Origin of the sequence: Rugamonas apoptosis, assembly GCF_014042355.1 — a bacterium.
Lineage (GTDB): Bacteria > Pseudomonadota > Gammaproteobacteria > Burkholderiales > Burkholderiaceae_D > Rugamonas > Rugamonas apoptosis.
In genome coordinates, this window is the sequence record NZ_JACEZU010000015.1 from 57,672 (window position 1) to 114,405 (window position 56,734).

The window sequence follows — 56,734 nt, forward strand, 5'->3', positions numbered from 1 at the left end:
TCCGGTCGCGGCGCCAAGCCACAAGCCAGAGTGCGCGGCCGGACTCAAAACACTAACGGAGAAAACAGATGAAACAAATGCCACAAGACCTGCGCAAGCAGACGCTCGACCTGGTCAACGCCAGCAAGCCTGCTACCGACAGCAGCCAGGTTGCGGCCCTGATCAGCGCCTGGCTCGGTTCCCTGGACGTCGAAGATTTCGCGGGCATCGCGCCCGACAACCTGGCGCCGGTGTTGTGGGATGGTTTCACGCAGGCGTCCAAACGCGCCGCCGCCGGCTGCCAGATCGCCGCGCTGCGCTACGCGGACGGCCGCGGCGGCATGGCCACCGCCCTGTTGATCCTCAATAACGACATGCCTTACCTGGTCGATTCGATCGTGATGGCGATGCGCCACCAGCGCGTGGCCGCCAATGGCGTGCTGAATGCCGTGCTGTCCGTGCGCCGCAGCGCCGACGGCGTGGTGACGGCCGTCGGCCAGCCCGGCGACCAGGCTGAATCCTACGTCATGTGCCTGCTGGCCGAGGACCTGCCGCAGGCCGAACTGGACACGCTGCTGTCCCGCATCCAGATGGTGGCGCGCGACGCCGCCGTGGTGCACCGCGACCAGGGTGCCATGCTGGAGCGCTTCCAATTCGTCGCGGCCGAAGCGGCCGCCGCCAACGGTGCCGAAGGCCAGGAAGTGGCCGCCTTCCTGGACTGGGCCCGCACCGAAGGCTTCGAGCCGTTCGGCTACGCCTACTACCAGGTCAAACCGGGCGAGCGTGAACTGGAACGCGACATCCCCAGCCGCATCGGCGTGCTGCAGGACACCAGCCATCCCGTCTACGGCACCTGCCTGGCCAATATTCCCGGCGACTTCGACACCCTGTCCAAGCGCAACCACACCCTGTCCATCGTCAAGGCCGACGTGGAAGGCACGCTGCACCGCGACCAGCAGCTCGACTTCATCGGCGTACGCCATGTGAACGCGCAAGGCGCGATCCTGGGCGAGTACTGCTTCGTGGGCCTGTTCACGCGCGCCGCCACGGCCACCCCGCTGGCGCGCCTGCCGTTCGCGCGCGGGCGCATCGCCAAGGTGCTGAGCATCGCCGGCGTGCGCCAGGAAGGCTTCCGTGCCGAGAAGTTCGTGGAAATCCTGGAATCCTTGCCGCGCACGGAAGCGCTGGAAGCGGAACCGGAATGGCTGGCCGAAGTGTGCGGCGCCGTCGTCTCGCTGTACAAGCAGCCGCGCACCAAGGTGTTCGCGCGGCGCGACGTGTATGCGCGCCACCTGAACGTGCTGGTCTACCTGCCGCGCGAACGCTACAGCGCCAGCGTGGCCTCGGCCCTGGCCAAGGCGCTGCAAGGCAGCTCCGGCGCCACCCACATCAGCTCCCAGACCCTGGTGGCGGACGGCCCGCTGGCCCGCGTCTACCTGATCGCGCACGCGGCCCGCTACCCGCTGGACCTGGAAACGGATATCCAGCAACCGCTGCTGGCCGTGCTGGACGGCTGGCACGACCAATTCGCCACCCTGGCCGACGCCGTGTTCGACGTGCCGATGCGCGCCAGCCTGCGCAAGCTGTGCGCCACCCTGCCGGCCGATTACGTGGCCGCCACCGCGCCGGCCGTGGCCTTCCACGACCTCGGTTCGCTGCTGCGCATCGAAGATCCATCGCGCGTGTCGGTACGTATCGAGTCGGCCGACGAAGCCACCACCATCCGCCTGTACTCGGTGGACAAGGTGCCGGCCCTGTCGACCATCCTGCCGGCGCTGCATAACGCCGGCGTGGCGATCGACCGCGAACGCGCCCACTCCATCAACGTGGGAGGCCAGCGCCACTTCGTCAGCAGCCTGTCGGTGGACGCGGCCAGCGCCGCCAAGCTGGCGCAGCCCAATGTGGTGCAGGTGGCGCAGGAACTGTTCACGGCGCTGTTCAACAACGACGCTGAAGATGGCCGCCTGAACGGCCTGGTGATCGAAGGTGGCCTCAGCATGCGCGAAGTGCAGCTGGTGCGCGCCTACATGAGCTACTGGCGCCAGGCTGGCAGCCGCTTCTCGGTGCGCTACGTGGCCGAGTGCCTGCGCAAGCAGCCGGCCGTGGTGCGCGAACTGGTGCAAGCGTTCCTGCAGCGCTTCGACCCGGCGCTGGACGAGGCGCGCCGCATGGCCGCCCAACAGGCCATGCACGACATCAAGCGCGGCCTGCCAGCGATTAACCATGCCGATAGCGAGGAAATCCTGGGCGCCATCACCGACCTGATGCTGGCCACCCTGCGCACCAACTACTTCCAGAATGCCCAGAAGGGCGACAAGATCATCTTCAAGTTCGACACCAGCAACCTGGCGCTGGTGCCGGAACCGCGTCCATTCCGCGAGATCTTCGTATTCTCGCGCCGCTTCGAGGGCGTGCACCTGCGCGGCGGCCCCGTGGCGCGTGGTGGCCTGCGCTGGTCCGACCGCATGGAAGACTACCGCACCGAGGTGCTGGGCCTGGTCAAGGCGCAGATGGTGAAGAACGCCGTGATCGTGCCGGCCGGCGCCAAGGGCGGTTTCGTCTGCAAGCAGATGCCGAAAGACGCCGTGCGTGAAACCATCGCGGCCGAAGGCGAAGCCGTGTACCGCCTGTTCATCGCCAGCCTGCTGGAAATGACCGACAACCGCGTGCTGGGCAACATCGTGCAGCCGACCGACACCGTGTGCTACGACAGCGCCGACCCCTACCTGGTGGTGGCGGCCGACAAGGGCACGGCGACCTTCTCCGATATCGCCAACGGCATCGCCGTGCAGCGTGGTTTCTGGCTGGGCGACGCCTTCGCCTCGGGCGGCTCGAACGGTTACGACCACAAGAAGATGGGCATCACGGCCAAGGGCGCGTTCGAAGCCGTCAAGCGCCACTTCTATGAACTGGACCACGACATCCACGCCACCGCCACCACCATGGTGGGCGTGGGCGACATGTCGGGCGACGTGTTCGGCAACGGCGCGCTGCTGTCGCGCAAACTGAAGGTGCTGGCCGCGTTCGACCACCGCCACATCTTCCTGGACCCGAATCCGGACATGGAAGCGTCGTTCAACGAGCGGGCCCGCATGTTCGCCCTGCCGCGCTCCTCGTGGGACGACTACAACAAGGAACTGATCTCGGCCGGCGGCGGCGTCTATCCGCGCTCGCTGCGCAGCATCGAGCTGTCGCCGCAGATCCGCGCCGTGCTGGACATCGAGGAAACGGCGCTGTCGCCTGAAGAACTGATGCACCGCATCCTGCTGGCGCCGGTGGACCTGTTCTACAACGGCGGTATCGGCACCTACATCAAGTCGTCCACCGAGAGCCACGCCCAGGTCAAGGACCGCGCCAACGACCATATCCGCGTCGATGGCAGCCAGCTGCGCTGCAAGGTGGTGGCCGAAGGCGGCAACCTGGGCGCGACCCAGGCCGGCCGTATCGAATTCGCGCTGGCCGGCGGCCGCATCTTCACCGATGCGATCGACAACTCGGCCGGCGTGGATTGCTCCGACCATGAAGTGAACGCCAAGATGTGGCTGGACGTGGAAATGAACGCCGGCCAGTTGAGCGAGACGGACCGCAACCGCCTGCTGAATGACATGACGGCCGACATCGAACGCCTGGTCCTGCGCGACAACACGCTGCAAACCCATTTGCTGGTGCGCGAGGCGCAGGCCCAGTCGGAAGCGTCGGTGCAGGATGGCTACGCGGCCCTGATCGCCAGCCTGGAGGAGGAAGGCGCCCTGTCGCGCGAGCTGGAACAACTGCCTACCGTGGCTGAACTGGCGCGCCGCAAGGCCGATGGCCGCGGCTTGACCACGCCGGAACTGGCGGTGGTGATCGCCAACGTCAAGAACCGCTACAAGCGCATCCTGGCGACCTTGCCGCTGACGGAGCACAGCTGGGCCGAGTCGGTGCTCAAGCCGTACTTCCCGGACTTGCTGGTGGCCACCCGCAGCGCGCTGGCGCACCCGCTGGCCAACGCCATCCTGGCCACCGTGCTGGCCAACGAAGCGGTCAACCGCTGCGGTCCGCTGATGCTGCGCGACCTGGCGGCCGAGCATAACGCGGAAGAGGCGGAAGTGATCCAGGCCTGGGGCCAGGCCTGGTCGGCACTGAGCCTGGCGAACGTGTTCGATACGCTGGACGCCGACGCGCTGAAGATCCCGCGCGCCGTGTCGATCAAGGTCGATGGCCGCACCCGCAGCCTGCAGAAGGCCGTGATCGAAGGCGTGCTGTCGGTGCCTGCCGAGCAGCTGCGCGCCGCCGGCGGCCTGGCCGAGCTGACCCGCTTGTTCGCCAAGCCGGACCTGCTCAAGCAGCTGATGCCGGCCGACGGCAGCGCCGACGCGGACGCCGTGCCCGGCCTGCGCGCCGAATTCGCGCAAGCGTGGAAGGCGGTGGATGCGATCGAAGCGGTGGCGGCTTTCGTGTTCGCCGCGCTGTCCGTCAACCGTCCGGCCGGCATGGACTTGCCAGCCTTCCTGCAAGTGGGCTTGAACCTGCGCGGCCAGGCTGGCATCGACACGCTGGAGAAAGGCTTGAAACTGCCGGCCCACAGCAAGTCGCAGGAACAGCTGCGCAGCTACGCCCAGCACGCGCTGCGCCGCACCCAGCAACGTTTGCTGACCCAGGTGCTGCGGCGTGCCACGGACGGCCACGACGCCAACGAAGCGGTGGAAGTGGTGACGTGCTCGCTGGGCCTGTCCGGCTATCCGGCCGCGGTGGACCTGGAGCAAGCCATGCTGGACGTGTGGGCCTTGTCCGAAGCCAGCAACGCAACCGTGGCGGCCTGACCGGATGAGCATGACGCAATCGACATCCTCCGCAGCGGTCGGCCCGCTGCCGGAGGCCGTGCGGGCCCTGGCCGAGGCGGATTTCAGCGCCGTGGCCGGGCGCTTTTCAGCCGCAGGCTACACCGTGGCGCAGCCGGCGGACGGCATTTTGACCATCAAGCGTCCCGGCGCGCCGGCCCGCGCCAGCGTGCTGGTGTCGGTCGGGGTGCATGGCGACGAGACGGGGCCGATCGAAGTGGTGGCCCACCTGCTTGACGCGCTGTCGCATGAAGCCAATGCGCTGGCGGTGGACTTGATGCTATGCGTGGGGAATATCGGCGCCATCCGGGCCGGCAAGCGCTTCATCGACGCGGACTTGAACCGCATGTTCCGCGCCGAGCGGGGCACGCTGGCCGGCACCGCCGAGGCGGCGCGGGCCGACGTGATGATGGCCGCCACCACGGCCTTCTTCGACGGCGCCGGCCCCGTGCGCTGGCACCTGGATTTGCACACGGCGATCCGGCCATCCGTCTATCCCACCTTCGCCATCGTGCCCGAGCTGATCGAGGCGGGCGCGCGTGGCCAATTGGTCGACTGGCTGGGGGCGGCCGGCATCGGCGCCATCATCATGAACCCGCAGTCGGCCGGTACCTACAGCTACTATTCGGCCGAGCATCACGGCGCGGCCGGCACCACGGTGGAGCTGGGCCGCGTCGGCACGCTGGGCCAGAACGACATCGGCCAGTTCGCCGAGGCGGCGCAGGCGCTGGACGCGCTGCTGCATGGCGTGGGGCCCGCGTCGGCGGGGCGATCGCCGCACATCTTCAACACGGCCCAGCAGATCATCAAGCTGAGCGACCGGTTCCAGATGGCCTTCGGGCGCGACACGCAGAACTTCACGGCCCTGCCGCGCGGCGCGGAAATCGCACGCGATGGCGACACCGTCTACACCGTCCAGCATGACGAGGAATACGTCGTGTTTCCCAACCCGGACGTGCGGGTGGGCTTGCGCGCGGGCCTGATGGTGGTGCGCGCTTCCTGAGCGTGTCGGACACGCTCCCGCGCGGGCCTCAGTCCGCGATGCGGCGCACTTCCACCGACTGCAGCCACTTCACGTGGCGCGGGCCGGTGCGCACGTCGCCGGACGACACCATGGCGATACGGCCTTCATCGTCGTCCAGCGGCTTGCCTTCCTTTTCGAAATACACCAGCACGTCGTTGCCCAGCGGGGCGTTGTACAGTTCATTCCACGAGAAGATGGCCAGGTAGCCGTCGCTGGCCTTGGCCACCACGATGGTCTTGCGCAGGTCATGGTGGCCGGGCGCGGCGATGCTGGCCTGGTCCAGCAGGTCGCGCAGGCGCACGCCGCGCACATGTTCCAGCTTGCCCATGTTGGCGCCGCTCTGGCAGATCAGGGGCACGTCGCCCAGTTGCGCGGCCGGCAGGCGGCGCAAATCGGCCACCGTCAAATGCAGCGGATGCTCGACGGCGCCGGTGACGGCGACGCTGGTGGTGACCAGGGCCGCCGGATTGGCTGGCTTGTTCTCGGCCAGCGCGGGCTGGCCCAGGCCGAAGGCGGCGGTGAGCAGGGAAAAGATCAGTTGTCGCATGATGCTCCTTAGTCCTGGTATTGGCAGTTGAGGTTGAAGAACCAGGCCCGCCCGGCAGCGGGGAAGCCGTCGGCCAGCTGGTAGTTGCGGTCGCCCACGTTGCTGGCGCCGGCCTCCAGCGCCACCCGGGCCGATGGGTGGTAGACGGCTTTCGCGTCCAGCGTGGCGTAGCCGCCCAGCCGGACCGTGTTGGAGGCCCAGCGGCCGCTGTTGGCCAGGCCGTAGGCGACCAGCTCCCAACGTTCGTCCGCATGCCAGGCGGCGTGCGCGGCCAGTTTGTGTGCGGGCAGGTCGGTGACGCGGGTGGCTGGCGCGCTCACGTTTTCCGCGTGCGTGTAGCTGTAATTGGCGCCCACGTCGAACTGGCTGGCGAGGCGCCGCGTGACGCCCAGTTCCAGGCCCGTCATCCGCACCTGGCCGATGTTGCGCATCTGCGAACGGTTGCCGCTGACGTTGGCCACGGCCTGGATCTTGTCGTGTACGTCGCTCAGGTACAGGGCTGCGTCGTAGCGGGTGGCCGCGGCGGGCGCGCCCTGATAGCCGATCTCATAGTTCCAGGCCCGTTCCGGCGCGAGGGCGGGATTTTCGATGAAGGTGCCCAGGCGCTGCGAGTAGCGGTCCTTGAGCGTGGGCAGGCGCGACTTGCGGGCCAGCGTGGCGTACAGCCGCGCCGCGCCGGACCAGTCGTAGTACAGGCCGGCCTGGGCGTTGTTGCTGTCCTTGGCCGAGGGCAGGCTGTAGGCGTTGCCGAGGCTGTACACGGTGTCGGGCCGCAGCCGGTCGCGCGACGCACCGAGCGCCAGTTGCAGCGCCGGGTCCAGCTGCACCAGGTCTTCCGCGCCCAGCGACAGCAGGGTGTCGTCGAAGCGGGCGTTGGTGGTGGCGGTGGCATCCGTTTCCACGTGGTGGTCGGCCTTGTAGTGGGCCACGGCCTGCAGGCTGTGCGCGGCCAGCCGCAGCGATTGCAGCTCCACGATGGCGCCGTTGGTGTGATCGCGGTAGATGCTGCGGCCGCTGCCCACGGAACCGGGTCCGCTGGTTTTCAGCGTGGCGTAGCGGCCATCCGTGTAGGAGTCCACTTCATTGGCGTAGCGGTCGTGGTACAGGCGCAGCTTGAGCCGTTCCAGTTGGCCCAGGCCCGTGCTCGTGACCAGGTACAGGCTTTCCTTGTCCCAGTAGGGCCATTTCCAGTAGCGGGCCGATTCCGGCACGGTCGATGGCGGCTGCCCTTTCTCGCCATCCTGGCGGTAGTAGCTGAGCGCATATTCATCGCCGCCGCCCGGCGTGAGGCCGGCCTTGAGCGAGACTTTGCTGTCGCGGTAGCGGCCGTTGTCGCGCACGCCGCCATCCTCGCTGCGCGTGGGCTGGAACGATGAGGCCAGCCGGAAGCCGTCACCTTCGCTGAACGACAGGCCGGCCTGCGCATACCACAGGCCCTGATTGCTGCCGATGTTGGCGGCGGCGCGGCGTGCGCCGACGGCGCCGGCGCCCAGCGACGCATCCGCTTCGAGCGCGGCGGCTGGCTTGCGCGAAATCAGGTTGATGGCGCCGCCCAGCGTGTTGGCGCCGTAGGCGATGGCGCTGTAGCCCTTGGCGACCTGGATTGCCGCCAGGTCGGCCGTGGCGAAGCGGTTGAAGTCCACGTAGCCGTCATAGGGCACGTAGACGGGGATGCCGTCGATGAACAGGGGCACCTGGCGCGTATCGAAGCCGCGCACGGCGATGGTCTTCTCGTTGCGTGAATTGGTGGACAGGGTGACGCCGGACAGCAGGTTGAGGGCGTCGCCCACGTTGTCGCGGTTGAAGCGTTGCATGCCGGCGCGCGTGACGGTGGTTGATACCTGCTCTTCGCCCACGGTGCCGTTGGCGGTGCGCTGGCCCAGCACGGTGACCACGCCCAGGTCGAACACGGCGTCGGCACTGTGGGCGGCGCCGGCCAGCAGGCCGCAGGCCAGCACGGCCAGTTGCAGGGGGAAGGGGAGTGGAACAGGAGGTGGGTTGCCTGGGTATCGCATGGGACGCTGTGCTCCGGGTTGCTTATAAAGTTCGCAATATACTCAGGTATATTGCGCAAGGCAACGCTGCGAAGTGGATAGGCGTTATAGGCAATATTGCATAGATGGCAGGCCGGGCGGCGGCCGGTGACCCGGCGCCAGAAACAGCCAGGGCCGCCGGCTGGTAGCGCGGCGGCCCTGGTGTGAGGGGAGATGCGGGACGGCGGTCCCGCGCGGATCAGCGTTGCGGCTGCTTCTGCTGTTCCTGGATCTGGTTACCCAGCATGCCGCCGCCGATGGCGCCGGCGATGGTGGCCGCCGTACGGCCACGGCCGCCACCGACTTGATTACCCAGCAAGCCGCCGATCACGGCGCCGGCGCCGATGCCCACGTAGTTGGGCGAGCTGTTGGCCGGAGCGGGAGCCGGTGCGGGCTGCGGCGCGGACTGGGCGCGGCGGTCATAGTCGTCCGCCTGGGCCACCTGGGTGCTGTGGTGCGGGCGGGCCGTGTGGTGCACGGCTGGCTGCTGTTGACGCTGCGGCTGCTGCTCCGGCTGCTGGTATTGCGCTTGCTGCACCTCGGCCGGCGGCAGTGGCGGCTGGGCTTGGCCGGGGGCCAGGTCGGACGTCAGCGCGTTGGCTGGCACCGGGTTGGCGCCGGGGTTGATGTCACCCTTGGCCTTGGAGGAAGGCAGCCAGCCGGCGATGGCGGCTGTGCCCACCAGACTCAGCACGGTGACCGAAATCGCAGCGCCTGCGATCAGGGGATGAATGCGGCGGGTTACGGTTGGGATCTTTTCCATGTCTGGGCTCCTGGTTGTTGTTTGGAAACGCATGACACCAGATTAATGGGCCAGCCCGTTTCAATCTATACATTGCGCTGTATCAAAAGTAAGCAGGTGTAACAGCGGGAGGGGAAAAGCGGGCAGTGGCGGGGTGGATCTGTTGCTGCTTATGCACATAAATTACTGTAGGGGCCGGCGACAAGAAGCCCTATAATCGCATAGTTTTTTTGACCGACCATTTCGCCGGAGCGCTATCCGCGCTGCCGTAGCAACCGATACAAGGATAGCCTGTGAACCAAACACTGGGCCAGAAACTGACCCGAATCAAGCCGGTCGATGTCACCCCTGAGCATACGCATGGCAACAGCGGCAGCGGCTTGAACCGCTCGATCGGTTTATTCCCGCTGACCATGATCGGCGTTGGCGCCACCATCGGCACCGGTATTTTCTTCACCATGGTGGAAGCCGTGCCCAAGGCCGGCCCGTCCGTCATCCTGTCGTTCCTGATCGCCGCCATCACGGCCGGCCTGACGGCGCTGTGCTATGCCGAACTGTCGTTCCGCATCCCCGCCTCCGGTTCCTCTTACTCGTTCGCCTATGCCACCGTGGGGGAATTCCTGGCCTTCATCATGGCGGCCTGTCTGTTGCTCGAATATGGCTTGGCGGCCAGCGCCACGGCCATCGGCTGGTCTGATTATTTAAACAATTTCCTCGTCAACGCCTTTGGCTGGCATATACCGTCGTTGTTGCGCTCGCCCATGATCGTGTCGGGGCCGACGGGGATTGAATTCCATCCCGGCCATATCAATCTGCCACCGATCATGCTGGTGTGCTTGTGCTGCTTCCTGCTGCTGCGCGGCACCAAGGAATCGGCCACCACCAACGCCATCATGGTGATGATCAAGCTGGCCATTCTCGTGTTCTTCGTTGTGATCGCGTTCGCCGGTTTCGATTCGAACAATTTCATTCCCTTCTTCAATACCGATAACAGCAAGGGCTTCGCCGGCATGAAGGGCGTGACGGCGGCGGCCGGCACCGTGTTCTTCTCCTTCATTGGCCTGGACACGGTGGCCACGGCCGGTGAGGAAGTACGTAATCCGCGCCGCAACGTGCCGATCGGCATCCTGGCCGCGCTGGTGATCGTCACCGTGTTCTATATGCTGGTGGCGGTGGCGGCGCTGGGCGCGCAGCCGGCGGCCAAGTTCGAAGGCCAGGAAGCTGGCCTGGCCGTGATCCTGCAGAACGTGACGGGCAAGACCTGGCCGGCCCTGGTGCTGGCGGCCGGCGCCGTCATTTCCGTGTTCAGCGTGACGCTGGTGACCATTTATGGCCAGACCCGCATCCTGTTCGCCATCTCGCGTGACGGCCTGATCTCGAAAGCGTTCCAGACCGTCAACCCCCGCACGGCGGCGCCGGTCAGCAACACCTTGATCGTGTGCTGCGTGGTGGGGCTGGTATCCGGTTTCGTGGACGCCACCTTCCTGTGGGACATGGTCAGCATGGGTACGCTGACGGCCTTCATCGTCGTCTCGCTGGCCGTGCCGGTGATGCGGAGCCGGGAGAATGGCAATGGCGTGGAAGGTTTCCGCGTGCCGTTCGGCCCCTACGTGGTGCCGGGCCTGAGCATCCTGGCTTGCCTGTACATCATGCGCGACCTGTCGAACACCACCTTCACCATCTTCTCGATCTGGATGACGGCGGCGGTCCTGACCTATTTCCTGTACGGCATGCGTCACTCGCACTTGAACCACACGCCGCGCGCCTGACTTCCGGCGGCGGAATAAAAAAAGACCCGGCAGCGTGAGCGGCCGGGTCTTTTTTCATGGGTAAGCAGCTTAGTGCGCTTTGTATTGCGCCGGGTTGGCGCCCAGGTAGAGGCGCAGCACGAGGCCCGTCAGGGCGATGGCGGCAGGCAGATTTTCGATGATGGTCAACATAGTTTTACTCCGATTGATAACCAAGGTACAGGCGCAGAACCAGGCCCACGGTCGCCAACAAGGCGGGAAGCAGCGACAGGACTTGCATGATCAGCCCCGCGATGCCATGAAGCGCAGTTCAGCCGACAGGTTGGGGGCGATGTGCTCGTAGTCGTCGGCCATGCGGGACAGATAGGTCGAATCATTGTGGCGCTGCTCTTCCATGGCCTGTTCTTCCGCGCGTGGCTTGACCGCGAACAGGGCGGCCAACAAACCGCGTGCTGCTTGGGCAACGTTGCTGGCGTAACCGCCGGCGGCATAGTCGTTGTAGCTCAGGTGGGTGTGTGCAGTGCTCATTTGAAACTCCTTTTCGTCCGTTGTTGCAGTGCAGTATAGGGCTGATTCAGTAATAAACAAACTTTTGATTTGTGATGGCATCCATACAGAAACCGTATATCGCTGAGTTAGCAATATCTTTCTTTCATTCTTTCAGGCAACGAAAAAGGCGGGAAATTCCGCCTGCTCCCTCTGGAAATGGCGCTTCGCTGGGGTATGATTACTGTCCAATTTGCAATAAGACGAAGACGGGGTGATATATGTCCTTGCGTATACGATTTATGCTGGCATTGCTGCTCAGCGGGCTGGCCGCCGTGGCGATGGTGGGTGGCCTGGCATACGTGGGGATGAACAAAAAGGTGGATTTGATCCGGCGCCAGCAAGCCGCCGAGCACTTTTACACCTACCTGAGCGCTTATCTGGCGCACTACGGCAGTTGGCAAGCGGCCAACGCGGTCGAACCATTCGACCGGTTCGCGCGGCGCACGCAGGAGGCGGAACGCTTGAATGCTGCGTCGCAGCAGAATGGGGCCGCGCCGGCCTCCCTGGACGCGCCGCGCCCGGCCGACGGCGAGCCTGGACCGCCACCGAATGAGCGGCCGGGGCCACCGGATGAGCGGTTGGGTCGACCGGACGATGGCGGCCCGGGTCAGCCGCCCCGCCGAGATGGCGGTCCCCGTTTCGGGCCCGAATTCGACGGCCCCGGCGGCCGGCCCCGGCCCATGCCCATGCGAGGGGAGGACGGCGGCCCGCCGCCGCCACCGCCCGGTGAAGGGCCCGGCGACGCCGGTTCGCGGCCACCGCCCGGCCAGGGTGGCGGCGACCGTCCACCGCCGGGGCGCCGTCATCCGGGCGGCGAGCCGCCGTTCCATTTCATCGTGGCGGACCAGGATTACAAGGTGTTGTTGGGCGCAGGCGTGTACCGGCCCGGCGAACCGCTGCCGGAAGCGGCGCGCAAGGATGCGCGCGCCGTCATGGTGGACGGCAAGGTGGCGGCCTATATCTCACCGGAAGGGGTGTTTACGCCCAGCAAGGAGGAGTTGCAATACCTGGCGGCCATGCGCGAAGCGCTGCTGGCCGGGGTGACGGGAGCGGCCGTGCTGGCGCTGGTGCTCGGCGTGTTGCTGAGCAAACGCTTGAGCCGCACGCTGAGCAGCCTGACGGACGCCGTGCGCGCCATGCACGGCGGCTCGCTGCTGCAACGGGTGCCCGTGCATGGCAAGGACGAGGTGGCGGCGCTGGCCAACGCCTTCAACGCCATGAGCGAGCAACTGGCCCGCAGCCATGAGGAATTGAGCGCCTCGCACCAGACCATCCTGGCCCAGGCCGACCAGTTGCGCGAGTTGAGTGTGCGCGACGCGCTGACCAAGCTGTATAACCGCCGCCATTTCGACGAGCAGGCCAGCACGCTATTCAACCAGGCCGTGCGCCACCAGCGGCCATTGAGCCTGGTGATCGGCGATATCGATTTCTTCAAGCGTATCAACGACCAGTATTCGCACGCCACCGGCGACGCCGTGCTGCGCCAGGTGGGCGAGATCCTGCGTGGCCACATGCGCCTGACGGACCTGGTGGCGCGCTACGGCGGCGAGGAATTCGTGATCGCGCTGCCGGAGACAGCCTTGCCGCAGGCGGCCGCCCTGTGCGACAAGCTGCGCCACCTGATCGAAGGCTTCCCGTGGCACGAGGTGCAGCCTGGCCTCAAGGTGACGATGAGCATGGGTGTGTATGGTGACCTGGCGGCCGGCACGGCCGAAGCCATGCTGCAAAAGGCCGATGCGTTGCTGTACCGGGCCAAGGAGTCGGGCCGCAACCAGGTGTGCTTCGCCTGAGGCGGCGCGCCCGTCTCAGGCGCGGGCGGCGTGGTTCAGCCAGCGTCCGCCGAACATCACGCACACCAGCGCCGTGACGATCAGCGCCGTACCGGCCCACTGCCAGCCGCTGATCTGGTCGCCCAGCACCAGCATGCCGGCGCTGATGCCCACCACGGGCACGCCCAGGCTGAACGGCGCCACCCGGTTGACGGGATGGCGCTTGAGCAGGCCAGTCCACATGGCGTAGCCCAGCACGGTGGCCATCCAGCCCAGGTAGGCCAGCGAGACCCAGACCCCGGCCGGCGCGGCCAGCCATTGCCAGCGCGTGGCCGGATCGTCGAAGGCCAGCGACAGGGCCACGAACGGCAGCACCGGCACCGTGCTGCTCCACACCATGAACGCCATCACGTCGAATTGCGGCGTGGCTTGCTGGGCGCGCCGCACGACGATGTTGGAGGCGGCCCACATGGCCGCCGCCGCCAGGCACAGGGCGAAGCCGCCGGCCGTGGTGGCGCCGCTGTGGCCCGGCGCCAGGTAATTGGCGCCGAAGCAGGCCAGGCCCAGCGCGGCCAGCAGCAGTCCTCCCTGCAGCGGGCGGCTGGCGCGCTCGCCCAGCAGCACAAAGCCAAAGAAGGCGGTGAAGAAGACCTGGGTTTGCAGCAGCACGGACGCCAGCGCGGCCGACATGCCGACCTTGAGCGACAGGAACAGCAGGCCGAACTGCCCCACGCCCTGGCACAGTCCATACAGCACCACCCAGCGCGCCGGCAGGCGGGGCGGGCGGATGAACAGGATCAGCGGCAGCACGGCGAACAGGTAGCGGCCGGCGCCCAGCTGGAATGGGGTGAGGAAGCGCAGGCCCACTTTCATGGCGATGAAGTTGGTGCCCCAGATTAGTACCACGCACAGCGCGGCCAGCAGATCCCGGCCGCTCAAGGGAAGATGGTTGGATGAACTCATCAGACCATGGTAGCAGCGATCGGCGCAGCCTGCAGGGCAACGCCGCGTTTCGACTTGCCGCGCTACGCCACGTTGCGGACGATGGCCTCGCTGTGGACGATGATCTTGGCGGCGTCGGCCTGCAGCAGGCGGATGCGCCGCTGCACCAGCGGCCAGCCGGACCATGGCACGGCTGGCGCGGCGTCGCCACCGCTGGCGGCGGCCGGCGCGGCGCCACCGCCAAAGCCACCGCCAAAGCCAGCACCAAGGCCAACGTCGACACCGGCCTGCTCGTGCCGGGCCAGCGCGGCGGTCAGGATGGCGACCACTTCGCGGTGGCTGTCGCGCAGTTTTTCGTTGACGGCCGCCGCCGGCAGTTCCGTGACGTGCCGGCGCAGGATGGCGCGCAATGCCGCCACATGCGCCACCAGCAGGTAGTTCTGTACGATGAACAGGTTGATGTCCTCCACGGCGCGCTGCTTGCTGGCCGGTTCGTCGAGCATGCGCACCAGCGCGGCGCTGAGCGCGGCCAGGCTGTCCATCAGGCGCTTGCGCTCGATGCGGTAGGCGAAATCGTCCCGCCCTTTACCCTGCAGCAGGTCGAACGAGGCTTGCATGTAGCGCAGGTTCGCATCCAGCACCAGGCGGATCAGGCGCGGCAGGCTTTGGTATTCCCAGTTGGCCAGCACGAAGCTGAACGCGGTGGCCACGGCCGCGCCGACGATGGTGTCGACCAGGCGCTCCATGATCAGGTTGCTGTTGCCGGGCGCCAGCAGGTGCATCTGCAGCAGGATCATCACGCTGACGGTGATGGCGGCGTAGCGGTAGCGCAGGTAGATGAAGGTCGGCGTGGCCACCGTGGACAGGATTAAAAAAGCCAGGATGGCGGCCGGATAGTTCAGGTAGCGGATGATGAAGGCCGTGATCACGCAGCCGATCACGGTGCCCACGATGCGGTCGCTGCGGCGCTGCTTGGTCATGCTGAAGCTGGGCTTGAGGATGATGACGATGGTGAGCACGATCCAGTAGCTGTGGGCCGCGTACGGCAAGTGCGCGCCCACCAGCAGGCCGACCGAGATCGCCATGGCCACCCGCAGCGAGAAGCGGAAGATGGGCGAGTCCCAGCGCAGGTGCGACAGGATCATCTTCAATTCGTACTTCTGCTGCGACAGGAAGGGGCCCATGTCGGCATCGATCCAGAACGGCGTGCTGTCGTAGACCTTCTGGCTGGCCAGGTGCAACTGGCCTATCATGTGCAGGATGGCCTTGATCTTGTTGCGCTGGGCGCGCAGCACGGCCAGCGCTTCCTGCTCCGGCTTGCCTTCATCGACCTTGCGTTGCAAGGCGTGCAGTTCGTCCTCGACGGCGGCCAGTTCCGCTTCGTAGTTCACCTGCTGGTACGAGGCGCGCTTGCGGGTGATGGCGTAGGCGGCCGATTCGATGTCGCGCGCCGCCTTCCACGCCAGGTCGTGCAGCGTTTTCAGGACGGGCGAATCGGCCAGGTGGGCGCGCAACTGGGCGTAGTCGGTGTGGGTGGACAGGATCAGCTCATACAGGTCCAGCATGCACACGTGGACCTGCACCACGATGGCGTCCTTGCGGTCCTGGTGGCTGCGCAGGATCAGGTCGCGCGACGCTTGCTGGCGGTCGGCCAGCAGGCTTTGATGGCGTACCAGCTTGTTGAACTGCTCCGTGAGGTTGTAGCGGGTGTCGTAGAAATCGGCCTTGATGTCGATGTAGGCGGCCAGTTCGAACAGGGCTTCGGCCAGCACCTGCTGCTTGATGCGGTGGCGCAGCAGCCAGGACACGGCCATCGAGTAACCCAGGTAGGCCACCGCGCCCAGCGTGAACAGGCCGGCGTGGATGAAGGACTCGCGCGCTGTCATGTCGTGTTCCATCGACATGGTCATGATGAACAGCGTGGCCAGTTGCAGCGGCATCGACTTCTTCCCGTACACCACCATCATGCAGGCCATGAAGCTGACCAGGACCAGCATCGTCATCAACAGCCAGCGCACCGGGCCGCACAGGCTGATGAGCAGGGTGACGGCACCGCACAGCAGCACCGAGGCCGACATCTCGTTGAACTTGTGGCGCAGGGGGCTGGGCATGTCCATCAGGGCCGTGCACAGGGCGCCGATGCACACCGTCATGGCGGTGGCCATGCCGGCGAACCGCAGCGTGATCAGGGTGACGCCCACCAGCCCGGCGGCGAAGCGCAGCCCCAGGTGGAAGTAATGGCTGTAAAAAAATGTGCGCAGGTTGAGTGCGTAATGCATGGCGGTGACCTTGTGGGCACGTCGGTCCAGTGGTCTGGCGTCGGTACTTGTGAACTACGCGGCGCCGCTGGTGGGCGCGCCGCACATATCACGCGCGCGCGGGGATCGCCGGCGCTGGCGTGGTGTGCCTCGATGTCGACAGGGACATCGAGGCGGCGTCCCGCGCAGGCGGAACGGGTTGAGGTATTGCTCGATAGGGGCGCGGCCGGTGGATCAGAATACCGACAGCACGGGGTAGCGGCGCCATTCCGGTTCCGCGTGGCGCTGGCCGTGTTCGAAGATGAAGTCCAGCACCTTGGTCTGGTCCGTCAGCAGGGCCGGATTGGCCGCCTTCCACGCTTCGAACGCGGTTTTCAGTGCCGGTTCCGTCTCCAGCATGTGCAGCGCCAGATCCTCGAACACGTAGTCGGAATAGGCTTCCTTCTTTTCCAGCACGCTGTTGAAGAAACCCCAGCGGAAGAAGCTGTCGTGCGCCTGCGGTTCCAGCGTTTCGACGGCGTAGCGGGCGTTGTCCTGGTCGAGCGCGATGTAGTAGTCGCCCGGCTGGGCCGTGAAGCGGCCCGTGCGCGCTTCCACTTGCACCTCATCGTGGAACATATGGCCTTCGTAGGCGTGCGGGCGCGAGCTCACGGACGCGATGTGGTAGTACTGCGCGTCGAACGTGGTGGCCGTTTCCAGGCGGCGCATCTGGACGCCATTCCATTGCAGCCGTTCGATCGCTTCGCGCCATGCCTGGGGCACGATGTAGGCCCTGGGCGCGGGCACCACCACGTCCTCCGGGAAGTGGTTGTAGTAGGCGATGTCCTGCTCCCACGGCTGGCTGCGGTCGTACCACAGGCGCTGGTAGTTGCCCAGCAGGCTGGGGCTGCGCTTGGCCGCGTAGCCCTTGAAGCGGAAGGTGGACGGGTTTTGCTCGTCCATCTTCCAGCTCACGGGCCAGTGGCTGCGGCGGCGGTCGTGGGCGCGGGCGGCGGCGCGCAACTGGCGAATCTGTTCGCCGTGGGCGACGGTGAAGGCCAGCGTCACGTCCACCAGCGCGCGCATCGATTGGTAGCGGTCCGCGAAAGGCTTGAGCATGTGCGTCTCGGGCATGAAGCCGATCACGTGGTGCAGGGCCGCGAAGCCGGTCGAGAAGCGAGGCACTTCCAGGAACTCGGCGATGCCTTCGTCCGGGCTGTCCTTGACGGGGTTGACGTAGGGGCAGGTGGGCCAGCCGCGCGCGTCCATCTGGGCGTAGATGTGGGGCAGCATGGTGTGGCGCAGGAAGGCGCCCAGCTCGCCGCCCAGCTTGTCGGCCTGGGTGTGGATCAGCGTCATCGTGTACGGATAGTCGGCGCCGTTGGAGGTGTGGGTGTCGACCATCACGTCCGGGTCCCAGGCGGTGAGCAGTTCATTGAACAGGCGCGCGTTGAGGGTGTCGCACTTGATGAAGTCGCGGTTCAGGTCCAGGTGGCGGCTGTTGCCACGGAAGCCGAATTGCTCCGGTCCGTCCTGGTTCACGCGCGACGTGTTGGCCCGGTTCAGGCAACCGTCCACGTTGTAGACGGGGACGAACAGCAGCACCGTCCTGCCCAGCGCGGCCAGTCGGGCCGGCTCGAAGCACAGGTCGCGCACCAGGGCCATGCAGCCGTCCACGCCTTCCGGCTCGCCCGGGTGGATGCCGTTATTGTTGAAGAAGACGGGGCGGCCTTCACGCTTGATCTGTTCGCGCTCGAACACGCCGTCTGCGCTGACCACGCCCGCATGCACCGGCACGCCGCCATCGGATACGCCGATCTGCTCGAACCGCAGCACTTGCGGGAAGCGCTGGGCCAGTTCCTGGTAGAAGGCGATGCAGTCGCTCCACTCGGTGGTCTGGTTATGGTTGCCTTTTTCGTAAGGCGTTGGCATGGCTGGGTGCATGGCGTCTGGATCTCAGAGGGTGGTTGTTCAACACGCGCGCGCTGGGTAAGCGCGGCGCCGAGGGCGGAATTGTATCATTCGTGCCTGATTTTTGAGCGGCGACAGCGCGCCGCCGGCCTTGGCCATTCGCGCTTGCGCTGCTTCAAGCGCCCTCCGTCGCGGCGGTGTTATTACTGGGTTTTCGGCGTGGCGCGCGGAGGATGCGATGGGCGGCTGGTATGGATGGCGGCTGGTGTGCGTGGTGGCCCTGCTGGCGCTGGGCTGCCGGGTGGGACTGGCCCAGATCGGGCCGCGCTATGTGCTGGACCTGCCGGCCGCGCGCCACGGCCAGCGGGCGCCGGAGCAGGGCAGCATCGCGCTGGAACCGGACGGGCGGGCGACGATACGCGTTCATGGCCTGACGGTGGCGCTGGTGGGGCCGGATGGCGGGGTCGGACCATCCGATTTGGCCGTGCTGTCACTACAGGCTGGGAGGTTACCGGTGTCCCGCATGTCGGCCAGCGTTGCGCGTGCCGTACCGCTGGTGTACACGGAGCCGCCCGCCGCGGGATGGGACGTGGGGCCGGCTGGCCATCCCATGCGGGCCTGGGATACGCTTTACCTGCGCAAGGGCCAGGCGCGCCTGCGTGTGACAGCGATGCCCGGCGGGCCGGGTACGGTGGCCACGGCAGGCTTCATGCTCGAGATAGGCACATTCCACGCCACCAGCCGCATTTATGTCAGCTGCGCGCCGTTGGCGGCCGGGGAGCTGGCCGCGCTGCCCCAGCGCCTGCCGGGCGCGGAACTGGTGCTGGCCCCGGCCAGCGACGGCCAGGCAATGGCGTTGCTGCGCCGCGCCGGCAACCAAGACCTGTTCGTGCCGGTCGCGGCGCCGGGCGGCCGCTACCCGTTCGCGTTGCTGCGGCGCTAGCGCGTCAGGCGCCCGCTGGCCGCGCGTTGGTGTCGACCCAGTGCGCGTAGGCGGCGGCGAACTTCCGCAGGAATTGTTGCGTGCCTTCGTTGGTCAGCTTGCCACTGTCGTCGAGCAGGTTGGCCGCGCCGCCGATGTAGGCTTCCGGCTGCTGCAGCAGGGGCACGTCGAGGAACACCATGGACTGGCGCAGGTGGTGGTTGGCGCCGAAGCCGCCGATGGCGCCCGGCGAGACGCTCACTATGGCGCCCGGCTTGCCGCCCCACACGCTGCTGCCGTACGGGCGCGAACCCACGTCGATGGCGTTTTTCAGCGCGGCCGGCACCGAGCGGTTGTATTCGGGGGTGAAGAACAGTACCCCGTCGCACCCCTGCACGCGCTGGCGGAAGGTGGTCCAGGCGGCCGGGGCGACGGCGCCGTTCTCCTCCAGGTCCTGGTTGTACAGGGGCAGTTCCCCGATGTCGATGAATTCGAACGCCAGCGAGGCGGGCGCCAGCGATACGAGGGCCTGGGCTATTTTGCGGGTATAGGAATCCTTGCGCAGGCTGCCGACCAGAATGCCAATTTTTTTCGCGGTCATCACAACTCCTTCTCGGTGGGTTGAACAGACCTTAAATGTAGCGCATTTGGCAATCGGTTGTCGCCGGACGAAAAAAAAATGGGAGCGGCCGGTGGCGCGCTCCCATGGTGCGGTATCGGATCGGGGCCGGGTTTATTCGGCCTTCATCTCCTTGAGCAGGTTGTCGGCGTGGTCCACATGCTTCATGTTCCACAGGATGTAGCGCAGGTCGACCTGGATATCACGGGTGTTGGCCTTGTTGTAATCCCAGTCCGAGATGATGGAATCGAGCGTGCCGTCGAAGGCCAGTCCGATCCACTCGCCCTTGGCGTTCAGCGCGGCGGAACCGGAATTGCCGCCCGTGATGTCGAGCGTGGCGAGGAAGTCCACCGGCACGGTCTTCAGCTTGGGATCGACAAAGTTGCCGAAGTCCTTGGCCTTGATGGCCGCCAGTTGCGCCGCCGGGGCGTTGAATTCGCCCTTGCCGGTGGCCTTGGCCAGCACGCCGTTGACGGTGGTGAAGGCGGTCCACGCGGTGCCGTCGGCGCCGTGGTCGCGGCCGGCGATGCGGCCGAAGGTCACGCGCAGGGTGCTGTTGGCGTCCGGGTACACGGCCTGCCCTTTGCTGTGCATGTAGGCGATCTTGGCCTTCATGTAGTTGGCGTAGGCTTGCTGGATGTTGCCGCCCAATTCCTCGTCCTTGGCTTCGTCCTGCAGGTCGGCGCCGTACATGGCGACGGCGGCCTTGATGATGCTGTCGGTGCTGGCCTGGAACTCGGCCGGGGTGCGCGCCAGCCAGGCGTCGCGTTCGGCCGCGTCACCCAGTTTGCTGCCGGCGTACAGCGTGTCGAGCGCGGCGCGCAGCTCGGCCTCGCTCATGCCGTCGCGGAGGCCCAGCACGGCGTCGTAGGTGGCGTTGCGCTCAGCCTTGGGCTGGGCCGCGTACTTGGCCAGCGCGTGCAGCACCAGCGCCTTGTCCACCTGTTCATCGTAGTTGCGCACCAGCGCGGCCACGCTGGCCTTGATGCGGGGCAGATCGCGCTGCTGGAAGCCGGCCTTGCGCTCGGCGTCCGGCTTGGCGTTTTCGTTGGCCAGGCGGTACAGGGAGCGGGCCGTGTTGAGCAGGCGCGGATGGGCGTAGCCGAGGAAGAAGTCGCGCTTGGTTTCCGCGTCGCGCTGGGCCATCAACTGCTCCACGCGGGCGATGTCGGCCGCGTATTCCTGCTTGCGGGCGGAATCGGCGGCGACCCATGCCTTGAGCGCCTCATGTTCGGCCGTCTTGCGGGCCAGGATGTCGCTGCCGGCGTAGGAGTCCAGCATGCCCTGGCGGTTCTTGTAGTAGTTGTTGGTGCTGGCCACCTGCGCCGCGTACTTCAGCGCCGTGTCCTTGTTGTCCTTGGTCGCGGCCGCGATGATGGCCAGGTTCTCGCCCGACATCTTGACGTAGGCCGGGTAGCTCCAGCCAAAGGTGAACGCCACTTCCGACGGCAGGCGGTGGCGGTTGGTGCGGCCGGGGTAGCCCAGCGCCATCACGTAGTCGCCTTCCTTCACGCCTTCCTTGGCCAGCTTGAGGAAGTGCTGCGGCAGGTAGGGCACGTTGTCCTTGCTGTAGTCGGCGGCCTTGCCGTCCTTGCTGACGTAGGCGCGGTAAAAGCCATAGTCACCCGTGTGGCGCGGCCACATCCAGTTGTCGGTGTCGCCGCCGAACTTGCCCACGCCGGCCGGTGGCGCATGCACCAGGCGCACGTCGCGAATTTCCAGTTGCTTGATGAGGTAGAACTCCAGGCCGCCGTAGTAGGACGACACGGTGCAGCGGTGGCCGGCATCCTGCTCGCAGGTGGCGACCATGGCTTTCTGGTTGTTCTCGATGGCGTCGCTGCGCTTTTTGCCGGTCAGTTTGGCCGCGTCGGCGTTGATGATCTGGGCCGTGACGTTGCGCACTTCCTTGGTCACGTAGATGCGCGAGCCGGGCGCGGCCGGCAGTTCCTCGTCCAGGTTTTTGGCCAGGAAGCCGTTGGCCAGCAGGTCGCGCTGCGGGGTGGAGTTGTGGGCCACGCTGCCGTACACGCAGTGGTGGTTGGTGGCGACCAGGCCTTGCGGCGATACGAACGAGGCCGAGCAGCCGCCCAGGCTGACGATGGCGCCCATGGGGAATTCGGTCAGTTTGGTCAGGGTGGCCGGGTCGAGCTTGAGGCCGGCAGCTTTCAGTTCCTTGGCTACTTGTGGCAGCTGCTGGGGCATCCACATGCCTTCGTCGGCATGGGCTGCGGCGCTCAGGATGGCGAGCGCGATGAGAGATTTGTTCATACGGTTTCCGAATGGGACGTTGATGGGCGCCGCGCGGTGATGGTCGCGTGCGGCGACCGTGAGTATCGGCAGTGCTTGTCCGTTCGTCAACCGATTATTTGATGTTGAGTTTGTGCGCACATCCGTAGGGCGCTAAATCAAAGCGCGAAATGAAAAAAGGACAGGGCCTTAACCCTGTCCTTCTTCATCACGATGCCGCGGTGATTATTTCACTGCCGGTGCCGCTGGCTCGCCGACCTTGGCGGCATCCTTGTTCGCGGTGCCGGCCTTGGCCACTTTCGCTGCCTTGTGATGCTTCTTCACCTTGGCGTGCTTGGCCGCTGGCTTGCTGCCTTCTTCGGCGGCTGGCGTCACCTTGGTTTCCTTGGCTTCGGTCTTGACGGCGGCCTTGGTGTCCGTGGTGGCGACTTTGGCGGCCACTGGCGCGCTGCTGGCCGTGGTGGCGCTGGCGACAGGCGCTGGAGCCTGGGCGAAAGCGGCGGTGGCGAACAGGGTAGCGATCAGGGTGGCGACGATTTTGCTCATTTCAGTATTCCTTTAAACGTTGTATGGGTTGTGTGCTGCTGTACTTCAAATCCGGTGCTGCTTACTTGGTGATGACGGCTTCTTTGCTGGCGACCTTGCCGGCTTCGGCGGCGACTTTGGTCTTGCCTTCTTCACCTTTCTTGTGTTCTTTGGCTTCCTTGGTCTTTTCGACCTTGGTGTCGGCCTTCACGTCGGTCTTGGCTTCAGCCTTGACGGTCTTGGCTTCCGTTTTGGTTTCCGCCTTGGCGGCCTTCACGTCGGCTTTGGCTTCGGTCTTGGTGGCTGCCTTGGTTTCCTTGACTTCGGCTTTGACGGCAGCCTTGCTGTCTTTCGCTTCGGCTTTCACGGCGACCGGCGCGCTGACGGCGGTAGCTGGCGTGGCGGTGGTGGCGGGCGCTTGTGCGAAGGCTGCGGTTGCGAACAGGCCGGCGATCAGGGAAGCGATAATCTTGGTCATGATATGTAATCCTTTTCTGGTTTCTGCGCCGGGACAATTCCCGTGTCATTGAGCAGAAAACGGCCCCCGCCACGCTTCAGTTGACGGGCCTTACAACCTCTTACCGAGTCTTACATTCGCTTACAACCGAAGCGGGATTGGTATTCGCTGGGCAGCACGCCCAGTTGCGCGGCGAAAGCGCGCCGCAGGTTGTATTCCGTGCCATAGCCGCTCTGGCGCGCGGCCTGCTTGACAGTCATGCCGCGCCGCTCCAACAGGCCGCAGGCCAGTTCCATGCGCAGCCGCGCCAGCAACTGGACCGGCGTGAGATCGGCTTCCTGGCGCAGCTTGCGGTGCAGCGTGCGCACGGAGAGCGCGCAGGCGGCCGCCATCTGTTCGATGTCGATCTGCTGCCGCAAACGGGGACGCAGCCACGCCGTCAGTTGCGCGCTCACGCCCTGCGGCTGCGTCTGTGCCAGCAGCTCGGCGCTGAATTGGCGCTGGCCGCCGGGCCGCTTCAGGAACAGCACCAGCCGCTTGGCCACCGCCAGCGCGGCCGCGTGCCCAAGATCTTCTTCCACCAGACTCAATGCCAGGTCCATGCCGGCGCTGATGCCGGCCGAGGTGTAGAACTTGCCGTCCCTGACATGGATCGCGTCGTCCTGCACCAGCACTGCGGGATGCTGGGCGCGCAGTTGCGCCACGTCCTGCCAGTGCGTGACAGCGCGGCGCTGGTTGAGCAGGCCGGCCCGCGCCAGCACGAAGGCCCCGGTGCAGACGGCGCAGCAGCGTGCCAGCCCCAAGCTGGCGCGCGCGATCCAGCGCAGGACGGCGTCGCCGGGCGTGGCCGTTGTATCCGCAGCCGCATCCGTGGCAGTTCCCGCCGTAGTACCCGTCGGCGCTCCCGCCTTGCTGCCCGCCGCCGCACCCACCGCATCGGGCACCACGTCCGGCATCGGATACAAGCCCTGTCCACCCGCCACGATCAAGGTGGCGCCGGCCAGGCTGCGGCGCGGCAGTGCGCCGGCCAGCATGCTGATGCCAGCCGAGGAGGCGACAGCGCCCCCGCCCGGCGTGATCAGGTGGATGCGGTAGGGCGGAGGCAGGCCCGCGTCGCGCGCCTCGTCGTTGGCGCTGGAGAAGACCTGGATCGGTCCGCTGGCGTCGAGCAGCAGGAAGCCGGGAAACGCGAGTACCCAGATATCGATGGCCGTGCCGGCGCCACCGATGGTGCGCGCGGGCGCGGCGGCGGATGCGGTTTGCTTTTTTATCATGATGGCAGATATTCAACCATCATCGTCATTTATGTCAACGACTGAGGCGCCACAATGGACGCATTCAACCACAGGAGTTCATATGACACGCACCATCGGCATCTATGTTTTTGACGACGTTGAAGTGCTCGATTTCGCCGGGCCATACGAAGTGTTCACCTGCGCCACGCGGGTCAGTGGCAAGCTGGCGCCCGCCATGCCGCCGCCGTTCAAGGTGGTGACGATAGGCCGCCACAAGAACATGCTGCGGGCACGGGCTGGCTTGAGCGTGTTCCCCGAAGCGGCATTCGATGACATGGCGGCCATCGACGTGCTGATCGTGCCGGGCGGCGATGTGACGGCGGAACTGGACCAGCCCGACGTCCGCGCCTGGATCGCGGCCCAGGCCGGGCACTGCGAACTGGTGGCCTCCGTCTGCACTGGCGCCTTGCTGCTGGCGCAGGCCGGGCTGTTGAATGGGCGCGAAGCGACCACGCACTGGGAAGATGTCCCCCTGCTGCGCCAGATGTTCCCGCAAGTGCGGGTGCGCGAGGAGCGGCGCTGGATCGATGAGGGCGACATCGTCACCTCGGGCGGCATCTCGGCCGGCATCGACATGTCGCTGCATTTGGTGGAGCGGCTGGCGGGGCGCGCGCTGGCGCTGGAAACGGCGCGCCAGATGGAATACGCGTGGCGTGACTGAGCAGGACCACAAATGAAACAGCCCCCGCTGATACCGGCTTGCCGGCCCAGCGGGGGCTGTTGTGAACGGGCGCCGCGTCCGCAGCACCTATTTCGCGCCTATTCTGCGCCGATTCCGCGCTTACTCGGACTTGATGGCTTCGACCTGGATCGCCAGCTTCACTTCCGGCGCGAAGGCCGGGGTGGCGATGTTCAGGCCGAAATCGGTGCGCTTGAATTCGGCCGAGGCGTCGGCGCCGCACACTTCACGCTTGAGGCGCGGGTGCATGATGCACTTGAACTTGTTGACCGTCAGCGATACCGGTTTGGTCACGCCCAGCATGGTCAACTCGCCGTCCACGCCCACCAGCGTGTCGCCGTTGAACTTGAACGCCTTGCTCTTGTAGGTCACGGTGGGGAATTTCTCCACGTTGAACATGTCGGGCGACTTGGCGTGCGTGTTCATCTTCTCGAAACCGAAGTCGATCGAGGCGGCGTCGATGGTGATGTCCAGCGCGCCCGTTTTGGCGGCGCGGTCCAGCGTGACGGTGCCGCTGGTCTTGTCGAACTTTCCGCGCCAGACGGACAGGCCCATGTGGTCGGCCTCGAAGCTGGGGTAGGTGTGGCTGGGGTCGATGTTGTAGGTGGCGGCGACGGCGGAAGCGGTGGACGCGGCCAGCACGCTGGCGATCAGGATCTGCAATTTCATGGAACGGAACTCCGGTACAGGTTAATTGATGAACTACTGGCCAGCGACGACGTGAAACTTGATGGTGACTTCATCGGCCACCATGCTGGTATCTTTCCACTCGCCTTCGCCGATATTGTAGGCCAGGCGTTTGATGGGCAGGGCGCCGTCGAACACTTGCTTGCCGCCTTCTGTCTTGACGGACAGCGGGAAGCTGACGTCGGCGACCTTGCCCTTGATGGTCAGCTTGCCCGACACGGTCAGCTTGCCGGCGCCGGCGCTCTTGATGCCGGTGGAGACGAAGCTCGCTTTCGGGAACTGGGCCGAATTGAACCACTCCTTCTTGGCCACTTCCTTGTTCATGTCGGCCTCGCCCAGGTCCAGGCTGGCCGTGTCCACGTTGACGGTGGCCTTGGCCGTGTCGGGCGTGGCGGCGTTGTAGTCGATGGCGATGTCGAACTTCTTGAACGGCGATTCGACCGGCACGTTCATCTGCTTGAAGGTGGCCGTCACGGCGCTCTTGGCGTTCTCCGTCTTGAGCGCGGCGGCGCCGGCGCTGGCGGCCAGCGCCAGGCCCAGCAGGGAAACGAGTGCGGTTTTTTTCATGGATTTACTCCTGTTAGGGTGTCTGGTGGGCAGGTGATCAAGGCAGCATGCGCTTGAGCACATCGTCGCGGTCGATGAAGTGGTGCTTGAGCGCGGCCAGCGCATGCAGCACGACGACGCCGGCCATGGTCATGGTGAGAACATAATGGACGCTTTTTAAGACAGGCTTAAGCTCCGGATTGGGCGCGATCAACGATGGCAGTTGCACCAGTCCCAGGTAGACCACGGGCACGCCGGCCGCGCAGCTGTACAGGTAGCCGGAGATGGGCACGGCGAAAATGAGGATGTACAGCAGCAAGTGCGCGCCGTCGGCGGCCTTGACTTGCCATTCCGGCATGCCGGCCGGTGGCGGCGGCGGGGTATTGGCCTTGCGCCACAGCACGCGCACGCAAGCGACCAGCAGCACTGTCACGCCCAGCCATTTATGCCAGGAATAGTACTTGAGCTTGGTGGGGGTGATGCCGTGGATTTCCGTCATCGTCAGCCCCAGGAAGAAGGCGGCGATGATCAGCAGGGCGGTCAGCCAGTGCAGCAGCATGGCGGGTTTGGTGTAGCGTTGCATGGGCGATCCATCGAAAAATAGTACGTGTTAGGACTAAAAGCGGAGCCAATATACCAAAGAATCGCCGGGCGTGCTGAGAGGGACCCAAAAACGAAAAAACCGGGGACAGCCCCTGATTTCCCAGCAATTATGCTTGAAAATCAGGGGCTGTCCCCGGTTTCGGGAAATCGGGGTCTGTCCCCGGTTTTTTAGATGGCGTGGGCCAGCTGTTCGGCGATACCGGTGTAGTTGGCCGGGGTCATGGCCAGCAGCAGCTCTTTGGCTTCCTGCGGAATGGCCAGGCCGGTGATGAACTCGCGCAGCGCGTCCTTGGAGATGCCTTTGCCGCGGGTCAGTTCCTTCAGCTGTTCATACGGGTTGGCGATGCCGTAGCGGCGCATTACGGTCTGTACTGGCTCGGCCAGCACTTCCCAGTTGGCGTCCAGGTCGGCGGCCAGGCGGGCCGGGTTCACTTCCAGCTTGTTCAGGCCGCGCAGGCAGCTGTCGTAGGCCAGCAGGGTGTAGCCGAAGCCGACGCCGATGTTGCGCAGCACGGTCGAATCGGTCAGGTCGCGCTGCATGCGTGAGACAGGCAGTTTTTCCGACAGGTGCTTGAGCACGGCGTTGGCCAGGCCCAGGTTGCCTTCCGAGTTTTCGAAGTCGATCGGGTTGACCTTGTGCGGCATGGTCGACGAGCCGATTTCGCCGGCCTTGGTCTTTTGCTTGAAGTAGCCGAGCGAGACGTAGCTCCAGATGTCGCGGTTCAAGTCCAGCAGGATGGTGTTGACGCGGGCGAAGGCGTCGAACAGTTCGGCCATGTAGTCGTGCGGTTCGATCTGGATGGTGTACGGGTTGAACACCAGGCCCAGGCGCTGCTCGATCACGTTCTGCGAGAACGCGGGCCAGTCGAAGCCGGGGTAGGCCGACAGGTGGGCGTTGTAGTTACCGACGGCGCCGTTCATCTTGCCCAGGATTTCCACCTGTTCGATGCGCTTGATGGCGCGCTGCAGGCGGGCCACCACGTTGGCCATTTCCTTACCCAGCGTGGTGGGGCTGGCCGTCTGGCCGTGGGTGCGCGACAGCATCGGCAGGGCCGCGTTGGCGTGCGCGATTTCCGTCAGGCGGGCGATCACCGCTTGCAGGGCCGGCAACATCACGCCGTCGCGGGCCGCTTTCAGCATCATGCCGTGCGAAGTGTTGTTGATGTCTTCCGAAGTGCAGGCGAAGTGGATGAATTCGGACGCGGCCACCAGTTCCGGCATGTCCTTGACCTGTTCCTTGAGCCAGTACTCAACGGCCTTGACGTCGTGGTTGGTGACGGCTTCGATTTCCTTGATGCGGGCCGCGTCTTCTTCCGTGAACTCGTGGGCGATCTTGTCGAGCAGGCTCATGGCCTCGTGCGAGAACGGCTTGATTTCGTCGAAACCGGCCAGCGACAGCGCCTGCAGCCAGGAAATCTCCACCTTGACGCGGTGGTGCATGAAGCCCGATTCGGACAGGATGGGACGCAGCTTGTCGGTCTTGGCGGCGTAGCGGCCGTCGAGTGGGGACAGGGCCGACAGCGTGGAGTAAGGAGTAGTAGTCATGGACAGGGCGGCAGAAGTTAAGAAAACCAGGAAAACGACGGTGCGGCGGGGCGCGGCGGACGGCCGGCGCGAGCGGGCCAGCATGGGCTGGCGCGGCCGGCGACGCATCCAAAGCGCGGGCAAACCCGCATTTTACCATTGGCTGGCCCCATCCGCCCGTTGCGCCGGCGCGCCGGCTTGACCGCGCGCGCCGCCAAGGCGGTGGCCGATGCTATACTGTTACCTAATCTTCTACTTCTAGCGTCTATGAAACTCATCGGTTCCCTCGCCAGTCCTTATGTACGCAAAGTCCGTGTCGTGTTGGCGGAAAAGAAGCTCGACTATCAGTTTGAACTCGAAAATGTGTGGGCTTCCGAAACCACCATCCAGAAACTGAATCCGCTGGGCAAGGTGCCGAGCTTGATCATGGAGGATGGCACGGTGATGATTGATTCGCGCGTGATGGTCGAGTATCTCGACACGCTCACGCCCGTCTGCAAGCTGTTGCCGCCCAACGGCCGCGAGCGGGCCGACATCAAGTGCTGGGAAGCGCTGGCCGATGGCGTGCTGGACGCCGGTGTATTGGTGCGCCTGGAGCGCACCCTGCGCCCGCCCGAGCAGCAGAGCGAGGACTGGATCGCGCGCCAGTTGCGCAAGGTGGAACTGGGCCTGGCGTCGATGGCCGACAAGCTGGGTGAGCAAGCGTATTGCGCCGGCATCCACTATTCGCTGGCCGACGTGGCCGTGGGCTGCGCGCTGGGCTGGTTCAGTTTCCGCTTCCCGGAAATCGATTGGCGCGGTGCCCATCCGAACCTGGCCCGCCTGCACGACAAGCTGGCCGAACGGCCATCGTTCAAGGATACGGTGCCGCAGTAAGCGCGCCATGCCGAAGACGCCGCCGTCCGCCGCCGACAGCCCAAGCCCGGCGCAGCAACAGCGCCTGCAGATGGCCGATATCGCGCGCCTGGCGGGAGTGTCCACTTCCACCGTGTCGCGCGCGCTGAGCGGCAGCACGCTGGTCAACGACGAAACCCGGGCCCGCATCATGGAGCTGGCCCGTTCCCTCAAGTACACCATCAACATCGGCGCGCAGAATCTGCGCCTCAAGCAGAACCGCACCATCGGCGTGGTGATCCCGTACGACTCTGCCACGCGCCAGCACCTGACCGACCCGTTCTTCCTGGCCATGCTGGGCAGCCTGGCCGACGCCCTCACCGAGCAGGGCTTCGACATGCTGGTGAGCCGGGTCGACGCCGAGCAGCTCGACGCGGCCGCCGCGCCGTTCGACACGGGCCGCGTGATCGGCGTGGTGCTGATCGGTCAGTGGCGCCATCACGACCAGCTCAATCAACTGGCCGCGCGCCATGTGCCCCTGGTGGTGTGGGGTGCGCAACTGCCGCAGCAGCTGTACTGCACCGTGGGCGGCGACAACGTGGCTGGCGGCCGGCTGGCCGTGGCCCACTTGCTGCAGCAGGGCCGGCGCCGCATCGCCTTCCTGGGGGATACGGGGCTGCCCGAGGTGGCGCAGCGCTACCAGGGTTATGTCGAGGCGCTGGCCGCGGCCGGCCTGGCGCCCGATCCGCAGTTGCAGGTGGACGTATCGTTCCTGCCGCAAGGGGGCAGCGAAGGCGTGCTGGCATTGCGCCGCCGCGGCGTCGCGTTCGACGCCGTGTTCGCGTGCAGCGATCTGCTGGCCATGACGGCCATGAATACCTTGCGCCAGCAGGGCGTGGACGTGCCGGGGCAGGTGGCCGTGGTCGGTTATGACGATATCGAGCTGTCCAGCTTCTTCCATCCGCCGCTCAGTTCCGTGCGCCAGCCCATGCGCGAGGCGGGCCGCGCGCTCGTCGCGGCGCTGCTGGAAATGACGGAAGGCCGGCCCGCGCCGTCGCGCCTGCTGCCGACGGAGCTGGTGGTGCGCGACAGCAGCGTGGCGCCCGCAGTTTCCGCTTGAATTCCCGCTTCCATTCCCGCTTCCATTCCCTTTTGTCATCAGTTACTTGCGTACTCAAGTAATTTGCAACCGATTGCAATTTATTTTGCAAATTCGCGACAGTTTTCGTGTTGCGGTGCAGCAAAAAACGCCCGTATTGTCCCCTTGGTATAACGGAATTTCGCGGCTTTCATAGCGAAATTTGAATGCGTTGCAGTGCACTTTTCCATGTTGCACTGCTCTATTGCAATCGATTGCAATAATTTCGCAATCGAGGAATAATGGCGCACCTGCTCAGTAATTCAGCACAATGACAACCGGCACAACAGGTTGCGCTGAACGCGAGCCCCAACCGCCGCCAAGATGCGGTGCACATACCTGGAGGAGAACCATGGAATCATCGAAAGTCAAACTGAGCGGCGTCGCCGCAGCCGTCGCGCTCGCCATGCTGCAACTGGGCGCCGCCCAAGCGCAGCAGGCTGACGCCGGCGTCGCTACCGCCGCCGCCCCCGTTGCCGCCGCCGAACCTGCCGCCCCTGCCGCTCCCGCCGCCGCCGCACGGCCGGCCGATGGCTTGAACCTGGAGCGCATCGTCGTCACCGGCACCACCGGCGGCGCGACCAAGATGAAAACCAGCGTCTCCATCAGCACCATGGACTCGGACGCCATCAAGCAGTCCGTGCCCACCAGCGCGGCCGAAGTACTGCGCTCCGTGCCGGGCGTGCGCTCGGAATCGTCGGGCGGCGAAGGCAACGCCAACATCACCGTGCGCGGCGTGCCTATCTCGGCCGGCGGCGCGCGCTACGTGCAGATCCAGGAAGACGGCCTGCCGGTGCTGCAATCGGGCGATTTCAACTTCATCACGCCTGACAGCTACGTGAAGATCGACGGCACGCTGGACCACCTGGAAGTGGTGCGCGGCGGTTCGGCCTCCACCCTGGCCACCAACTCGCCGGGCGGCATCATCAACTTCATCAGCAAGACGGGTGAGGAGAAGGGCGGCCATATCGGCATCAGCCGTGGCCTGGGCTACGACGAAACCCGCTACGACTTCGACTACGGCGCGCCGATCTCGGACAAGACCCGCTTCTTCATCGGCGGCCACTATCGCAGCGGCGAAGGCATCCGCAACACGGGCCTGAGCACGGAGAGCGGCGGCCAGATTCGCGGCAACGTCACCCATGACCTGGACAATGGTTTCATCCGCATCTCGTTCAAGCACCTGGACGACAAGTCGCCCACCGCGCTGCCGGTGCCGGTGCGCGTGGTGAACCAGCAGGTCACGGAAATTCCCGGCCTCGATCCGCGCAAGGTCAGCTTCTACTCGCCGTACTGGGTGCGCGACGTGGTGCTGGACAAGAACAACAACCCCGTCTCCACCAGCGTCAACGACGGCCTGCGTGTGAAGAGCGACGCGCTGGGTCTGGAAGGTTCGTTCGACCTGGGCGGCGGCTGGACCCTGAGCGACAAATTCCGCAAGGCCAGCAACAGCGGCCGCTTCACGGGCGTGTTCCCGGCCGATAACGGCACCGTCGGCAGCTACGTGTTCGCCACTGGCCCCAACAAGGGCAAGGCATACAATGGATTGGCCTTCAACGCCGTCGTGTTCAACACCTCCATCGACGATGCTGGCAACACCCTGAACGACACCAAGCTGTCCAAGACTTTCCAGCTGGCCGGCGGCGGCAAGCTGACCGGTACGGCCGGCCTGTACGCGTCGACCCAGCAACTGGGCCTGACGTGGAACTTCAACCAGTACCTGCTGCAAGCGACCGGCGACAAACCGGCCCTGCTGCAAACGTCCAGCGCCACGCCCGGCTATGTGGGGCCGGCCTGGGGTGGCTGCTGCATGCGCGCCGTCGACATGGAGTACAAGCTGACGTCGCCGTACCTGAACATGGCCTACGAACAGGGGCCGCTCAATGTGGACGCCAGCGTGCGCCAGGACCGCCAGCGCGCCAGCGGCACGGCCAACATCGCCACAGCCGGCCTGCATTACGACGCCGCCAATACGCAGATGGTGGACTACAAGATCAACCACAACTCGTATTCGGTGGGCGGCAACTATCGCCTGACCAAGGACCTGGCGCTGTTCGCCCGCGTCAGCGATGGCGTGGCCTTCAACGCCGACCGCATCCTGTTCGGTACTCCGCTGGACGGCACGGCGCCCATCAACATCAACACCGTCAAGCAGCTCGAAGGCGGCTTGAAATGGCGGCGCGGTGGCGTGAGCACCTTCGTCACGCTGTTCCAGGCCAAGACGGATGAAACCAACTACGAAGCGACCACCCAGCGCAGCACGGCCAACAGCTACGACGCCAAGGGCGCCGAACTGGAAGCGGCCTATAACGCGGGCGATTTTCGCATCAACGGCGGCCTCACTTACACCGATGCCAAGATCACCGGCACCGCGCCTGGCGACGTGGCGGTGATCGGCAACACGCCGCGCCGTCAGGCCAAGGTGGTGTACCAGCTGGCGCCGACCTACACCTGGAACGATGTGACGCTGGGCGGCAGCATCGTCGGCACCGGCAAGTCGTGGGCTGACGATGCGCACACCATCGTCATGCCGGCTTACCAGGTGGTGAGCGCCTTCGTGAACTACCAGCTGTCGCAGCAGGCCGTGGTGTCGCTCAGCGCGAACAACCTGTTCGACAAGATCGGCTACACGGAAGTGGAAGGCGACGGCCACGCGGCGCGCTCCATCACGGGCCGCTCGGTCAAGCTGAGCCTCAACTACGCCTTCTAAGAGGCCGTTTCAAAAAGCCCGTGGCGTCGGTTTCGCTGCGCCAGTGGCGCAGCCGCCTAGCCACGGTCATTTTGAACCAGCCTCTCACCAAGGCCATTCCGGCGCGGCCAGCCAGTTCGGCGGGCCGCGCCTTTCCCTCTCTTTTCTCCGCACCATGACGACTACTCTCACTCCCGCCGAACGCTTGCTGGCGGCACTACCCGCGTCATTGCAGCCGGTGGCCGCGCGCCGCCTGGCCGCGCACGAGCCGGCCCTGCGCCGCCTGCTGGCTGGCCTGTACGGCGGCCATGCCGGCTTCGACGCCTGGCTGGGCGACCTGATGGAAAGCCTGGGCCAACTGTTCGCGGCCCGTCCGGAAGCGCTGCGCCGGCAGGATGCCACCCGCGCCAGTGCGCCGGACTGGTTCCTCAGCCAGCGCATGCTGGGCTATTGCGCCTACGTGCAGAACTTCGGCGGCGACCTGCAAGGCGTGGCGCGCCAGATTCCGCACCTGCAGGCCATGGGCGTGAGCTATCTGCACCTGCTGCCCTTCCTGCGCGCGCGCGCCGGCGAGAACGATGGCGGCTTCGCCGTGGCCAGCTTCGATGAAGTGGAACCTGCGCTGGGCAGCAACGCCGACCTGGAGGCGCTGACGGCGCAATTGCGCGAGGCCGGCATCAGCCTGTGCTCCGACTTCATCCTCAACCATGTGGCCGACGACCACGCGTGGGCGCAAGCGGCGCGCGCGGGTGACGCGGCCATGCGCGCCATGTTCCATGTGTTCCCCGACCGTGTCATGCCGGACCGTTACGAAAGTACGCTGGGCCAGGTGTTCCCCCAGGTCGCACCGGGCAACTTCACGCAGGTCGAGGCGCTGGGCGGCTGGGTCTGGACCACTTTTTATCCCTATCAGTGGGATCTCAATTACGCCAATCCGGCCGTGTTCGCGGCCATGGCGGCCACCTTGCTGCGGCTGGCCAACCGTGGCATCGAAGTGTTCCGCCTCGATTCCACCGCTTTCCTGTGGAAGCGCGAAGGCAGCAACTGCATGAACCAGCCGGAGGCGCACCAGCTGTTGCAGGCCATGCGCGCCATCGTCGACATCGTGGCGCCGGGCGTGCTGCTCAAGGCTGAGGCCATCGTCCCCACGCGCGAACTGCCCGCCTATTTCGGCCAGGCCGACGCGCCCGAGTGCCACATCGCTTACCACAGCAGCCTGATGGCGGCCGGATGGGCCGCGCTGGCCGAGCAGGATGCCAGCCTGGTGCGCACCGTGGCCGCCAACACGCCGGCCTTGCCGCCAGCCGCCAGCTGGCTCAGTTACGTGCGCTGCCATGACGACATCGGCTGGAACGTGCTGCGCGCGGAAGCGGGCGCGGACGGGCAGGAGCCGAACGCGCGGCTGGCCCGCGTGGCCCAATTCTTCGCCGGCGCCGATGGCAGTTATGCGCGCGGCGCCGCGTTCCAGAGCAGCGATCCGAACGCGGCCCATGGCAGCAATGGCATGGCCGCGTCGCTGGCCGGGCTGGAGGCGGCCGACACGGCCGGCCAGCGCGAGCTGGCGCTGCGCCGCACATTGCTGCTGCATGGCCTGGCACTCAGCTTCGGCGCGCTGCCCGTGCTGTACATGGGCGACGAACTGGCCCAGACCAACGACTACAGCTACACGGCGCGTCCCCAGCACGCCATGGACAGCCGCTGGCTGCAGCGGCCCCGCTTCGACCGTGAGCGCTGGACGGCCCGTCATGACGCCAGCACCATCCCGGGCCGCATGTACGGCGCGCTGCGCCAGTTGATCCAGCTGCGGCGGCGTCACGATGCGCTGGCCGCCGGTGCGCCGCGCGCCGTGCTCGATGCCGGCCACCCGGCCGTGCTGGCGCTGGCGCGCGGCCCGCGCCTGCTGGTGTTGCTGAATTTCTCCAGCCAGGCCCACACGGTGGCGCTGGATGGCGACTGGACGTGCTGCCGGGACGGCCGCATACTGACCGGCGAGACGAGGCTGGAGCCGTGGGCCATGCAGTGGCTGGAGCGGACCGGCGGCCAGCAAGCCGCGGAGGCTGCGGCATGAACGCGACACAACCAACAGAAGGAGTGCAGGCCATGCACGACAACGAAAATAGCGCCAACGCCAACGCCAACGCGATCGCGGTCTTTGGCGAAGCCCTGGTGGACGACTTCATCACCGAGCAGGTGGTGGGCGGCGCCCCGTTCAACATGGCGCGTCACCTGGCCGCCTTTGGCGCGGCTTCGTTGATGATCACGCGCATCGGCCAGGATGCCAACGGCGCCAGCGTGCGCGCCGAATTCACCCGCTACGGCATGACACAGGCCGGTCTGCAGGTCGATTCCAGCGCGCCCACGGGGCGGGTGGTGGTCGAGCGCAACGAGCAAGGCCACCGTTTCATCATCCAGCCGGACCAGGCCTACGACTATATCGAACCGGCGCCGGCGCTGGCGGCACTGAAGGCGGCCAACCCCGGCATGCTGTACTTCGGCACGCTGGCCCAGCGCGCCAGCGGTTCGCGCGGCACGCTGCAGGCGCTGCTGGGCGCCAGCGCCGCCCGCCGCTTCCTGGACCTGAATGTGCGCGAAGGGCAGGTGACGGAGCGCTGCGTGTATGAATCGCTGCACCAGGCCGACATCGTCAAGGTCAACGAGGAAGAGCTGCAGGCGCTGTTCGACTGGTACACCCACGACCGCCCCGGCACCGGCGACGTCGCCAGCCCGGCGCTGCGCACGGCCTGCGGCCGGCTGCTGCGCAGCTTCGCGCTGCAAGGCTTGATCGTCACACTGGGTCCGCGCGGCGCCGTCTATTTCGATGCCGATGGCGGCGTCACGGTCAGCCACTCCGTGCAGGCGCCGGAACGGTTGGTGGACACGGTGGGCGCGGGCGACGCCTTCTCCGCCGTGTTCCTGTACGGCCGCGCGCAAGGCTGGCCGCTGGCCGAGACGCTGGCGCGCGCCAACGCCTTCGCCGGGGCCATCTGCGGTATCGCCGGCGCCGTGCCGCGCGATCTGGCTTTCTATGCGCCGTGGATCGCGCGCTGGCAGGCCGGCGCCGATGCGCTGGCCGTGGCCTGAACGGGGAGACGGCGATGGCGAACCATAAACCGCATCTGTCGTTCTGGCAGATCGTGAACATGAATTTTGGCTTCTTCGGCATCCAGTTCAGCTTTGGGCTGCAGCAAAGCAGCATGAGCCCGATCTACAAATACCTGGGCGCCGACGAGGCCAGCCTGCCTTACCTGTGGTTGGCCGGTCCCATGACTGGCTTGCTGGTGCAGCCGCTGATCGGCGCCATGAGCGACCGCACCATCACCCGCTGGGGGCGGCGCACGCCATACTTCCTGGTGGGCGCCATCTTGTGCAGCATCGGCCTGCTGCTGATGCCGTTTAGCCCCACGCTGTGGATGGCGGCCAGCCTGCTGTGGATCCTGGACGCAGCCAACAATGTGACCATGGAACCATACCGCGCCTTCGTCAGCGACAAGCTGGCGCCCAGGCAGCATTCGATCGGCTTCCTGACCCAGAGCGCCTTCACGGGGCTGGGCCAGACGCTGGCTTACCTGACGCCGTCGCTGCTGGTGTGGTGGGGCATGGACAAGGATGCCGTCAACAGCCACCACATTCCGCATGTGGTGATCGTGGCGTTCGTGGTCGGCGCCGTGTGCTCGATCGCCTCCGTGCTGTGGACGCTCAGGACCACGCCCGAGCATCCGCTGTCGGCGGCGGAACTGGCCGAAATGCGGTCCCGGCCCGCGGGCTGGCGCCACACGCTGGGCGATATCGTGGACGCCGTGCGCGAGATGCCGCCGACCATGAAGCAGCTGGCGCTGGTGAAGCTATTCCAGTGGTATGCCATGTTCTGCTACTGGCAGTACATCATGCTGTCGCTGGCCACCACCATCTATGGCACGACCGACCAGACCACCCAGGGCTTCCGCGACGCGGGACTGTTGACGGGCCAGGTGGGCGCGTTCTACAACGGCGTGGCCTTCGTGGGCGCGCTGGCGCTGGTGCCGTTCACGCGCCGCTACGGGCCCAAGCTCACGCATAGCGCCTGCCTGGCGCTGGCCGGCGCCGGCATGTTGTGCATCCCGCTGATCCATTCGCCGCTGCTGCTGTTGCTGCCGATGGTGGGTATCGGGCTGGCGTGGGCCAGCATCATGGGCAATCCCTATGTGATGCTGGCCGGCTGCATCCCGCCTGAGCGCACGGGGGTCTACATGGGCATCTTCAATATGTTCATCGTGATCCCGATGATCATTCAGATTTTCACGCTGCCGCTGTACTACCGCAGCTGGCTGGGTGGCAATCCGGAGAACGTGATCCGGCTGGCGGGGGGCTTGATGCTGTGCGGCGCGCTGGCCGTGCTGTTCGTCAAGCTCAGGCCGCGCGCGGCCGAAGGGCAGGCAGCGCCGGCGGCGCGGGCCGTGCTGGGCGGTGGCCATTGAGCCGGGTGGGCTGTCGGCCACGTCACCGGTCGCGCGCAGTAACCGATGAAATCGATTTGGCCTAAGCGCCACAGTGCCAAGCGTCTCTCCACGACCTCAGCGCTGGCAGCTTGCTGCCTGCGCAGCGGCATATCGAGAGGCCTTGGCCGATCCAATGCACTCAGGGCATGGCTCGGCTGGATGGCATCGTCAGCTCATTGCGCGATTGACTCGATGAGCGCCAAAAGACTTGACCACGACAAGTGTCTGCCTGTAATCTTTTTGCATTGTTTGGAAAGCATGGGCAAAACGGTCGAAAGACCGTGACGCAAAGCCACCGGCCTACGGCTGAAATGCCTTGGTAGCGGGGTTGCTGGTTCCTGGAAATTGGGCCAAGTGCGCGGTTCCGTTTGCCTGATTTCACCATCCACCGGGACCACTCATGAAACACGCCTTTGCATTAACCTCTCTGGCACTCGCCCTTTCGGCCTGCACGTCAGCCCCCAAACTCACGTTGCAGGAACAGGAAGCCCAGCGCGTATCAACGCTAAAGGTCTACGCCGACAACCGCGTAGGCATGAAAACGGTCCGCGATTGGTTGTGGACGTGGGAACCCAACACCATTCTTGCTATTGAGGTTAACAGCCGGGCTTACAACGTCAAAGACGTCGAGTCGATCAACCGAGAGCAGAAGGAGCTGATCGTCGTCAGCCTGGCCAACGGAGAGCAGCTCAAGACGCATCCAGGTCGCTTCCACTGGCTGAGTTGCGATACATCGAAAGTGTGTTCGTCTTCAGGCGATATTTTGACGAGCAACTATAAGGTGAGTTTCCATGGTTCGCCAAGAGCCATCGAGAAAGTGAAACTGCAGAACCCGGACACCATCAAGCTCGGAAACAGCAACATCACCGACAACCCAAGGACCGCCATCGTCGATGGCTCCATCCCGGTCTTCTATAACGTCGGCGACCGTGTGGACGTCCTCAAGGACGCCGAGCTCACGAAGCTGAACGAACGGATAACCACTGTCCTCAAGGACTGGGATGCCAAGGCTCCCGAGAGAGCGGCGCGTCAGGAGCGGGAGTTCGCGGAGTTCAAGGCTGCCGCCCAACGCCAATTGGATCACCTCCGAAATGCAAGCACCGGCACGCAGGCGTATTGCGAACGAGCGCTTCAGGAAAATCTACCCAGCGGCGTGAGTTTGGACTGTCCGAACTATGGCAGATTCAGCATTGATGACTTCAAGAACGCTGGCTGGAACGTGGCGGCAATCAACACGACTCCCATCGTCGATGGCATTGGGAGGCCATTCACGATGTACCGGGTGAGCTTCCAGAAGGTCCGCTGACAGGCATGGCGAGTCACGAGGGCGCGGTGCCGGTCGCCATCAAGAGTCGTAACGCACGATAAGGGCAGGCTCTGTAGCCGCAGGCTGCCTGCCGGACACTACTCCGCCATCTGGCTTTGCAGGTAGTTCTGCAGGCCGACCTTGGCCACCAGGTCGATCTGGGTTTCCAGCCAGTCGATGTGTTCCTCGGTGTCTTCCAGGATTTCCAGCAGCAGGTCGCGCGACACGTAGTCGGCCGCCTTCTCGCAGGCGGCGATGCCTTCCTTCACGGTGAGCTGGGCGCCCCGTTCCAGCTTCAGGTCGCAATCGAGCATCTCTTCCGTGTTCTCGCCCACCATCACCTTGTGCAGCGCCTGCAGGTTGGGCAGGCCGTCGAGCATCAGGATGCGGTCGATCAGGCGGTCGGCATGCTTCATCTCGCCGATCGACTCTTCATACTCCTTCTTGGCCAGTTTGCCCAAGCCCCAGTGGCGGTACATGCGCGAGTGCAGGAAATACTGGTTGATCGCGGTCAGTTCATTGGTCAGCTGCGCGTTGAGCTGTTTGATGACGTCTTGGTCGCCCTTCATGATCTCGCCTTCCCGGTGTTGGTGGAGTGCTGTCATTCTGCCATGAAAGAGGGCGTGCGCGTAGCGCCGCTTGTGGCGCGGCGCAGCAATCGGCAACGGCGAGGATTTATTCGGCCAGCACGGGGCGCTTGAGCGCCGTCGCGTTCAGCTTGGCCTGATGGGTGTCGAGCACGTCCTGGGCGCAGTCGGCGCACTGGCCGCAGCAGGTGGCCACACCCAGCTGCGCGCGCAGCTCGTCCATATTGCTCAAACCCAGTTCGGCGGCCTGGCGGATTTCACGGTCGGAGATATTGTTGCAGACACAAACAATCATCGAAGCACCTAATGTGGCGATAAAAACGTGGAGGACAAAAACAGGGAATGTTGAACAATATTGCGTATTTCTCAATGCGAATCATTCTCATTACGTGATCTATTCTGCCGTAAAATCAAGCAATCCGCAAGCGCAAATAGAAACCATTCGCATTCCCGTTTATAATGCTACTATTGATCTTGCCGGCGGGAATGCGATCTTGCACCGCGCCGGCAAGCCGCAGCGGGCCTCGCCGCGCGGCCATTTCACCGATATTGCGGACATTGCCATGACACTAGCGCCTACGCTGATCAAACTCGACACCCTGCCCACGGGCAGCAGCGGCACGGTGGTGCATGTGGCACCCGGCGATCCGGCCGACGACGGCGCCGACCTGGCGCGCCGGCTGATGGAGCTGGGCTTCGTGCCGGGCGAGAAAATCCGCCTGCTCAAGCGCGGCATGCCCGGTGGCGAACCGCTGGCCATCAAGGTGGGCAATTCCACCTTCGCGCTGCGCCGCTTCGAGGCCGCGCTGATTTCGATTCAGCCGGAATGACCATGGGCGCAGCGGAAAAGACCATGCCCGCCGTGGCGCAACTGCCAATGGTGGCGTTGCTGGGCAATCCCAATTGCGGCAAGACCGCGCTGTTCAACCGCCTGACGGGCGCGCGCCAGAAAGTGGCCAACTACGCCGGCGTGACCATCGAGCGCAAGGAAGGCATGTTCACCTCGCCCGAGGGTCGCCCGTTCCGCGTGCTGGACCTGCCGGGCGCCTACAGCCTGTCGGCCCACACGCCCGACGAAGCCATCACGCGCGACGTGGTGGCCGGCCTGCGCGCGGGCGAGCAGTCGCCCGACGTGGTGGTGTGCGTGGTGGACGCCACCAATTTGCGCCTGAACCTGCGCCTGGTGCTGGAGATCAAGCGCCTGGGCCTGCCCATGGTGCTGGCGTTGAACATGGTGGACGTGGCGGCCAAGCGCGGCATCGTGATCGACGCCGACCGGCTGGCCGAGGAACTGGGCATGACGGTGGTGGAGACGGTGGCGGTGCAGGGCGGCGGCGAGAAGTCGCTGCTGCGCGCGCTGGACGCCATGTGGCCGCTGCGCACCGTGGCCGCCAACCCGCTGTCAGCCATCGACGAAGTGTCGGTCGAGGATACCCAGCGCGAAGTGCGCCGCATCCTGGCCGCCGTCAGCAACGACTTCCACGATACGGGCAACCTGACGGAAAAGATCGACGACGTGGTGCTGCATCCGGTGCTGGGCCCTGTGATCCTGGCGGTGCTGATGTTCCTCGTGTTCCAGGCTGTGTTCAGCTGGGCCAATGTGCCGATGGATATGATCAAGGCCGGCGTGGACAGTGTGGGCCAGTACCTGACGGCCCATATGGGCGAAGGCTTGCTGCGCAGCCTGCTGGTGGAAGGTATTTTGGGCGGCGCCGGCAGCGTGCTGGTGTTCCTGCCGCAGATCCTGATCCTGTTCTTCTTTATTCTGGTGCTCGAGGATTGCGGCTATTTGCCGCGCGCCGCCTTCCTGCTGGACCGCTTGATGGGCGGCGTGGGCCTGTCGGGCCGCGCCTTCATTCCACTGCTGTCGAGCTTCGCGTGCGCCATCCCCGGCATCATGGCCGCGCGCACCATCCAGAATCCGCGCGACCGGCTGGTGACCATCATGATCGCGCCGCTGATGACGTGTTCCGCGCGCCTGCCCGTGTATGCGTTGATCATCGCCGCCTTCATTCCCGACCGCGAAGTGGCCGGCATCATGAGCCTGCAAGGGCTGGTGCTGTTCGGCCTGTATGTGGCCGGCATCGTGTCGGCCATGGGCGTGGCCTACTTCATGAAGCGCACCTTCGGCGCCAACCACCAGCAACCGCTGATGCTGGAACTGCCCAGCTACCACTGGCCGCACCTGCGCAACCTGGTGCTGGGGTTGTGGGAACGGGCCAAGATTTTCCTGAGCCGGGTCGGCACGATCATCCTGACCTTGATGGTGCTGCTGTGGTTCCTCAGCAGCTTCCCCGGCGCGCCGGAAGGCGCCACCCATCCCGCCATCTACTACAGCATGGCCGGCATGCTGGGCCGCGCGCTGGAAGTGGTGTTCGCGCCGATCGGCTTCAACTGGCAGATCTGCATCGCGCTGGTGCCGGGCCTGGCCGCGCGCGAAGTGGCTGTGGGCGCGCTGGGTACCGTGTACGCGCTGTCGCAGACGGGCGAGGAACTGGCGTCGTCGCTTACACCTATCATCGCCGCTTCGTGGGCGCTGCCGACGGCCTTGTCGCTGCTGGCCTGGTACGTATTCGCACCGCAGTGCATGTCCACCCTGAGCGTGGTGCGGCGCGAGACGGGCACCTGGCGCTATCCGGCGCTGATGGCCGGCTATATGTTCGCGCTGGCCTACACGGCCTCGTTCCTCACTTATCGCATCGCGCTGTTATTGACGGGAGCCTGACATGTGGCAGCAAGTGATCGTGGGGTTGATCGTGGCGGCGGCCGTGCAGCGTTTCTGCACCCACTACCTGCCGGCCGCATTGCGGCGGCGGATAGTCTATTTCCTGGCGCGCCGGGGCTTCGACCAGAACAGGATGGCCAAGCTGTTCAACACCGGCGCCAGTTGCGGCGATGGCTGTGCCAGCTGCGGTTCCTGCGATAGCGACAGCGCGCCTTCCACGTCTTCAACCTCTTCCACCTCGTCGTCGGCATCCGCCGACGCCTCGGCGCCACCCAAGCGCGTCATCAAGCTGCACGTCCAGCGCTGAGCATCTTCATTCCGGCGAGGACGACGGCGGCTGCGATTGCGTCTGCGACCGCGACGCGCGGCCGGCCGTGCGCCCAGTGGCGCGCTATCCGGCCGGATCGGCTAGCGCCGCGATCAACGCGCGGACGGCCGCCGACTGATGGCGGTGCGGCGCGTACACCAGGGAAAACGGGCGGGTCCGTCCGCCCAACTCCGGCAACAGCTCCACCAGACTGCCGTTGGCCAACCGCTCGCGGACGACAAAATCGTAGGACTGACAGATGCCGATGCCCTGTTCGGCCATGGCGACCGTGCCTAGCACGTCGTCCGATACCTCCAGCACTGAACTCGGCTGCCACTCGACTTGCTCGCCATCGATACAAAACGACCAGGCCGCATGCTTGCCCGTGCGCGGCAGGATGAACGGCAAACAGGTATGCCGCGCCAGGTCTTCGAGCGTGGCCGGCACGCCGGCTCTTTTCAGGTAGTCCGGCGCCGCCACGAGGCGCAGTGGGGCGTCTTCCAGCTTGCGCGCGATGAAGCCACTATCGGGCAGGCTGCCCAAGCGGATCGCCATATCGAAGCCCTCCGCCACCAGGTCCACGTTGCGATTGGTGATGTTGAGTTCAAGCCGCACCTGCGGGTGGCGTGCCAGGAATGGCTTCAGCAGGCTGGGCAAACGGTAGTGGCCGAACGTGGTCGGGGCACTGATGCGTACCTGGCCGCTCAGTACCGTGCTGTGGGACTGCGCTTCCTGTTCCGCCTCTTTGAGCTGATCGAACGCGCCGCGCGCCTGTTCAAGGTAGCGGCGGCCTGCGTCCGTCAGGCCGATGCGGCGCGTGGTGCGGCGCATTAATTGCTGCCCCAGCCGCGCTTCCAGACGGGCGACGGCGCGGCTCAGCACGGACGCCGTGGTTGACAGCGCCACCGCCGCCGCCGTGAACGAGCCATGCTCCATCACCGCCAGAAAGACTTCGACATCACCCAAATATTCGAAATTGCGCACTATTTGTTCTCCTGGTGAACTAGTGATGTTCACGTCGCCTAATTTATCACGCTGAGAAGCACAAATAGAATGCGCTGACCAACTTTTAATGGAGATTGACATGAGCGCTATTTCATCCTCGACCGGCAAACCGGTGCTGTTTGTGCTGACCAGCCACGCCACCAAAGGCGATACCGGCAAAGCGACCGGCTACTACCTGGGCGAAGTCACGCACCCGCTGCACGAATTGGAGCAAGCCGGTCTGACGGTCGAGTTCGCCTCTATCCAGGGGGGCGAACCGCCCGTGGACGGCCTCGACCTCAACGACCCGCTCAACGCCCGCTACTGGCAAGACCCCGCGTTCCGCGCCCAGGTGGCCAACACTGCGCGCCTGTCGGAAGTCGATCCGTCCCGTTACGCCGGGATCTTCTTCGCCGGCGGCCACGGCACGATGTGGGATTTCCCGGTCGACGCCTCGGTACGCGCCGTCACGCGCGCCATCTACGAGGCCGGTGGTATCGTGGGCGCCGTCTGCCATGGTCCGGCGGCGCTGGTGAATGTGACCCTGAGCGACGGCACGCCGCTGGTCGCCGGCAAAAAGGTGGCGGCATTCACGGACAGCGAGGAACGCGCGGTCGGGCTGGACCAGACGGTGCCGTTCCTGCTGGCCAGTGAGCTCACCAAGCGGGGCGCGCAGCACCAGCCAGCGCCGGACTGGAGCGTGAACGTGGTGGTGGATGGCCGCCTGGTGACGGGCCAGAACCCGCAATCGGCCAGCGGCGTCGGCGCCGCGATGCGGGCACTGCTGCACTGATGGAACTGCCCAACACCGGCGATGCCCACAGTACGTGCGCACCGTGTCGCCGCAAGGCTGATTGATTCCCAACTGCGGCAGCGCAAACGCGCTGGCCGTGGTGTCGTTAATGTGTCCGTTGAAGTGCGCCACGTCGCGGATAACATGACATGACAAAGGCAGATCACCTGTGATCCCATGAGGGGCGTGCTCAACCGAAGCAAGCATGGTATCTCGCGCATTGATGCCAACGCTTTCGATTGGGATACCGCGCCATACTGGGTTGATCGGCGGCGTGATTACCAGGAACCGCGCATGTGTGCACTGGGGCGCATTGCCGGTCGGGTGCATGTGGCAGTGTTCGTTGTTCGTGCCGGCACCTTAAGAATGATCAGTTTGCGTAAAGCGAATCCGCGAGAGGAGCGGCGTTATGGCAAGACAGAGCAAGGCCACCAAGGCGGATGACATGGACGAGACTGCGAGCAACGTGGTAGCGCCGCCGGATACCGATGCGTTGCCATTGTCTGAAGAGGAACTCGCGCAATTCAGACCGTGGCAGCCATGGTTGCAAGCGCCTGCGGGCACGCCCAAAGTCAGCGTCAGTATTGCGTATGACAGTGATCTACTGGACGTGTTCAAGTCCACCGGCACAGGCTGGGAAGAGGGCATCAATGCGGTGCTGCGTGAGTGGGCGATACGGCGCGGCTATTTGCCGTCGCCGCGTTAGCCCTTCAAGCCAGCGGATGAAACGTCGTCCAGCCCGTTCGGGCGACGACGGCACCAGTCTGCAACCAGCGTTTATGCAGTCTTGCGCTGACAGCTGGTTTGGCCCAGGTACTCGGTGCCCCAGTACAGCAGTGCTACACCGTTGAACGCAGCCCCGGCCATCAGCGCAGCAATCCAACCATGGGTGGCGAAGATCCAGCCGCCCAGCGCAGAGCCCAGGGCGCCACCGGCGAAGAACAGCGCGAAATACACACCATTCAGACGGCTACGCACTTCCGCACCCAGCGAGAAGATTGCACGTTGGCCCAGCACCAGGTTTGCTGCAACACCCATGTCCAGCACGATCGAGGCTATCACCAGGATGCCCAGCGCGATGTTGCGCGATGCAGGTGCGATCATTGGCAGTACGAAGCCAATAACACCCAGCGTTAGCGCTGCGGCAGTTGCCATCAACGTGTGACCTTTATCAGCCAGCTTGCCCGCGATTGGCGAAGCGATAGCACCAGCCATGCCTACCAGCGCAAAGATTGCGATGCCAGTCTGCGACAATTGGAACTGCGGGCCGGACAGCATCAGCGGCGTGACAGTCCAGAACAGGCTGAACGAACCAAACAGGCCAGCGTGATATGCGGCGCGGCGACGTAATACTGGGGTCTTGAGGAACAGATGCCACAGCGAGCCCATCAGTTTAGGGTACGAGATGGTTGAGGTTGGCGCTCGTGCTGGCAGCTTGGCGCGTAGGACCATAGCGACCATCAGAACCATCACGGCGGCGCCGCCGAACACGACGTGCCAACTGGCCGCATCCGCAATCAAGCTAGCCGCAGGACGCGCAAGCATGATACCCAACAGCAGGCCGCTGACTACCTTGCCGACGGTGACGCCACGAGTGGCCTCTTTGGACATGTGCGCGGCGAACGGCACGATAATCTGTGCCGCCACCGAACCCAATCCTATGCCCAATGCAGCAGTAAGGAACATCCAGGCGCTGCTGCTCACTGCCGCCAGCACCAACATGGCCGAGGTGAAAATCAGGCCGGCGAAAACCAGGCGGCGGTTTTCCAGCAGGTCGCCCAGAGGGACGATGAACAGCAGACCGATACAGTAGCCAATCTGAGTCAGGGTAACGATAAGACCTGCGGCTTCGGGCGACATTCCAGTCGAGGAGCTGATTGGACCAACCAAGGTCTGGGCGTAATACAGGCTTGCCACGATCAGACCGGTAGCGGTTGCCAGCAAGCTGACCATGCCGGGGCTGATATCTTTTTCTTCTGCTTTGCTCATGATGTAACTCCAGTGGGGGATTTCGATGAACAAATTTTAGACAAAAGGCGGATAAAGATAATTAGGGCATAATGCACTTGGTATTTTCACTTAATGTGAACAATGGACAGACTAAAAGCCATGCAGACCTTTGTCCGCATCGTCGAAGCGAACAGCTACACCAAGGCTGCCGAGACGTTGGACTTGCCGCGCGCCGCACTCACCGCCACCATCAAAAAACTCGAGGCCTATCTCGGCACGCAGCTGCTACAGCGCACCACGCGCCGTCTCTCCCTTACGCAGGATGGCGCACAGTACTTCCATCAGTGCCTGGCCATCCTGCAGGCCGTGGAAGAGGCTGAAGGTACTTTTCGTGGTCCGAACGCTGGGCCGCCGCGTGGCCGTCTCAGGGTAGAACTTCCGGGTACCTTCGGCCGAAATATCGTCATGCCGCACATCGCCAAGTTCTGCGAACGGTACCCTGAAGTTGAGCTGGTCGTAAGCCAGAGTGAGCGCATCCGGGACTTGATCGCGGAAGGTCTGGACTGCGCAGTGCGGGTAGGCGTACTCCAGGACTCCACCATGATTGCTCGTCGGCTTGGCAATATGGCCTTTGTTACCTGCGCTGCGCCGGCGTACCTCAAGACGCATGGCGTGCCGCAATCTCTCGATGACCTGCGCGAGCACCGGGGCGTGTCGCACTTCTCTGGCCTGACGGGGCGACCATACGATTGGGATTTTGTGGTGGATGGTCATGTGGTGCGAGTGGAGGTACGCAGCGCCATCGCGGTCAACGATGCTGAAGCAAACGTCGTCTGTGCATTACAAGGGATGGGATTATCTCAAGCGGCCAAGTACCAGGTTCGTGAATACTTGCGCAGTGGTGCCCTGGTAGAGGTGTTGTCCGGTACGCTGCCTACCCCAATGCCCATCTCACTGCTCTATCCGCAGGGCCGCATGGCGTCGCCACGCCTGCGCGTATTCGCCGACTGGCTGACAGCACTACTGCAGGACGATCCAGATTTGCAGGCTTGATCGCGCGGTTCTGTTTGCGCGTGGCTGATCACTGTCGCGCTGCGCCAGCGCAAATGCGTTGATCGCGGTGTTGTTAAAGTGTCCGTTGAAGTTTTTCACATTGCGGATAACATGACAGACGGCGATCACCTTTGATCCCGGGAAAGACAAGCTCAACCGGCGCAAGCATAAGATTTCGTTGGCGCGTGCAGAAGATTTCGAATGGGACACGGCGGTGAGCTGGCCCGATCAGCGCTTTGAATACAATGAGGTGCGCATGTGCGCCGTTGGTCTGATCGGTGTTCGTTTGTATTTTTTAGCATATGAGGAGCGAGATGATGCTTTGCGCGTGATCAGTTTACGCAAGGCGAATGCAAGAGAGGAGCAACGTTATGTTAGACAAGCGTAAGATTGTTTTTGTTACACCGGAAGAGGATGCCGAAATCACCGCCGCCGCCCTGGCCGACCCCGACGCGCAGCCGTTGACGGATGAACAGCTTGCACAGATGGTCCCCTGGACGGAGTTCATCAAAACCCATGGCGTCCGCGTCAGCACCTTGTTTGACCGCGACCTGGTGCATGCCTTTATCAGCACGGGTGACGGCTGGCAAGAACGCATGAACGCGGCGCTGCGCGAATGGGCCGTGCAGCATGACATGCTGCCGCCGGCCTGACAGGTCAAGGCGGACTCGCCCGGTGCGGCGAAACCGCTGCTGGCTCACGCCAGCGGATGAAACGATTCCGCCTGCGCCATCGGCCAGTACATGCCGAACACGGGCGGCAGGCGCGACAGTTGGCTGGGGTCCAGCAACTGTCCCGGGTCCAGGTAGGGCAACAGGCGGGACGCCAGCTTGACCTGATTGGGCGAGATGCGCCGCACCAGGTGGTGCGGTTGCAATTGCGCTGGATGGGTGAGTCCGGCGGCGGCCACCAGCCCGGCCAGCGCCTTCATGGTGTTCTGATGGAAGTTGGCCACCCGCTGCGCCTTGTCCGGCACCACTAGCGCGCGCTGGCGCAGCTTGTCCTGGGTGGCCACGCCGGTCGGGCAGCGGTCCGTGTGGCAGTGCTGCGACTGGATGCAGCCCAGCGCGAACATGAAGCCGCGCGCCGAGTTGCACCAGTCCGCGCCCAGGGCCAGCAGGCGGGCGATGTCGAACGCCGTGATCACCTTGCCCGAGGCGCCGATCTTGATCCGCTCGCGCAGACCGGCGCCCACCAGCGTGTTATGCACCAACAGCAGCGCTTCCTGCAACGGCGTGCCCACGTGGTCCGTGAATTCCACCGGCGCCGCGCCGGTGCCGCCTTCGCCGCCATCGACGACGATGAAGTCGGGCGTGATGCCGGTGGCCAGCATGGCTTTGACGATGCCGAAAAATTCCCACGGGTGGCCTATGGCCAGCTTGAAGCCGGTCGGCTTGCCGCCCGACAGGTTACGCAGGCGGTCGATAAAGGCCAGCATTTCCAGCGGCGTGGAGAAGGCCGAGTGGCTGGCCGGCGACACGCAATCCTGGCCTTGCGGCACGCCGCGCGTGGTGGCGATCTCGATCGTCACCTTGGCGCCGGGCAGCACGCCGCCGTGGCCCGGCTTGGCCCCTTGCGACAATTTCAGTTCGATCATCTTCACCTGTTCCGTGCAGGCGTTGGCCACGAAGCGCTCTTCCGAGAAGCTGCCGTCGGCGTTGCGGCAACCGAAGTAGCCGGAACCGATTTCCCACACCAGGTCGCCCCCATGCATGCGGTGGTAGGGGCTGATGCTGCCTTCGCCCGTGTCGTGCATGAAGTGGCCGAGCTGGGCGCCGCCGTTCAAGGCCTGGATGGCGTTGGCCGACAGTGCGCCGAAACTCATGGCCGAGATGTTGAACACGCTGGCCGAATAGGGCTGGGCGCGCGGGCAGTCCGGGTGCTTGCCGATGTCGATGCGGAAGTCGTGGCCGGCCTCGGGCGCGGGCGCGATCGAATGGTTGATCCACTCGTAGCCATCCTGGTAGACGTCGAGCTGGGTGCCGAACGGGCGCTTGTCCGTCTCCACCTTGGCGCGCTGGTAGACGATGCTGCGCTGGTTGCGCGAGAACGGCGCCGCTTGCGTGTCGTCCTCCAGGAAGTACTGGCGGATCTCGGGCCGGATCGCCTCGAGCAGGAAGCGCAAATGGGCCAGGATGGGATAGTTGCGGCGCAGCGCGCGCCGGGTCTGCAGCAGGTCCGCCACGCCCACCAGCACCAGCGCGGCGGCCGCCAGCGGCAGCCACGGGTTGGTGCCCATCAACAGCGATAGCACCAGCGTGGCAATGGCGAGCTGGAAGGCGAGGTAACGCAGGGTCAGAAACTTCATGGGCGCTCCGGTGCGGTGATGATGGGGGCGGTGGCGCGATGCCAGCATGCCGTCGTCAGCGAGTGTACTGCTTTTTCCGCGCGGCAAGCGACTGGCGGCTGGTTCGCGGCAACAGTGTTAAGCTGGCAAGGTGTGCCCGTCCCCACCTTGACCAGGAAGCCCCATGATCGTTGTCCACCACCTCAACAACTCCCGTTCCCAGCGCGTGCTGTGGCTGCTTGAAGAACTGGGCCTGGAATACGAGATCGTGCGCTACCAGCGCGACCCCAAGACCATGCTGGCGCCGGCGGCGCTGCGCGCCATCCACCCGCTGGGCAAGTCGCCCGTGATCACGGATGGCGACGTGACGGTGGCCGAGTCGGGCGCCATCGTCGAGTACCTGGTCGAACGCTACGGCAACGGCATGCTGGTGCCGCCGCCGGGCACGGCCGACAAGCGGCGCTGGACGTATTTCATGCACTACGCGGAAGGCTCGGCCATGACGCCGCTGCTGATGAAGCTGGTGTTCGACCGGGTCGAATCGGGACCGGCGCCGTTCTTCATCAAGCCGGTGGCGCGCGCCATCGCGCAAAAGGTCAAGTCGATGTACATCCAGCCGCAGATCGAGCAGCACCTCGATTACCTGGAGGCCGAACTGAGCCAGCACCTGTGGTTCGCCGGCGCCGAATTCAGCGCGGCCGATATCCAGATGAGTTTTCCGCTGGAGGCGGCCGCCGCCCGCGCCGGCCTCGATGGCCGCCGCCACCACTTGCGCGCCTTCCTCGACCGCATCCACGCGCGCCCCGCGTTCCAGCGCGCGCTGGAGCGGGGCGGGCCATACGAATTGCTGAAATAGGCGGCGACCAGATGGACGTGACGTGCGCGTAGGCTAAGCAAGCGGCATCTGCCGCGAGTTTGCGCCAAACGGCTTCTGCCCGTATAGGTCGTGGAGTAGAATGCGCGCTTGCATCCGTCCCCATGAATACGCCATGAGCCGACTCCTCGCCATCGATGGCCTCAACATCGTGCGCCGCGTCTACGAAGCGAGCCCCGAACCCGATTCGCCGGAGAAGGCCGAAATCGCGCTGCGCCACGCGCTGTCCTCGTTCCGCAAGCTGATCAACGAACATGAACCGAGCCACGTGCTGCCGGCCTTCGATTTCGGCGGCCCCACCTGGCGCCACGCGCTGTATGCGGGCTACCGGGCCGGGCGCGCGCCCATGCCGGCCGAGCTGCGGGCGGCGCTGCCGGCGTTTTACACGCAACTGGAAGGCTGGGGCTTGCGCGTGGTGTCGCTGCCGGAAGTGGAGGCCGACGACGTGATCGGCACCGTGGTGCTGCGCTGGCTGGCCGAGGGCCGCGGCGAAGCCACCGTGGCCACCACCGACAAGGACCTGCACCCCTTGATCGCCAACGGCGCCCGCGTGTGGGATCACTTCAAGGGCGAATGGCACGACCACGCCTGGGTCGAGCGCAAATGGGGCGTGCCGCCCGAGCAGTTGCCGGACTTGCTGGCGCTGATGGGCGATGCCACCGATGCCATCCCCGGCGTGTCCAAAGTGGGCGCCAAGACGGCGGCCCGACTGTTGCGTACATACGGCAATCTGGACGCGATCATGGCCGGCGCCGGCATTCTGAAGGATGTACTAGGAGAAACTTTACGAAAAGAGCGGGAAATGTTGTATCTTTCTCGACAACTGGTGCAATTGAAAACGGATGTGCGGGTCGGCGTGAGCTGGAACATGCTGGCCTGGGATCGGCCCTAGTGAACTCGGAGCCGGCGGCGCGTCCACGAGAAAGGTTTTACGATGTTAAAGGCAGTCATTATCGACAGCAGCGCCGTGGCCCGCGGCCTGCTCAACACCGTCCTGCTCGACGGCGGCTACGACGTGGTGGGACAGAGCCACACCTGCGCCAGCGGCATGACGCTGCTGCTCAAGCACCACCCCCACATCGTCTGCATCGCCCGCGAGCAGATCGAAAGTGATACCGCCGTGGTGCGCGAAATCAAGGGCAACTGGCCCAAGACGCTGATCTTCATGGTGTCGAGCGAATTCGACGCAGCCACCATCCAGGCGGCGCACGCGATGGGCGTGAACGGTTTCATCGTCAAGCCGTTCAAGGCCGACACCGTGCTCAATACCATCCGCAACACGGTGATCGCCATGGTCAAGCGCCAGCGCGCCGCCATGGCGGTCCAGCAGGGCGGCGCCGATGGGCCATCCGATGACGGAGCGCCCGGCGGCGACCCGTCAGGCGCTGAAGTCTGAACCGGCGATAATGCCGCCGCCCAGGCACACGTCGCCGTCGTACAGCACGGCCGACTGGCCGGGCGTGACGGCCCACTGGGCTTGCTCGAACTGCAATGCGAAGTTGGCGTCGCCGTCCGGCGTGACGGTGCAGGCCACGTCGGCCTGGCGGTAGCGGGTCTTGGCCGACAGCGCGCGCGGCGCCGGCGGCGTGCCGGCGATCCAGCTGGCTTGATCCGCGCGCAGCGTGGACGACAGCAGCCATGGATGGTCATGGCCCTGCACGATATACAGCGTGTTGTTGACGATGTCCTTGCGCGCCACGTACCAGGCGTCGCTGCTGCCATCGTCTTTCTTGTAGGCTTTCATGCCGCCCACGCCGATGCCCTTGCGCTGGCCCAGCGTGTAGAAGCTCAGGCCCACGTGTTCGCCCACCACCTTGCCGTCCGGCGTCTTCATCGGGCCCGGCTTGTAGGACAGGTAGCGGTTCAGGAATTCGCGGAACGGGCGCTCGCCGATGAAGCAGATGCCGGTCGAATCCTTCTTGGCCGCGTTGGGCAGGGCCAGCTTTTCAGCGATCTTGCGCACTTCCGTCTTGGGGATTTCGCCCAGCGGGAACAGGGTCTTGGACAACTGCGCCTGATTAAGACGGTGCAGGAAGTAGCTCTGGTCCTTGGTGTGGTCCAGCGCCTTCAATAATTCGAACTGTGTTCCATTCTGGCGCACGCGCGCGTAGTGGCCGGTGGCGATCAGGTCCGCGCCCAGGTGCATGGCGTGGTCCAGGAAGGCCTTGAACTTGATCTCGGCGTTGCACAGCACGTCCGGGTTGGGGGTGCGGCCGGCCTGGTATTCGCGCAGGAAGTCGGCGAACACGCGGTCCTTGTATTCGGCCGCGAAGTTGACGGCCTCGATGTCGACCCCGATCACGTCGGCCACGCTGGCCGCGTCGATCCAGTCCTGGCGGGTGGAGCAGTACTCGGAGTCGTCGTCGTCTTCCCAGTTCTTCATGAACAGGCCCACCACCTCGTAGCCCTGCTCCTTGAGCATCCACGCCGCGACCGAGGAATCGACCCCGCCTGACATACCGATCACGACTTTTTTCTTGCTCATCTTGCTTATTCCGTTACTTTAATCATTCGATACCACTTCCTTGAACACGGAAGCGTGGGTGTGCAGCAGTTCCAGCGGGGCGCGCCGCCCGGCCAGGTATTCGTCCACGCACTGCAGCACCAGCGGGCTGCGGTGCTGGTCGCGGCAGGCGGCCAGCTCGTCGCGCGTGAGCCACATGGTGCGCAGGATGCCCTCGTCCAGCGGCCGCTCGTGGCGCTGGCCCGGCACGCCGCAGAAGGTGAAGCGCAGATAGGTCACTTCCTCGCCCGTGCGGCGCGAGGTGTAGCGCGACATATACATGCCCACCAGCGCCGTGGGCGTGAATTCGTGCGCCGTCTCCTCCAGCGTTTCGCGGATCACGGCCTGTTCCAGCGACTCGTGCGGGTCCAGGTGCCCGGCCGGCTGGTTGATGCGCACGCCCTCGCTGGTCTCTTCTTCGATCAGCAAGAACTTGCCATCGAGTTCGATGATGGCGGCGACAGTCACAGAGGGTTTCCAGATACGCGGCATGGGTCATCCTTGAAAGAGCCGCCATTTTAGCCTGTTCTGCTGCTCCGGTTATGACAGCCGTATGACTTCTGGGCCGCTTGGCATTGAAATTGCTCAAACTTGAGGTGGATTGTTGCTACGCAGCAGAATTTTATTGGGTTGCAGTTGTAAATCCGCACAATTTCATTACAAATAGTAATAAATGAAGTGATAATTGACCTATTTATTGATAAATGCATACTAAGTATAGTAAAGCCAACGGCGCAGCCGTCCACCCCCCGATTAGTGGGACAGCACTATCGAAGTGCCCGGACAAATAGCCAGTCGCCATGGCATTCCGTGTTAGATTTCTATCGTCTAGTCAGTTTATTAATCCTTTGGAGGCAATTGTATGAGAATAGGCATACCGGCCGAGACGCGGTCGGGCGAAACCCGAGTTGCGGCGACGCCCGAAACAGTCAAGAAGCTCGCAGCGAAACATCAAATCGTGGTGCAGTCTGGCGCAGGTATGCCGGCCTCGGTGACGGACGAGGCCTACGCGGCCGCCGGCGCCCAGATCGTCAGCGCCGCCGAAGCGTTCGCCGCCGAGGTGGTGCTCAAGGTGCGCGCCCCCAACGCCGACGAACGTGGCCTGATGAAAGCCGGCACCGTGGTGATCGGCATGCTCAATCCGTTCGATAGCGAGAACATCGCCGCCATGGCTGCTGCCGGGCTGCAGGCGTTCGCGCTGGAAGCCGTGCCCCGCATCACGCGCGCCCAGTCGATGGACGTGCTGTCGTCGCAAGCCAACATCGCCGGCTACAAGGCCGTGATGATGGCGGCCAATACCTACCAGCGTTTCATGCCGATGCTGATGACGGCCGCCGGCACCGTGAAAGCGGCCCGCGTGCTGATCATGGGTGTGGGTGTGGCCGGTCTGCAGGCCATCGCCACGGCCAAGCGCCTGGGCGCCGTGATCGAGGCGTCGGACGTGCGTCCGCCCGTCAAGGAGCAGGTTGAATCGCTGGGCGCCAAGTTCATCGACGTGCCGTTCCTGACCGAGGAGGAAAAGGAAATCGCCAAGGGTGTGGGCGGTTACGCGCGGCCCATGCCGGCCGACTGGATGCGCCGCCAGGCGGAGCTGGTGCATGAACGGGCCAAGCAGGCCGACATCATCATCACCACCGCCCTGATCCCCGGCCGCGCCGCGCCGACCCTGATCTCCGAAGAGACGGTCAAGGCCATGAAACCCGGTTCCGTGATCGTCGACCTGGCCGTCTCGCAAGGCGGCAACTGCCCGCTGTCGGAACTGGGCAAGACGGTCCTCAAGCATGGCGTCTACATCGTCGGCGAGCCGGACCTGGCCACGCTGGTGGCGGCCGACGCCTCGGCCCTGTATGCGCGCAACGTGCTCGACTTCCTCAAGCTGATCATCGACAAGGAAGACAAGCTCGTGATCGACCGCGAGGACGAGATCATCAAGGCCACCCTGGTATGCGCCGGCGGCGACGTGCTGCGCAAATAACCGAATCTGGAGAAATCATGGAAGTCAGTCACACCATCATCAATCTGATCATCTTCGTGTTGGCCATCTACGTCGGCTACCACGTGGTCTGGACCGTCACCCCGGCGCTGCATACGCCGCTGATGGCCGTCACCAATGCCGTTTCGGCCATCATCATCGTGGGCGCCATGCTGGCCGCCGCGCTCACCACCGGCCCGGTGGGCCAGATCGCCGGCACCGTGGCGGTGGCGCTGGCGGCCGTCAACGTGTTTGGCGGCTTCCTCGTCACCCAGCGCATGCTGGAGATGTTCAAGAAAAAAGAGCCCAAGGCGCAAGCGCCCAAGCACGCCCCCGCTGCCGTCGGTGAAGGGAGCAAAGCATGAATTTCATCACCATGAACCTGGTCACGATGATGTATCTGATCGCCTCGGTGTGCTTCATCCAGGCGCTCAAGGGACTGTCCTCGCCGGCCACGGCGCGCAAGGGTAATGTGTTCGGCATGTCGGGCATGGCGATCGCCGCCATCACCACGCTGGCGCTGATCCTCAAGCTCAAGGCCGAAGTGGAGCAGGGCGGCATGGGCTTCGCGCTGGTGGCGCTGGGCGTGGTGGTCGGCGGCGGCATCGGCGCCACGCTGGCCAAGAAGGTCGAGATGACCAAGATGCCGGAACTGGTCGCGGCGATGCACTCGCTGATCGGCCTGGCCGCCGTCTGTATCGCGGTGGCCGCCGTGTCGGAACCGCACGCCTTCGGCATCGCCGCCGTGGGCGAGGCGCTGCCGTTCGGTAACCGCATCGAACTGTTCATCGGCACCTTCGTGGGCGCCATCACCTTCTCCGGCTCCGTGATCGCGTTCGGCAAGCTGTCGGGCAAATACAAGTTCCGCCTGTTCCAGGGCGCGCCGGTGAGCTTCTCGGGCCAGCACATGCTGAACCTGATCCTGGCCATCGTGATGGTGGGCCTGGGCCTGGTGTTCGTCACCGCCGGCGGCACCGAGCCAGCCTGGATGCCGTTCGTGCTGATGACGGCCATCGCCTTCGTACTGGGTGTGCTGATCATCATCCCGATCGGCGGCGCCGACATGCCGGTGGTGGTGTCGATGCTGAACTCGTACTCGGGTTGGGCCGCGGCCGGTATCGGCTTCTCGCTCAATAACGCCATGCTGATCATCGCCGGTTCGCTGGTCGGTTCCTCGGGCGCGATCCTGTCCTACATCATGTGCAAGGCCATGAACCGCTCGTTCTTCAACGTGATCCTGGGCGGCTTCGGCGGCGACGCGGCGGCCGCTGGCCCGGCCGGCGCGCAGGAACAGCGTCCCGTCAAGTCCGGCTCGGCCGACGACGCGGCCTTCATCATGTCGAATGCGGAAACCGTGATCATCGTGCCTGGCTACGGCCTGGCCGTGGCGCGCGCCCAGCACTCGCTGAAGGAACTGGTCGAGAAGCTGACCCACAAGGGCGTGACGGTGAAGTACGCGATCCACCCGGTGGCCGGCCGTATGCCAGGCCACATGAACGTGCTGCTGGCCGAGGCGGAAGTGCCGTACGACCAGGTGTTCGAGATGGAAGACATCAACGGCGAATTCGGCCAGACCGACGTGGTGCTGGTGCTGGGCGCGAACGACGTGGTCAACCCCGCCGCCAAGGATCCCAAGTCGCCGATCGCCGGCATGCCGATCCTGGAGGCGTACAAGGCCAAGAGCATCATCGTCAACAAGCGGTCCATGGCTTCCGGCTATGCGGGCCTGGACAATGACCTGTTCTATCAGGCCAATACCATGATGGTGTTCGGCGATGCGAAGAAGGTCATCGAGGATATGGTGAAAGCGGTCGACTAAGCCGCGCCGCCGTTCCGAAAAGCCGCACCAGCC

51 protein-coding genes and 1 riboswitch are annotated in these 56,734 nt (G+C 64.9%); of the genes, 28 read left to right on the forward strand and 23 right to left on the reverse strand.

Annotation, left to right across the window (positions count from 1 at the left end):
• The first annotated feature begins 68 nt into the window (after positions 1-68).
• Positions 69-4,781, forward strand: a complete 4,713-nt coding sequence (locus H3H39_RS24505; RefSeq protein WP_182157018.1) for an NAD-glutamate dehydrogenase domain-containing protein — start codon at positions 69-71, stop codon at positions 4,779-4,781.
• Positions 4,782-4,791: 10 nt separating this feature from the next.
• Positions 4,792-5,802, forward strand: coding sequence for a succinylglutamate desuccinylase (locus H3H39_RS24510; protein WP_182157019.1), 1,011 nt, complete (start codon positions 4,792-4,794; stop codon positions 5,800-5,802).
• 28 nt (positions 5,803-5,830) lie between these two features.
• Here H3H39_RS24510 and H3H39_RS24515 read toward each other — a convergent pair whose 3' ends face one another.
• The 3 genes from H3H39_RS24515 to H3H39_RS24525 all read right to left on the reverse strand — a co-directional run bounded on the left by H3H39_RS24515 (position 5,831) and on the right by H3H39_RS24525 (position 9,166).
• Positions 5,831-6,370, reverse strand: coding sequence for a molybdopterin-dependent oxidoreductase (locus H3H39_RS24515; protein WP_182157020.1), 540 nt, complete (start codon positions 6,368-6,370; stop codon positions 5,831-5,833).
• Between the two features lie 8 nt (positions 6,371-6,378).
• Complete coding sequence (locus tag H3H39_RS24520; RefSeq protein WP_182157021.1) at positions 6,379-8,385, reverse strand: TonB-dependent receptor plug domain-containing protein; 2,007 nt, start codon at positions 8,383-8,385, stop codon at positions 6,379-6,381.
• A gap of 217 nt (positions 8,386-8,602) precedes the next feature.
• Positions 8,603-9,166, reverse strand: coding sequence for a glycine zipper 2TM domain-containing protein (locus H3H39_RS24525; protein WP_182157022.1), 564 nt, complete (start codon positions 9,164-9,166; stop codon positions 8,603-8,605).
• A 272-nt stretch (positions 9,167-9,438) separates the two neighbouring features.
• Here H3H39_RS24525 and H3H39_RS24530 point away from each other — a divergent pair, with 272 nt between their 5' ends.
• Positions 9,439-10,914, forward strand: coding sequence for an APC family permease (locus tag H3H39_RS24530; RefSeq protein ID WP_182157023.1), 1,476 nt, complete (start codon positions 9,439-9,441; stop codon positions 10,912-10,914).
• Between the two features lie 261 nt (positions 10,915-11,175).
• Here the strand turns inward: H3H39_RS24530 and H3H39_RS24535 are convergent, their stop codons facing one another.
• On the reverse strand, positions 11,176-11,421 hold the full coding sequence (locus H3H39_RS24535) for a hypothetical protein (protein ID WP_182157024.1): 246 nt from the start codon (positions 11,419-11,421) through the stop codon (positions 11,176-11,178).
• A gap of 260 nt (positions 11,422-11,681) precedes the next feature.
• Between H3H39_RS24535 and H3H39_RS24540 the strand changes: the two genes are divergently transcribed.
• Positions 11,682-13,232 (forward strand): GGDEF domain-containing protein, encoded by a 1,551-nt coding sequence (locus H3H39_RS24540; protein WP_229218258.1) that lies wholly within the window; start codon positions 11,682-11,684, stop codon positions 13,230-13,232.
• A gap of 15 nt (positions 13,233-13,247) precedes the next feature.
• Here the strand turns inward: H3H39_RS24540 and H3H39_RS24545 are convergent, their stop codons facing one another.
• From H3H39_RS24545 to H3H39_RS24555, 3 genes are all read right to left on the reverse strand, one after another.
• Positions 13,248-14,174, reverse strand: coding sequence for an EamA family transporter (locus H3H39_RS24545; protein WP_182157025.1), 927 nt, complete (start codon positions 14,172-14,174; stop codon positions 13,248-13,250).
• Between the two features lie 62 nt (positions 14,175-14,236).
• A complete protein-coding gene (locus H3H39_RS24550) occupies positions 14,237-16,432 on the reverse strand; it encodes an FUSC family protein (protein ID WP_182157026.1) in 2,196 nt (731 codons plus the stop codon).
• Positions 16,433-16,645: 213 nt separating this feature from the next.
• Positions 16,646-18,322, reverse strand: coding sequence for a M14 family zinc carboxypeptidase (locus H3H39_RS24555; protein WP_375540458.1), 1,677 nt, complete (start codon positions 18,320-18,322; stop codon positions 16,646-16,648).
• A 217-nt stretch (positions 18,323-18,539) separates the two neighbouring features.
• Between H3H39_RS24555 and H3H39_RS24560 the strand changes: the two genes are divergently transcribed.
• Positions 18,540-19,244 carry a hypothetical protein gene (locus H3H39_RS24560; protein WP_182157028.1) on the forward strand — a complete coding sequence of 235 codons (705 nt, stop codon included), beginning with the start codon at positions 18,540-18,542 and terminating at the stop codon, positions 19,242-19,244.
• A gap of 4 nt (positions 19,245-19,248) precedes the next feature.
• Here the strand turns inward: H3H39_RS24560 and H3H39_RS24565 are convergent, their stop codons facing one another.
• From H3H39_RS24565 to H3H39_RS24585, 5 genes are all read right to left on the reverse strand, one after another.
• Positions 19,249-19,824, reverse strand: a complete 576-nt coding sequence (locus tag H3H39_RS24565) for an NADPH-dependent FMN reductase (RefSeq protein WP_182157029.1) — start codon at positions 19,822-19,824, stop codon at positions 19,249-19,251.
• A 132-nt stretch (positions 19,825-19,956) separates the two neighbouring features.
• Positions 19,957-22,110: a S46 family peptidase gene (locus H3H39_RS24570; protein WP_182157030.1), complete on the reverse strand. Its 2,154-nt coding sequence runs from the start codon at positions 22,108-22,110 to the stop codon at positions 19,957-19,959.
• Between the two features lie 204 nt (positions 22,111-22,314).
• Positions 22,315-22,635: a hypothetical protein gene (locus H3H39_RS24575; protein ID WP_182157031.1), complete on the reverse strand. Its 321-nt coding sequence runs from the start codon at positions 22,633-22,635 to the stop codon at positions 22,315-22,317.
• A 61-nt stretch (positions 22,636-22,696) separates the two neighbouring features.
• Positions 22,697-23,092 (reverse strand): hypothetical protein, encoded by a 396-nt coding sequence (locus H3H39_RS24580; RefSeq protein ID WP_182157032.1) that lies wholly within the window; start codon positions 23,090-23,092, stop codon positions 22,697-22,699.
• Between the two features lie 110 nt (positions 23,093-23,202).
• Positions 23,203-24,345: a GlxA family transcriptional regulator gene (locus tag H3H39_RS24585; protein WP_182157033.1), complete on the reverse strand. Its 1,143-nt coding sequence runs from the start codon at positions 24,343-24,345 to the stop codon at positions 23,203-23,205.
• Between the two features lie 82 nt (positions 24,346-24,427).
• Between H3H39_RS24585 and H3H39_RS24590 the strand changes: the two genes are divergently transcribed.
• Positions 24,428-25,027 (forward strand): DJ-1/PfpI family protein, encoded by a 600-nt coding sequence (locus tag H3H39_RS24590; RefSeq protein ID WP_182157034.1) that lies wholly within the window; start codon positions 24,428-24,430, stop codon positions 25,025-25,027.
• A 120-nt stretch (positions 25,028-25,147) separates the two neighbouring features.
• Here H3H39_RS24590 and H3H39_RS24595 read toward each other — a convergent pair whose 3' ends face one another.
• From H3H39_RS24595 to purB, 4 genes are all read right to left on the reverse strand, one after another.
• Positions 25,148-25,714, reverse strand: coding sequence for a YceI family protein (locus H3H39_RS24595; RefSeq protein WP_182157035.1), 567 nt, complete (start codon positions 25,712-25,714; stop codon positions 25,148-25,150).
• A 33-nt stretch (positions 25,715-25,747) separates the two neighbouring features.
• On the reverse strand, positions 25,748-26,299 hold the full coding sequence (locus tag H3H39_RS24600) for a YceI family protein (protein WP_182157036.1): 552 nt from the start codon (positions 26,297-26,299) through the stop codon (positions 25,748-25,750).
• A 37-nt stretch (positions 26,300-26,336) separates the two neighbouring features.
• Positions 26,337-26,861 carry a cytochrome b gene (locus tag H3H39_RS24605; RefSeq protein ID WP_182157037.1) on the reverse strand — a complete coding sequence of 175 codons (525 nt, stop codon included), beginning with the start codon at positions 26,859-26,861 and terminating at the stop codon, positions 26,337-26,339.
• Positions 26,862-27,049: 188 nt separating this feature from the next.
• The gene (purB, locus tag H3H39_RS24610) at positions 27,050-28,426 is read right to left on the reverse strand and encodes an adenylosuccinate lyase (protein WP_182157038.1); all 1,377 of its coding nucleotides are present in this window, start codon (positions 28,424-28,426) and stop codon (positions 27,050-27,052) included.
• Between the two features lie 246 nt (positions 28,427-28,672).
• On the opposite strand from purB, the gene H3H39_RS24615 reads away from it, so the two are divergent.
• The 7 genes from H3H39_RS24615 (at position 28,673) to H3H39_RS24645 (ending at position 38,847) form a co-directional block, all read left to right on the forward strand.
• Positions 28,673-29,281 (forward strand): glutathione S-transferase family protein, encoded by a 609-nt coding sequence (locus tag H3H39_RS24615; RefSeq protein ID WP_182157039.1) that lies wholly within the window; start codon positions 28,673-28,675, stop codon positions 29,279-29,281.
• A gap of 7 nt (positions 29,282-29,288) precedes the next feature.
• A complete protein-coding gene (locus H3H39_RS24620) occupies positions 29,289-30,359 on the forward strand; it encodes a LacI family DNA-binding transcriptional regulator (RefSeq protein WP_182157040.1) in 1,071 nt (356 codons plus the stop codon).
• Between the two features lie 370 nt (positions 30,360-30,729).
• Positions 30,730-33,087 (forward strand): TonB-dependent receptor, encoded by a 2,358-nt coding sequence (locus H3H39_RS24625; RefSeq protein ID WP_182157041.1) that lies wholly within the window; start codon positions 30,730-30,732, stop codon positions 33,085-33,087.
• 154 nt (positions 33,088-33,241) lie between these two features.
• Positions 33,242-35,134: an alpha-amylase family glycosyl hydrolase gene (locus tag H3H39_RS24630; RefSeq protein WP_182157042.1), complete on the forward strand. Its 1,893-nt coding sequence runs from the start codon at positions 33,242-33,244 to the stop codon at positions 35,132-35,134.
• Between the two features lie 32 nt (positions 35,135-35,166).
• A complete protein-coding gene (locus H3H39_RS24635; RefSeq protein ID WP_182157043.1) occupies positions 35,167-36,147 on the forward strand; it encodes a PfkB family carbohydrate kinase in 981 nt (326 codons plus the stop codon).
• Positions 36,148-36,161: 14 nt separating this feature from the next.
• Positions 36,162-37,520 (forward strand): MFS transporter, encoded by a 1,359-nt coding sequence (locus H3H39_RS24640; protein WP_182157044.1) that lies wholly within the window; start codon positions 36,162-36,164, stop codon positions 37,518-37,520.
• A 272-nt stretch (positions 37,521-37,792) separates the two neighbouring features.
• Positions 37,793-37,877: riboswitch (cyclic di-GMP riboswitch) on the forward strand.
• A gap of 64 nt (positions 37,878-37,941) precedes the next feature.
• Entirely contained in the window at positions 37,942-38,847 is a 906-nt protein-coding gene (locus tag H3H39_RS24645) for a hypothetical protein (protein WP_182157045.1), read from the forward strand.
• 98 nt (positions 38,848-38,945) lie between these two features.
• On the opposite strand, the gene bfr is transcribed toward H3H39_RS24645, so the two are convergent.
• The gene (bfr, locus tag H3H39_RS24650) at positions 38,946-39,416 is read right to left on the reverse strand and encodes a bacterioferritin (RefSeq protein ID WP_182157046.1); all 471 of its coding nucleotides are present in this window, start codon (positions 39,414-39,416) and stop codon (positions 38,946-38,948) included.
• A 106-nt stretch (positions 39,417-39,522) separates the two neighbouring features.
• Positions 39,523-39,729, reverse strand: a complete 207-nt coding sequence (locus tag H3H39_RS24655; RefSeq protein WP_182157047.1) for a (2Fe-2S)-binding protein — start codon at positions 39,727-39,729, stop codon at positions 39,523-39,525.
• 268 nt (positions 39,730-39,997) lie between these two features.
• Here H3H39_RS24655 and H3H39_RS24660 point away from each other — a divergent pair, with 268 nt between their 5' ends.
• The 3 genes from H3H39_RS24660 to H3H39_RS24670 are packed head-to-tail and all read left to right on the forward strand — an operon-like array spanning position 39,998 to position 42,466.
• On the forward strand, positions 39,998-40,264 hold the full coding sequence (locus H3H39_RS24660; RefSeq protein WP_182157048.1) for a FeoA family protein: 267 nt from the start codon (positions 39,998-40,000) through the stop codon (positions 40,262-40,264).
• Between the two features lie 2 nt (positions 40,265-40,266).
• On the forward strand, positions 40,267-42,159 hold the full coding sequence (gene feoB / locus H3H39_RS24665; protein WP_182157049.1) for a ferrous iron transporter B: 1,893 nt from the start codon (positions 40,267-40,269) through the stop codon (positions 42,157-42,159).
• A gap of 1 nt (position 42,160) precedes the next feature.
• Entirely contained in the window at positions 42,161-42,466 is a 306-nt protein-coding gene (locus H3H39_RS24670; protein ID WP_182157050.1) for a DUF6587 family protein, read from the forward strand.
• 84 nt (positions 42,467-42,550) lie between these two features.
• On the opposite strand, the gene H3H39_RS24675 is transcribed toward H3H39_RS24670, so the two are convergent.
• Positions 42,551-43,453 (reverse strand): LysR family transcriptional regulator, encoded by a 903-nt coding sequence (locus H3H39_RS24675; protein ID WP_182157083.1) that lies wholly within the window; start codon positions 43,451-43,453, stop codon positions 42,551-42,553.
• Positions 43,454-43,550: 97 nt separating this feature from the next.
• Between H3H39_RS24675 and H3H39_RS24680 the strand changes: the two genes are divergently transcribed.
• The 3 genes from H3H39_RS24680 (at position 43,551) to H3H39_RS24690 (ending at position 44,949) form a co-directional block, all read left to right on the forward strand.
• Positions 43,551-44,243, forward strand: coding sequence for a type 1 glutamine amidotransferase domain-containing protein (locus H3H39_RS24680; protein WP_220461670.1), 693 nt, complete (start codon positions 43,551-43,553; stop codon positions 44,241-44,243).
• Between the two features lie 177 nt (positions 44,244-44,420).
• Complete coding sequence (locus tag H3H39_RS24685) at positions 44,421-44,687, forward strand: BrnT family toxin (RefSeq protein ID WP_182157051.1); 267 nt, start codon at positions 44,421-44,423, stop codon at positions 44,685-44,687.
• Positions 44,653-44,949: a BrnA antitoxin family protein gene (locus tag H3H39_RS24690; RefSeq protein WP_182157052.1), complete on the forward strand. Its 297-nt coding sequence runs from the start codon at positions 44,653-44,655 to the stop codon at positions 44,947-44,949. Before H3H39_RS24685 ends, H3H39_RS24690 begins: the two co-directional genes overlap by 35 nt.
• Before the next feature lie 71 nt (positions 44,950-45,020).
• Here the strand turns inward: H3H39_RS24690 and H3H39_RS24695 are convergent, their stop codons facing one another.
• Entirely contained in the window at positions 45,021-46,232 is a 1,212-nt protein-coding gene (locus H3H39_RS24695; RefSeq protein WP_182157053.1) for an MFS transporter, read from the reverse strand.
• Positions 46,233-46,352: 120 nt separating this feature from the next.
• On the opposite strand from H3H39_RS24695, the gene H3H39_RS24700 reads away from it, so the two are divergent.
• The 3 genes from H3H39_RS24700 to H3H39_RS24710 all read left to right on the forward strand — a co-directional run bounded on the left by H3H39_RS24700 (position 46,353) and on the right by H3H39_RS24710 (position 47,899).
• A complete protein-coding gene (locus H3H39_RS24700) occupies positions 46,353-47,246 on the forward strand; it encodes a LysR family transcriptional regulator (RefSeq protein WP_311196985.1) in 894 nt (297 codons plus the stop codon).
• A 124-nt stretch (positions 47,247-47,370) separates the two neighbouring features.
• A complete protein-coding gene (locus tag H3H39_RS24705) occupies positions 47,371-47,634 on the forward strand; it encodes a BrnT family toxin (protein ID WP_182157085.1) in 264 nt (87 codons plus the stop codon).
• A complete protein-coding gene (locus H3H39_RS24710; RefSeq protein WP_182157055.1) occupies positions 47,618-47,899 on the forward strand; it encodes a BrnA antitoxin family protein in 282 nt (93 codons plus the stop codon). Before H3H39_RS24705 ends, H3H39_RS24710 begins: the two co-directional genes overlap by 17 nt.
• Before the next feature lie 44 nt (positions 47,900-47,943).
• Here H3H39_RS24710 and H3H39_RS24715 read toward each other — a convergent pair whose 3' ends face one another.
• On the reverse strand, positions 47,944-49,554 hold the full coding sequence (locus H3H39_RS24715) for an FMN-binding glutamate synthase family protein (protein ID WP_182157056.1): 1,611 nt from the start codon (positions 49,552-49,554) through the stop codon (positions 47,944-47,946).
• A 163-nt stretch (positions 49,555-49,717) separates the two neighbouring features.
• Between H3H39_RS24715 and H3H39_RS24720 the strand changes: the two genes are divergently transcribed.
• The 3 genes from H3H39_RS24720 to H3H39_RS24730 all read left to right on the forward strand — a co-directional run bounded on the left by H3H39_RS24720 (position 49,718) and on the right by H3H39_RS24730 (position 51,803).
• Positions 49,718-50,389 carry a glutathione S-transferase gene (locus tag H3H39_RS24720; RefSeq protein WP_182157057.1) on the forward strand — a complete coding sequence of 224 codons (672 nt, stop codon included), beginning with the start codon at positions 49,718-49,720 and terminating at the stop codon, positions 50,387-50,389.
• Positions 50,390-50,522: 133 nt separating this feature from the next.
• Positions 50,523-51,299 carry a 5'-3' exonuclease gene (locus tag H3H39_RS24725; RefSeq protein WP_182157058.1) on the forward strand — a complete coding sequence of 259 codons (777 nt, stop codon included), beginning with the start codon at positions 50,523-50,525 and terminating at the stop codon, positions 51,297-51,299.
• 42 nt (positions 51,300-51,341) lie between these two features.
• Positions 51,342-51,803 (forward strand): response regulator, encoded by a 462-nt coding sequence (locus tag H3H39_RS24730; RefSeq protein WP_182157059.1) that lies wholly within the window; start codon positions 51,342-51,344, stop codon positions 51,801-51,803.
• On the opposite strand, the gene mnmA is transcribed toward H3H39_RS24730, so the two are convergent.
• Together mnmA and H3H39_RS24740 are read right to left on the reverse strand one after the other, a co-directional pair.
• Entirely contained in the window at positions 51,786-52,892 is a 1,107-nt protein-coding gene (mnmA, locus tag H3H39_RS24735; protein ID WP_182157060.1) for a tRNA 2-thiouridine(34) synthase MnmA, read from the reverse strand. The genes H3H39_RS24730 and mnmA overlap by 18 nt on opposite strands.
• A gap of 18 nt (positions 52,893-52,910) precedes the next feature.
• Positions 52,911-53,402, reverse strand: a complete 492-nt coding sequence (locus H3H39_RS24740) for an NUDIX hydrolase (protein ID WP_182157061.1) — start codon at positions 53,400-53,402, stop codon at positions 52,911-52,913.
• Positions 53,403-53,772: 370 nt separating this feature from the next.
• On the opposite strand from H3H39_RS24740, the gene H3H39_RS24745 reads away from it, so the two are divergent.
• From H3H39_RS24745 to H3H39_RS24755, 3 genes are read left to right on the forward strand one after another with little or no spacing between them, the layout of a single operon-like run.
• Positions 53,773-54,885, forward strand: a complete 1,113-nt coding sequence (locus H3H39_RS24745; RefSeq protein WP_182157062.1) for a Re/Si-specific NAD(P)(+) transhydrogenase subunit alpha — start codon at positions 53,773-53,775, stop codon at positions 54,883-54,885.
• Positions 54,886-54,902: 17 nt separating this feature from the next.
• Positions 54,903-55,247, forward strand: a complete 345-nt coding sequence (locus H3H39_RS24750) for an NAD(P) transhydrogenase subunit alpha part 2 (RefSeq protein WP_182157063.1) — start codon at positions 54,903-54,905, stop codon at positions 55,245-55,247.
• Positions 55,244-56,701 (forward strand): NAD(P)(+) transhydrogenase (Re/Si-specific) subunit beta, encoded by a 1,458-nt coding sequence (locus H3H39_RS24755; protein WP_182157064.1) that lies wholly within the window; start codon positions 55,244-55,246, stop codon positions 56,699-56,701. The genes H3H39_RS24750 and H3H39_RS24755 overlap by 4 nt, the downstream gene beginning before the upstream one ends.
• The last annotated feature ends 33 nt before the right edge of the window (positions 56,702-56,734 follow it).

Coding starts and splice junctions, on each gene's coding strand:
- H3H39_RS24725 (WP_182157058.1), top strand. CDS start 50,523: ATGAGCCGACTCCTCGCCATCGATGGCCTCAACATCGTGCGCCGCGTC.
- H3H39_RS24515 (WP_182157020.1), bottom strand. CDS start 6,370: ATGCGACAACTGATCTTTTCCCTGCTCACCGCCGCCTTCGGCCTGGGC.
- H3H39_RS24520 (WP_182157021.1), bottom strand. CDS start 8,385: ATGCGATACCCAGGCAACCCACCTCCTGTTCCACTCCCCTTCCCCCTG.
- H3H39_RS24545 (WP_182157025.1), bottom strand. CDS start 14,174: ATGAGTTCATCCAACCATCTTCCCTTGAGCGGCCGGGATCTGCTGGCC.
- H3H39_RS24550 (WP_182157026.1), bottom strand. CDS start 16,432: ATGCATTACGCACTCAACCTGCGCACATTTTTTTACAGCCATTACTTC.
- H3H39_RS24525 (WP_182157022.1), bottom strand. CDS start 9,166: ATGGAAAAGATCCCAACCGTAACCCGCCGCATTCATCCCCTGATCGCA.
- H3H39_RS24670 (WP_182157050.1), top strand. CDS start 42,161: ATGTGGCAGCAAGTGATCGTGGGGTTGATCGTGGCGGCGGCCGTGCAG.
- H3H39_RS24680 (WP_220461670.1), top strand. CDS start 43,551: ATGAGCGCTATTTCATCCTCGACCGGCAAACCGGTGCTGTTTGTGCTG.
- H3H39_RS24555 (WP_375540458.1), bottom strand. CDS start 18,322: ATGCCAACGCCTTACGAAAAAGGCAACCATAACCAGACCACCGAGTGG.
- bfr (WP_182157046.1), bottom strand. CDS start 39,416: ATGAAGGGCGACCAAGACGTCATCAAACAGCTCAACGCGCAGCTGACC.
- H3H39_RS24720 (WP_182157057.1), top strand. CDS start 49,718: ATGATCGTTGTCCACCACCTCAACAACTCCCGTTCCCAGCGCGTGCTG.
- H3H39_RS24600 (WP_182157036.1), bottom strand. CDS start 26,299: ATGAAAAAAACCGCACTCGTTTCCCTGCTGGGCCTGGCGCTGGCCGCC.
- mnmA (WP_182157060.1), bottom strand. CDS start 52,892: ATGAGCAAGAAAAAAGTCGTGATCGGTATGTCAGGCGGGGTCGATTCC.
- H3H39_RS24700 (WP_311196985.1), top strand. CDS start 46,353: ATGCAGACCTTTGTCCGCATCGTCGAAGCGAACAGCTACACCAAGGCT.
- H3H39_RS24505 (WP_182157018.1), top strand. CDS start 69: ATGAAACAAATGCCACAAGACCTGCGCAAGCAGACGCTCGACCTGGTC.
- H3H39_RS24635 (WP_182157043.1), top strand. CDS start 35,167: ATGCACGACAACGAAAATAGCGCCAACGCCAACGCCAACGCGATCGCG.
- H3H39_RS24750 (WP_182157063.1), top strand. CDS start 54,903: ATGGAAGTCAGTCACACCATCATCAATCTGATCATCTTCGTGTTGGCC.
- H3H39_RS24570 (WP_182157030.1), bottom strand. CDS start 22,110: ATGAACAAATCTCTCATCGCGCTCGCCATCCTGAGCGCCGCAGCCCAT.
- H3H39_RS24590 (WP_182157034.1), top strand. CDS start 24,428: ATGACACGCACCATCGGCATCTATGTTTTTGACGACGTTGAAGTGCTC.
- H3H39_RS24755 (WP_182157064.1), top strand. CDS start 55,244: ATGAATTTCATCACCATGAACCTGGTCACGATGATGTATCTGATCGCC.
- H3H39_RS24615 (WP_182157039.1), top strand. CDS start 28,673: ATGAAACTCATCGGTTCCCTCGCCAGTCCTTATGTACGCAAAGTCCGT.
- H3H39_RS24695 (WP_182157053.1), bottom strand. CDS start 46,232: ATGAGCAAAGCAGAAGAAAAAGATATCAGCCCCGGCATGGTCAGCTTG.
- H3H39_RS24630 (WP_182157042.1), top strand. CDS start 33,242: ATGACGACTACTCTCACTCCCGCCGAACGCTTGCTGGCGGCACTACCC.
- H3H39_RS24660 (WP_182157048.1), top strand. CDS start 39,998: ATGACACTAGCGCCTACGCTGATCAAACTCGACACCCTGCCCACGGGC.
- H3H39_RS24510 (WP_182157019.1), top strand. CDS start 4,792: ATGACGCAATCGACATCCTCCGCAGCGGTCGGCCCGCTGCCGGAGGCC.
- H3H39_RS24580 (WP_182157032.1), bottom strand. CDS start 23,092: ATGACCAAGATTATCGCTTCCCTGATCGCCGGCCTGTTCGCAACCGCA.
- H3H39_RS24565 (WP_182157029.1), bottom strand. CDS start 19,824: ATGACCGCGAAAAAAATTGGCATTCTGGTCGGCAGCCTGCGCAAGGAT.
- H3H39_RS24715 (WP_182157056.1), bottom strand. CDS start 49,554: ATGAAGTTTCTGACCCTGCGTTACCTCGCCTTCCAGCTCGCCATTGCC.
- H3H39_RS24655 (WP_182157047.1), bottom strand. CDS start 39,729: ATGATTGTTTGTGTCTGCAACAATATCTCCGACCGTGAAATCCGCCAG.
- H3H39_RS24585 (WP_182157033.1), bottom strand. CDS start 24,345: ATGATAAAAAAGCAAACCGCATCCGCCGCCGCGCCCGCGCGCACCATC.
- H3H39_RS24540 (WP_229218258.1), top strand. CDS start 11,682: ATGCTGGCATTGCTGCTCAGCGGGCTGGCCGCCGTGGCGATGGTGGGT.
- H3H39_RS24640 (WP_182157044.1), top strand. CDS start 36,162: ATGGCGAACCATAAACCGCATCTGTCGTTCTGGCAGATCGTGAACATG.
- H3H39_RS24605 (WP_182157037.1), bottom strand. CDS start 26,861: ATGCAACGCTACACCAAACCCGCCATGCTGCTGCACTGGCTGACCGCC.
- H3H39_RS24690 (WP_182157052.1), top strand. CDS start 44,653: ATGGCAAGACAGAGCAAGGCCACCAAGGCGGATGACATGGACGAGACT.
- H3H39_RS24730 (WP_182157059.1), top strand. CDS start 51,342: ATGTTAAAGGCAGTCATTATCGACAGCAGCGCCGTGGCCCGCGGCCTG.
- H3H39_RS24710 (WP_182157055.1), top strand. CDS start 47,618: ATGTTAGACAAGCGTAAGATTGTTTTTGTTACACCGGAAGAGGATGCC.
- H3H39_RS24595 (WP_182157035.1), bottom strand. CDS start 25,714: ATGAAATTGCAGATCCTGATCGCCAGCGTGCTGGCCGCGTCCACCGCT.
- feoB (WP_182157049.1), top strand. CDS start 40,267: ATGGGCGCAGCGGAAAAGACCATGCCCGCCGTGGCGCAACTGCCAATG.
- H3H39_RS24575 (WP_182157031.1), bottom strand. CDS start 22,635: ATGAGCAAAATCGTCGCCACCCTGATCGCTACCCTGTTCGCCACCGCC.
- H3H39_RS24625 (WP_182157041.1), top strand. CDS start 30,730: ATGGAATCATCGAAAGTCAAACTGAGCGGCGTCGCCGCAGCCGTCGCG.
- H3H39_RS24620 (WP_182157040.1), top strand. CDS start 29,289: ATGCCGAAGACGCCGCCGTCCGCCGCCGACAGCCCAAGCCCGGCGCAG.
- H3H39_RS24645 (WP_182157045.1), top strand. CDS start 37,942: ATGAAACACGCCTTTGCATTAACCTCTCTGGCACTCGCCCTTTCGGCC.
- purB (WP_182157038.1), bottom strand. CDS start 28,426: ATGACTACTACTCCTTACTCCACGCTGTCGGCCCTGTCCCCACTCGAC.
- H3H39_RS24685 (WP_182157051.1), top strand. CDS start 44,421: ATGAGGGGCGTGCTCAACCGAAGCAAGCATGGTATCTCGCGCATTGAT.
- H3H39_RS24745 (WP_182157062.1), top strand. CDS start 53,773: ATGAGAATAGGCATACCGGCCGAGACGCGGTCGGGCGAAACCCGAGTT.
- H3H39_RS24535 (WP_182157024.1), bottom strand. CDS start 11,421: ATGAGCACTGCACACACCCACCTGAGCTACAACGACTATGCCGCCGGC.
- H3H39_RS24740 (WP_182157061.1), bottom strand. CDS start 53,402: ATGCCGCGTATCTGGAAACCCTCTGTGACTGTCGCCGCCATCATCGAA.
- H3H39_RS24560 (WP_182157028.1), top strand. CDS start 18,540: ATGGGCGGCTGGTATGGATGGCGGCTGGTGTGCGTGGTGGCCCTGCTG.